43 protein-coding genes and 1 tRNA gene (1 of these 44 cut by a window edge) are annotated in these 42,318 nt (G+C 38.0%); 34 read left to right on the top strand and 10 right to left on the bottom strand.

Annotated features, from left to right (window positions below; all coding sequences use genetic code 11):
• Positions 1-66 precede the first annotated feature (66 nt).
• A tRNA-Glu gene (locus AC1DFT_RS13030) sits at positions 67-138 on the top strand.
• A 713-nt stretch (positions 139-851) separates the two neighbouring features.
• Here AC1DFT_RS13030 and AC1DFT_RS13025 read toward each other — a convergent pair.
• The 3 genes from AC1DFT_RS13025 to AC1DFT_RS13015 all read right to left on the bottom strand — a co-directional run bounded on the left by AC1DFT_RS13025 (position 852) and on the right by AC1DFT_RS13015 (position 3,540).
• Positions 852-2,126 (bottom strand): ammonium transporter, encoded by a 1,275-nt coding sequence (locus tag AC1DFT_RS13025; RefSeq protein ID WP_478159184.1) that lies wholly within the window; start codon positions 2,124-2,126, stop codon positions 852-854.
• A 13-nt stretch (positions 2,127-2,139) separates the two neighbouring features.
• On the bottom strand, positions 2,140-2,481 hold the full coding sequence (locus AC1DFT_RS13020; RefSeq protein ID WP_478159183.1) for a P-II family nitrogen regulator: 342 nt from the start codon (positions 2,479-2,481) through the stop codon (positions 2,140-2,142).
• Between the two features lie 147 nt (positions 2,482-2,628).
• Positions 2,629-3,540, bottom strand: coding sequence for a 1,4-dihydroxy-2-naphthoate polyprenyltransferase (locus AC1DFT_RS13015; RefSeq protein ID WP_478159182.1), 912 nt, complete (start codon positions 3,538-3,540; stop codon positions 2,629-2,631).
• 160 nt (positions 3,541-3,700) lie between these two features.
• Here AC1DFT_RS13015 and AC1DFT_RS13010 point away from each other — a divergent pair, with 160 nt between their 5' ends.
• From AC1DFT_RS13010 to AC1DFT_RS12990, 5 genes are all read left to right on the top strand, one after another.
• Complete coding sequence (locus AC1DFT_RS13010; protein WP_478159181.1) at positions 3,701-5,062, top strand: isochorismate synthase; 1,362 nt, start codon at positions 3,701-3,703, stop codon at positions 5,060-5,062.
• A complete protein-coding gene (menD, locus tag AC1DFT_RS13005) occupies positions 5,055-6,767 on the top strand; it encodes a 2-succinyl-5-enolpyruvyl-6-hydroxy-3-cyclohexene-1-carboxylic-acid synthase (protein ID WP_478159180.1) in 1,713 nt (570 codons plus the stop codon). The genes AC1DFT_RS13010 and menD overlap by 8 nt, the downstream gene beginning before the upstream one ends.
• Positions 6,755-7,576, top strand: coding sequence for a 2-succinyl-6-hydroxy-2,4-cyclohexadiene-1-carboxylate synthase (menH, locus tag AC1DFT_RS13000; RefSeq protein WP_478159179.1), 822 nt, complete (start codon positions 6,755-6,757; stop codon positions 7,574-7,576). Before menD ends, menH begins: the two co-directional genes overlap by 13 nt.
• A gap of 2 nt (positions 7,577-7,578) precedes the next feature.
• Positions 7,579-8,397, top strand: a complete 819-nt coding sequence (gene menB, locus AC1DFT_RS12995; protein ID WP_093060293.1) for a 1,4-dihydroxy-2-naphthoyl-CoA synthase — start codon at positions 7,579-7,581, stop codon at positions 8,395-8,397.
• 65 nt (positions 8,398-8,462) lie between these two features.
• Entirely contained in the window at positions 8,463-9,893 is a 1,431-nt protein-coding gene (locus AC1DFT_RS12990; RefSeq protein WP_478159178.1) for an o-succinylbenzoate--CoA ligase, read from the top strand.
• Positions 9,894-9,920: 27 nt separating this feature from the next.
• On the opposite strand, the gene AC1DFT_RS12985 is transcribed toward AC1DFT_RS12990, so the two are convergent.
• The 3 genes from AC1DFT_RS12985 to AC1DFT_RS12975 form a co-directional block, all read right to left on the bottom strand.
• Positions 9,921-10,997, bottom strand: coding sequence for a metal ABC transporter solute-binding protein, Zn/Mn family (locus tag AC1DFT_RS12985; RefSeq protein WP_478159177.1), 1,077 nt, complete (start codon positions 10,995-10,997; stop codon positions 9,921-9,923).
• A gap of 100 nt (positions 10,998-11,097) precedes the next feature.
• The gene (yidD, locus tag AC1DFT_RS12980) at positions 11,098-11,331 is read right to left on the bottom strand and encodes a membrane protein insertion efficiency factor YidD (protein ID WP_478159176.1); all 234 of its coding nucleotides are present in this window, start codon (positions 11,329-11,331) and stop codon (positions 11,098-11,100) included.
• Between the two features lie 4 nt (positions 11,332-11,335).
• On the bottom strand, positions 11,336-11,458 hold the full coding sequence (locus AC1DFT_RS12975; protein WP_478159175.1) for a hypothetical protein: 123 nt from the start codon (positions 11,456-11,458) through the stop codon (positions 11,336-11,338).
• Positions 11,459-11,558: 100 nt separating this feature from the next.
• Between AC1DFT_RS12975 and AC1DFT_RS12970 the strand changes: the two genes are divergently transcribed.
• From AC1DFT_RS12970 to AC1DFT_RS12955, 4 genes are all read left to right on the top strand, one after another.
• Entirely contained in the window at positions 11,559-12,017 is a 459-nt protein-coding gene (locus AC1DFT_RS12970; protein ID WP_478159174.1) for a Dps family protein, read from the top strand.
• A 58-nt stretch (positions 12,018-12,075) separates the two neighbouring features.
• The gene (locus tag AC1DFT_RS12965) at positions 12,076-12,255 is read left to right on the top strand and encodes a putative motility protein (RefSeq protein WP_142607431.1); all 180 of its coding nucleotides are present in this window, start codon (positions 12,076-12,078) and stop codon (positions 12,253-12,255) included.
• 75 nt (positions 12,256-12,330) lie between these two features.
• Complete coding sequence (locus AC1DFT_RS12960) at positions 12,331-12,672, top strand: transposase (RefSeq protein ID WP_478159173.1); 342 nt, start codon at positions 12,331-12,333, stop codon at positions 12,670-12,672.
• Entirely contained in the window at positions 12,656-12,817 is a 162-nt protein-coding gene (locus tag AC1DFT_RS12955; RefSeq protein WP_478159172.1) for a hypothetical protein, read from the top strand. The genes AC1DFT_RS12960 and AC1DFT_RS12955 overlap by 17 nt, the downstream gene beginning before the upstream one ends.
• 1,084 nt (positions 12,818-13,901) lie before the next feature.
• On the opposite strand, the gene AC1DFT_RS12950 is transcribed toward AC1DFT_RS12955, so the two are convergent.
• Both AC1DFT_RS12950 and AC1DFT_RS12945 read right to left on the bottom strand, forming a co-directional pair.
• Entirely contained in the window at positions 13,902-15,059 is a 1,158-nt protein-coding gene (locus tag AC1DFT_RS12950) for an MFS transporter (protein WP_478159186.1), read from the bottom strand.
• Between the two features lie 320 nt (positions 15,060-15,379).
• The gene (locus AC1DFT_RS12945) at positions 15,380-17,203 is read right to left on the bottom strand and encodes a V4R domain-containing protein (protein WP_478159171.1); all 1,824 of its coding nucleotides are present in this window, start codon (positions 17,201-17,203) and stop codon (positions 15,380-15,382) included.
• Between the two features lie 226 nt (positions 17,204-17,429).
• On the opposite strand from AC1DFT_RS12945, the gene AC1DFT_RS12940 reads away from it, so the two are divergent.
• From AC1DFT_RS12940 to AC1DFT_RS12845, 20 genes are all read left to right on the top strand, one after another.
• Positions 17,430-18,629 carry an acyl-CoA dehydrogenase family protein gene (locus tag AC1DFT_RS12940; RefSeq protein WP_478159170.1) on the top strand — a complete coding sequence of 400 codons (1,200 nt, stop codon included), beginning with the start codon at positions 17,430-17,432 and terminating at the stop codon, positions 18,627-18,629.
• A gap of 103 nt (positions 18,630-18,732) precedes the next feature.
• Positions 18,733-19,683, top strand: a complete 951-nt coding sequence (locus tag AC1DFT_RS12935) for a VOC family protein (protein WP_478159169.1) — start codon at positions 18,733-18,735, stop codon at positions 19,681-19,683.
• 15 nt (positions 19,684-19,698) lie between these two features.
• Positions 19,699-20,553 (top strand): alpha/beta fold hydrolase, encoded by an 855-nt coding sequence (locus AC1DFT_RS12930; RefSeq protein WP_478159168.1) that lies wholly within the window; start codon positions 19,699-19,701, stop codon positions 20,551-20,553.
• A gap of 33 nt (positions 20,554-20,586) precedes the next feature.
• Complete coding sequence (tcuA, locus tag AC1DFT_RS12925) at positions 20,587-22,074, top strand: FAD-dependent tricarballylate dehydrogenase TcuA (protein ID WP_478159167.1); 1,488 nt, start codon at positions 20,587-20,589, stop codon at positions 22,072-22,074.
• A gap of 12 nt (positions 22,075-22,086) precedes the next feature.
• Positions 22,087-22,956, top strand: coding sequence for an alpha/beta fold hydrolase (locus AC1DFT_RS12920; RefSeq protein WP_478159166.1), 870 nt, complete (start codon positions 22,087-22,089; stop codon positions 22,954-22,956).
• 76 nt (positions 22,957-23,032) lie between these two features.
• Positions 23,033-24,241: an acyl-CoA dehydrogenase family protein gene (locus AC1DFT_RS12915; RefSeq protein ID WP_478159165.1), complete on the top strand. Its 1,209-nt coding sequence runs from the start codon at positions 23,033-23,035 to the stop codon at positions 24,239-24,241.
• A 78-nt stretch (positions 24,242-24,319) separates the two neighbouring features.
• Entirely contained in the window at positions 24,320-25,255 is a 936-nt protein-coding gene (locus AC1DFT_RS12910; protein ID WP_478159164.1) for an SMP-30/gluconolactonase/LRE family protein, read from the top strand.
• Positions 25,256-25,394: 139 nt separating this feature from the next.
• Positions 25,395-26,351 carry a VOC family protein gene (locus AC1DFT_RS12905; RefSeq protein WP_478159163.1) on the top strand — a complete coding sequence of 319 codons (957 nt, stop codon included), beginning with the start codon at positions 25,395-25,397 and terminating at the stop codon, positions 26,349-26,351.
• Positions 26,352-26,380: 29 nt separating this feature from the next.
• Positions 26,381-27,331, top strand: coding sequence for a VOC family protein (locus AC1DFT_RS12900; protein WP_478159162.1), 951 nt, complete (start codon positions 26,381-26,383; stop codon positions 27,329-27,331).
• A 12-nt stretch (positions 27,332-27,343) separates the two neighbouring features.
• Positions 27,344-27,814 (top strand): flavin reductase family protein, encoded by a 471-nt coding sequence (locus AC1DFT_RS12895; protein WP_478159161.1) that lies wholly within the window; start codon positions 27,344-27,346, stop codon positions 27,812-27,814.
• Between the two features lie 16 nt (positions 27,815-27,830).
• A complete protein-coding gene (locus AC1DFT_RS12890) occupies positions 27,831-28,601 on the top strand; it encodes a 2-keto-4-pentenoate hydratase (protein WP_478159160.1) in 771 nt (256 codons plus the stop codon).
• A 13-nt stretch (positions 28,602-28,614) separates the two neighbouring features.
• Entirely contained in the window at positions 28,615-29,499 is an 885-nt protein-coding gene (locus AC1DFT_RS12885; RefSeq protein WP_478159159.1) for an acetaldehyde dehydrogenase (acetylating), read from the top strand.
• Entirely contained in the window at positions 29,496-30,497 is a 1,002-nt protein-coding gene (gene dmpG, locus AC1DFT_RS12880; protein WP_478159158.1) for a 4-hydroxy-2-oxovalerate aldolase, read from the top strand. The genes AC1DFT_RS12885 and dmpG overlap by 4 nt, the downstream gene beginning before the upstream one ends.
• Positions 30,498-30,766: 269 nt before the next feature.
• Complete coding sequence (locus tag AC1DFT_RS12875) at positions 30,767-31,555, top strand: adenylyltransferase/cytidyltransferase family protein (RefSeq protein ID WP_478159157.1); 789 nt, start codon at positions 30,767-30,769, stop codon at positions 31,553-31,555.
• 13 nt (positions 31,556-31,568) lie between these two features.
• Complete coding sequence (locus AC1DFT_RS12870; RefSeq protein ID WP_478159156.1) at positions 31,569-32,438, top strand: isocitrate lyase/PEP mutase family protein; 870 nt, start codon at positions 31,569-31,571, stop codon at positions 32,436-32,438.
• 16 nt (positions 32,439-32,454) lie between these two features.
• The gene (locus AC1DFT_RS12865; protein WP_478159155.1) at positions 32,455-33,873 is read left to right on the top strand and encodes an FAD-binding protein; all 1,419 of its coding nucleotides are present in this window, start codon (positions 32,455-32,457) and stop codon (positions 33,871-33,873) included.
• Positions 33,874-33,886: 13 nt separating this feature from the next.
• The gene (locus tag AC1DFT_RS12860; protein WP_478159154.1) at positions 33,887-34,621 is read left to right on the top strand and encodes an SDR family NAD(P)-dependent oxidoreductase; all 735 of its coding nucleotides are present in this window, start codon (positions 33,887-33,889) and stop codon (positions 34,619-34,621) included.
• A gap of 20 nt (positions 34,622-34,641) precedes the next feature.
• Complete coding sequence (locus AC1DFT_RS12855) at positions 34,642-35,088, top strand: GlcG/HbpS family heme-binding protein (RefSeq protein ID WP_478159185.1); 447 nt, start codon at positions 34,642-34,644, stop codon at positions 35,086-35,088.
• A gap of 4 nt (positions 35,089-35,092) precedes the next feature.
• Positions 35,093-36,475 (top strand): FAD-dependent oxidoreductase, encoded by a 1,383-nt coding sequence (locus AC1DFT_RS12850; protein ID WP_478159153.1) that lies wholly within the window; start codon positions 35,093-35,095, stop codon positions 36,473-36,475.
• A complete protein-coding gene (locus AC1DFT_RS12845; RefSeq protein ID WP_478159152.1) occupies positions 36,472-37,320 on the top strand; it encodes an aspartate/glutamate racemase family protein in 849 nt (282 codons plus the stop codon). The genes AC1DFT_RS12850 and AC1DFT_RS12845 overlap by 4 nt, the downstream gene beginning before the upstream one ends.
• A gap of 215 nt (positions 37,321-37,535) precedes the next feature.
• Here AC1DFT_RS12845 and AC1DFT_RS12840 read toward each other — a convergent pair whose 3' ends face one another.
• Entirely contained in the window at positions 37,536-38,501 is a 966-nt protein-coding gene (locus tag AC1DFT_RS12840; RefSeq protein WP_478159151.1) for a fumarylacetoacetate hydrolase family protein, read from the bottom strand.
• 279 nt (positions 38,502-38,780) lie between these two features.
• Here AC1DFT_RS12840 and AC1DFT_RS12835 point away from each other — a divergent pair, with 279 nt between their 5' ends.
• From AC1DFT_RS12835 to AC1DFT_RS12820, 4 genes are read left to right on the top strand one after another with little or no spacing between them, the layout of a single operon-like run.
• Positions 38,781-39,431, top strand: a complete 651-nt coding sequence (locus AC1DFT_RS12835; RefSeq protein ID WP_478159150.1) for a CPBP family intramembrane glutamic endopeptidase — start codon at positions 38,781-38,783, stop codon at positions 39,429-39,431.
• 50 nt (positions 39,432-39,481) lie between these two features.
• Positions 39,482-39,955 (top strand): NUDIX domain-containing protein, encoded by a 474-nt coding sequence (locus AC1DFT_RS12830; protein ID WP_478159149.1) that lies wholly within the window; start codon positions 39,482-39,484, stop codon positions 39,953-39,955.
• Positions 39,933-40,721 (top strand): alpha/beta hydrolase family protein, encoded by a 789-nt coding sequence (locus AC1DFT_RS12825; RefSeq protein ID WP_478159148.1) that lies wholly within the window; start codon positions 39,933-39,935, stop codon positions 40,719-40,721. The genes AC1DFT_RS12830 and AC1DFT_RS12825 overlap by 23 nt, the downstream gene beginning before the upstream one ends.
• A 2-nt stretch (positions 40,722-40,723) precedes the next feature.
• A complete protein-coding gene (locus tag AC1DFT_RS12820; RefSeq protein WP_478159147.1) occupies positions 40,724-41,173 on the top strand; it encodes a hypothetical protein in 450 nt (149 codons plus the stop codon).
• A 47-nt stretch (positions 41,174-41,220) separates the two neighbouring features.
• On the opposite strand, the gene pckA is transcribed toward AC1DFT_RS12820, so the two are convergent.
• A protein-coding gene (gene pckA, locus AC1DFT_RS12815; protein ID WP_478159146.1) for a phosphoenolpyruvate carboxykinase (ATP) crosses the window boundary here: on the bottom strand, positions 41,221-42,318 show its 3' portion. It continues 489 nt past the right edge of the window; the window shows 1,098 of its 1,587 coding nt (coding positions 490-1,587); its start codon lies beyond the right edge, outside the window; it ends in the stop codon at positions 41,221-41,223.

The following is a 42,318-nucleotide window of genomic DNA, read 5'->3' as shown; positions in this document are numbered from 1 at the left end:
CTGCTAAGGGTGTAGGTCGGGCAACCGGCGCGAGGGTTCAAATCCCTCCTTCTCCGCCATATATTTGGCCCCTTGGTCAAGCGGTTAAGACACCGCCCTTTCACGGCGGTAACACGGGTTCGAATCCCGTAGGGGTCATATTAAAAAGCATGTTTCCAAATAGGAAACATGCTTTTTTCAATGCTTAGGAAACTATAAAAATATTATGCCTGATATAGAGAAAGTGCGTCGTAGTGCTTAGTTTAGGGACCACTATGATTAAGCCCACTCATACGGCAGGAGTCGCCGCAAGCAGCGAGAATCAAAGGAAAAATGCTTACTTAATATCAACATACTAAAAATAAAATTTTATACAGTTTACGGAATTTTATTAACCAGTAAATGGCTTAGGGCAACCAATCAATCATTGAGAGCAACTAGTTCTACCATGAAAGCAACCAAATTAATCCGAGAGCAACCAAATTGCCCGTGAAAGCAACCAACTCTCAAAACAGCTCTTTACTTACGTTTAGACAACGAAGACCATGGCGCATTATTTATAAACATTGCGCAAGTAGGTCTTAATGTTGTGAGTAAGGACGAGAACGTTGCGCATTTTTTATTGGTCAATCTTCTCCAGATAAATAGAGCGAATATATATGCGCGGGCCGCAGCATGAGCCGCAGTCTGAAGAGCCACTCGTGTGCAAACATGAGTTGGCTCATGCAAGTTGCGGCAAACGAGAAGGCTAGCATCACCTTACAAGGCACTATCCCTATTATGTGCTCATTCCATTCATCGTTCCCATTTTTATATCAGTACAGAGACAGGCGTTTACGCTTTTGCTTTGCCTTATGAATTATAATAGTCTTCTAATTAGTTGCTTTGCCTAGCTCCGTTAAGCGCTGTGCAAATCCGTCTGTATTGGTGCTAATGCCTGGAAATACATCGTTAAGTTCGTATGCTTGTGAGCCATGTTCTGCAAAGTCTAGCCCTATCATTTCTTCTTCCTTAGTTACTCGTATTGGGCTAAATGCTTTAACAATTGAAAGGAATCCAAATACTGTTATAGAAACCCACATAATAACAGCGAGTACTCCTACAACCTGAACACCTAGTAAACCAGCGCCTCCTCCAATAAAAAGACCATTTGAGGTTTCAAAAAGTCCAACTGCAACAGTACCCCAAACTCCAGTTAAACCATGCACAGCAATTGCCCCGACAGGATCATCCACTTTCAATTTAACATCTAAGAAGCGAACTCCTTCTGTCATAATAATTCCTGCTAGTAATCCAATTATGATGGAGCTTACTAAAGAAACATTCGCTGCTCCGGCTGTGATACTAACTAATCCTGCTAAAGCACCATTTAAAGTAAGAGATGCATCCATTTTTTTGAATCTAAGTTTAGTATAGAATGCTGTTGATAGAACTCCTGCGCAAGCAGCGAATAATGTATTTGCAATAATAGGGGGAACAAGAGTTGAATCAGCTGCTAATGTGCTAGCGCCATTAAATCCAAACCAACCAACCCATAAGATGAAAACACCTAAAGCGCCGAGTGGAATACTGTGACCTGGTATAACATTTACTTTTCCATTACTATATTTCCCGATACGTGGGCCAATAAGGGCTGCCGCTACAAAAGCGCCAACTGCTCCAGTTAAGTGAACAACTGTAGAACCTGCAAAATCAATGAAACCAAGTTCAGCAAGCCAGCCTCTACCCCAAATCCAATGACCAACAACAGGATAAATAACCCCGGTCATAGCTACAACTAAAAGTAAATAAGATGATAACTTCATACGTTCAGCAACTGCACCTGAAATAATAGTTGCACAAGTAGCAGCAAAAACAGATTGGAAAACAAAAAATCCCATATCCTCTCTTCCGAAAAGTGCGAACCCATTTGTACCAATTACACCGATTACCGATTCGCCAAACATAAATCCAAACCCTACTAGGAAATACAAAATGGCCCCTAGTGAAACGGTAAGGAAGTTTTTCATTAGAATATTTAGTGTATTTTTAGAACGAGTAAAACCAGTTTCAAGCATTGCAAATCCTGCATGCATAAAAAATACTAAAATTGCCCCAAGTATGACCCAAACCATATCGACTGAACTTTGAACTGTTTCTACTGCCATATTATTTTCCCCCTTAGTTTACAGCAACTGGGCCGCGTTCTTTTGTTCTTATCCGTATCGCATCCTCAACTGGTAAAACAAATATTTTTCCATCCCCAACTTCATTTGTAGATGCATGTTGCAAAATAGCAACCACTAATTTTTCTACTAAATGATCTTCGACGACCATTTCTAGCTTCAATTTTGTGTGGAACTCCATTTCATAGGTGTTACCGCGAAAAAGGCCGGTACGTCCTTCTTGGCGACCACAACCAGCTATTTCTGTCACGCTTAGTCCATCAATCCCTTCTAGTGCAAGGGCTTGACGCACTTCTGAAAATACATCTGGACGAATAATTGCTTCGATCTTTTTCATATTCAACCTCCTAATGTAAGAATATATAACATCATATTATAGAATAAAAAGAATGTAAACAATTTTCAAAAAGTTTATGTTAGTTTTTCTTACATCAAATAAAAAACTAGGAAGAATAAGAACTTCCTAGCTGTTTTATACTATTATTTAAATGTAGAAACCAATAAGTAAGCCAATTCCAAGAAGGAAAACGAAAATTGTATTTGTAAGTGCTGTATCTTTCATAGCTGGAGCTACTTCAAGTGGATTATCTTTTTCTTTAAACAGTTTAATCGCATGTAATGGTTTTTTTATGCTTAATATAATGAGTAGTGCCCATGGTGTAATAATTTGCAGCAAGACTAATCCTACAACCCAAAGATAAGATATGATAAAGTAAGAAGCTAAAATCGTAACAGCATTTTTTCTTCCAACAAGGATCGCCATCGTTTTTCTGCCACCTTTTGTATCTTCCTCAAGATCTCGGATATTATTAGAAAGCATAATGGCCGCTACAAGTAGTGCGCTTGGTATAGAAAGCAAGATGGCAAAGTTAGGTACTGAACCAACTTGGATGAAAGTCGCAATTAATACAATGAGCATCCCCATTACTACGCCACTAAAAAATTCTCCGAATGGAGTATAGGCAATTGGATAAGGACCTCCAGTATAAAGATAACCTATTAGCATACTTGCAGCTCCAACAACTAGTAACATCCAAGAAGACTCATAGCAAATGTAGATACCTAGTAATGCAGCAAGTCCATATAATAGCAATGCTAATTGCATAACCGTTTTCGGTTTAACGCCATTTCGAACGATTGCTCCACCGATACCTACGGATTCTTCGCTATCGAGCCCACGAGCAAAATCATAGTACTCATTGAACATATTTGTCGCAGCTTGTATAAAAAGACAAGCGACTAACATGGCTAGAAATAAAAGCCAGTTAATGTTTGTGTAATAAAGTGCAATCATTGTTCCCAGGAATACCGGGGCAAATGAAGCGGTTAACGTATGTGGTCTTGTTAATTTCCACCAAACACGCCAGCCTTTATCGGCTTGTAATTCATTTGACATAAAATTTTCTCTCCTTTAAAACAATCCATTATCAATATTAGCATATTTTCGCTGCTAAATGTGTGCCGAAAAGCGTAGAAAGTTGTATGATTAAGGGTAGAGTAATAAGATAACCAAACATCATGATAAACTTCAAGATATTAATACGGAGGTAATTTTAATGCCGAAAACCACCGGTCAAAAGCAAACAACATTACGTTTTTATACAGAAACAATAGAAGTATCCAGATTATCAGCTCATGCTTTTTTTGAAGCAGGGGATGAAAAATATAAAGGGAAACGATTCTTTTGGCAAAACAAAGAAAAAACGCTGACATTAGTCGGCTTAGGCCATGCACATACAATTTCTAATCGTCTAGAAGATGATCGATATGCGGATGTCGCTGCAAAATGGAAAGAACTGTGCAATGCATCGGTGAAAGAACAAGTGGATGTTTCGCCAATTTTATTTGGAGGATTTGCATTCGATCCCAAAAATACAATTGCATCAGAGTGGGACAACTTCCCTTCAGCTTTCTTTGTAGTGGCTACATTCCAACTAGTGATTCAACATGATCAAGCATTTGTAAGCATTCATTATATTACCAATGAGGAAGATAGTGCGGATGTTTTTGAACGTTTGCGTGTGGAAAGAGATGCGCTTATACACACGGCCCAAGTAAAAGAGCTTCTTGTTCATGCAAAGCCAGTTTTAGTAAAACGAGAAGATCGAATAAAAGAGCAGTATTTACATGCTGTTGAAGATGTAACAAAGCGGATTCGGGCGGAAGAAGTAGGCAAAGTAGTAATCGCTCGTTCACTTAAGTTAACATTTGATAAGGATTTTTCAAAAGCGACGGCGATTTACCATGCTGCCATGGAACAGCCGGAAAGTTATTTATTTGGCTTAGAAAATGGAGAGCAAATGTTTTTTGGAGCAACACCAGAAAGGTTAGTGAAAGTAGAAAACGAAAAAGCACAATCTGCAGGACTTGCAGGTTCGGTTAGACGTGGGAAAAATTCTGTGGAAGACAAAGCGCTAGGAGATGCGCTGCTAGCTGATCCGAAAAATTTAGGGGAACATAGATACGTTGTGGAAATGATTCGTAAAGTGTTTACGCAATATTGTAAAGACCTAAAGGTACCTGCAAGGCCGAAGCTTATGAAAGTTAGAGATATCCAACATTTATACACACCGATTGAGGGACATGTGAAAAAGGATTCTTCGTTATTTGCATTAGTACAAGCCTTACATCCAACTCCAGCTTTAGGAGGAGAACCACGTCAAGATGCGATTAATATAATTCGGGAATCCGAACAAATGAATCGAGGCTATTATGCAGCGCCAATTGGTTGGATCAATACAGAAGGGGACGGGGAGTTTGCTGTTGGAATCCGTTCCGCATTAATCGAAAACGAACATGCTTATTTATACGCAGGTGGAGGGATTGTAGCAGAATCTTCTTCCATCGAAGAATTTGAAGAAACACGTGTAAAATTTCGACCAATGCTGCGCACGCTTGGAGGAAATATGAATGACTAACATTGAGTATTTAACATCCTATGTAAACCAATTTGTAGAAACGATTAAAAAAGCAGGTGTAAAACATATCGTTATGTGTCCTGGTTCTAGATCCACCCCGCTTGCTTATGGCTTTGCGAAAAGCGAGGGCTTTGCATTTTATCGCCAGACGGATGAACGTTCGGCTGCGTATTTTGCTTTAGGTATTGCCAAAGCAGCAAAGGAACCTGTAGTACTTCTTTGTACTTCCGGGACGGCTGCAGCAAATTTCTTTCCTGCAATTGTAGAAGCTTTTTACGCAAGAGTTCCATTACTAGTTGTGACTGCGGATCGTCCGCATGAATTACGAGAAGTAGGAGCACCGCAAGCAATTGATCAAATACATCTTTTTGGAAAGCATGTAAAATGGACAGTTGACTTTCCACTGCCAGAAGATCGTACAGAAAGTTTAAAATTTATGGAGCGCCATATTCATCGAGCGGTATCCACTTCGAAGACATTACCAATGGGACCGGTACATATTAATGTGCCTTTCCGAGAACCGCTGTTACTAAATATGGAGCAGGCTTTACCAGTCACTGAGGTACAAGTGTCAGAAATAGGAAAGCTTGTTCCAAGTACAGAATTTACCGAGTGGTATATGGACTTACTTCTGCGGGAAGAGAAGGGAATACTCATCGCTGGAGATTCCATTCATTCGACAAAAGGGTTTTGGGACTTTGCAAGAAAGCTTAAATGGCCAGTATTAGTAGATCCTCTTTCTAATTTAAGGACTTCGGTACCTATAGATTGTATGAATTTATGTATAGACCAATACGATGCTATTTTGAAAAATGATGCATTTAAACAAATAGCTGTGCCAAATGTCGTGATTCGATTTGGAGCGCAACCTGTTTCGAAGCCACTTACTCTATTTTTGAAAGCATGTAAACCAGATGTGTATATAGTTGTAGATGAAAGCCCTATTTTCCGAGACTCTATTCATATTGTGACGCACCATGTGCAAGTGGATGCAAATTCTTTATGGATTCCAGTGGAAGAAAAACAAGAAGCTAGTTATTTAGATAATTGGTCGAAAGCGAACGATATTGCAACGAAGCATATCCAAAGGTATATCGAAACAGAAGAAGACGAAGGGGCACTAGCAGGTGTATTATTCGAAGCACTCCCTAATGGAGTAGATTTGTTTGCAAGTAGTAGTATGCCTATTCGGGACGTAGATACGTTTTTCAATAAAACAACGAAAGACGTACAAATTTACGCAAATAGAGGTACGAATGGAATTGATGGAGTTGTATCTACTGCATTAGGAGTTCAAGCTGCAACTAATCGCCCTAACTACTTACTAATTGGAGACCTGGCTTTTTTACATGATGTGAACGGTTTAATAGTAAGCAGATTTCATGAAACAAATTGTACGATTATTATTATGAATAATGATGGTGGCGGCATCTTCTCTTATTTGCCACAATCTACTGAAACAAATTACTTTGAGCATTTATTTGGTACGCCGACTGGTTTAGAGTTTTCGCATATTGCAGCAATGTATGATGCACAATATAATGCAGTGCATACGAAAGATGCATTCAAGCAAGTTTTAATGCAATCTAAGACGAAGGACATTCGAATTGTTGAAGTATTTACAAACAGACAAGTGAATACGGAGACACATCGAAAATTATGGGCCGGTATTTCGGAGGAGTTAGATACCATTTGGAAAGTTTAAATGTGAAGGTTCGTTCGATAAACATGCATATAAAGAGATACAATATCGGGGCCACTAAAAAAGTTGTATGTTTACATGGTTTTACTGGATCAAGTAATACTTGGGAGGAAGTAATTAGCTTTCTTCCTTCTACAGTCGAACTTTTAACAGTAGATTTGATAGGGCATGGACAGACAGATAAACCAATTGATCCCGCATGCTATTTTGTAGAAGAGCAAATAGAAGACTTGCGGGAGTTGCTCCAACAATTGGAATGGGCTCATTTTACACTTGTCGGCTATTCCATGGGAGGACGTTTGGCTATAGCATATGCCGCTAAATATCCTGTAGATACATTAATATTAGAGAGTAGCTCTCCAGGTCTTGTAGACGAAGAGGAACGGCAGAAAAGAAAGCTGTCCGATGAATTGCTTGCAGAACGAATTATGAAAGAAGGGGTTATTTCTTTCATTGATTTTTGGGAAGGTATTCCTTTATTTCAGACGCAAAAAAAACTGTCCACGGAAAAGCAGGAAATGATTCGTATGGAAAGGCTTGCTCAATCAGCGGTTGGGCTTAGCAATAGTTTGAGAGGATTTAGTACAGGAGTTCAGCCTTCTTATTGGGATATTTTAAGCAAAATGACGATACCTGTGTTTTTATTGGTCGGGGAATTGGATTTGAAGTTTTGCGCCATTGCCAAAAGGATGGAAAATGAGTTGCCGAACGCAAAATTAGAAGTCGTAAAAGATGCAGGACATGCAATTCATGTGGAAAAACCGAAAATCTTTGCTACAATAATAGAGAAAGTTATTTTAGAGGAGGAATAAAGATGACTCGTGAATGGACAACGCTACATACATATGAAGACATTAAATATGAGTTTTATAATGGTATTGCAAAAGTAACGATTAACCGTCCGGAAGTGCGAAATGCATTTCGTCCGAAAACGGTAATGGAAATGATCGATGCATTTTCACGTGCACGTGATGATAAAAACGTTGGGGTTATCATCTTAACAGGTGAAGGTGAACATGCTTTCTGTTCAGGTGGAGACCAAAAAGTACGTGGGCATGGTGGATACGTTGGAGAGGACGAAATTCCTCGTTTAAACGTACTGGACTTACAACGTTTAATCCGTGTTATTCCAAAACCAGTTGTAGCAATGGTAGCTGGTTATGCGATTGGTGGGGGACATGTACTTCATGTCGTATGTGACTTAACAATTGCTGCTGAGAATGCTCGCTTTGGACAAACTGGTCCTAAAGTTGGTTCATTTGATGCCGGTTATGGTTCAGGTTATTTAGCTCGTATTATCGGTCATAAAAAGGCACGTGAAATTTGGTACCTTTGCCGTCAATATGATGCACAGCAAGCACTTGATATGGGACTAGTTAATACAGTCGTTCCTTATGCGCAATTAGAAGACGAAACTGTACAATGGTGTGAAGAGATGCTTGAGATGAGCCCAACTGCACTTCGTTTCTTAAAAGCAGCGATGAATGCAGATACGGACGGATTAGCGGGTCTTCAACAATTGGCTGGAGATGCAACACTTCTTTACTACACAACAGATGAAGCAAAAGAAGGTCGCGACGCATTTAAAGAAAAACGTAAACCTGATTTTGGTCAATTCCCACGTTTCCCGTGATTGGCTGAACTAGTCCAAGCTGCCCTTTTCGATAGGGCAGCTTCTTTTTGAAAGGAAGAATAGTTATGTATCCGAATTTATTAATGAAACGATCGAGTTTAACGCCTGATCGAGTTGCATTACGATTTAATGAACAGGAATGGACATTTGCCGAATTAGCAGATGAAGCAATGGAATTTGCTGAGAAGCTTCATACAAAAGGCATAGAAAAAGGAATGCGAATTGCAATCTTGGCTTCTTCTAATCCAAAATTAGTAGTAGTCTTACATGCATGTATGCAGTTAGCTTGCGAGATTGTATTACTAAATGAACGACTATCAGAAGAAGAGCTAAACTATCAATTAGCAGATAGTGCACCGGCCTATTTATTGGTTGATGATCATGCGAAAAGAGGCTTGTCTTTTAGAAAAAAATTTTCATTTGATGAAATTGAAAATGCGGAGCGTTCCTTCTTTGAAGTAGAGAAAGATTGGGCAAAAGACCGTACAATTACGATTATGTATACTTCGGGTACGACAGGGCGTCCAAAAGGTGTACGACAATCGCTTGAGAATCATGTGATGAATGCAACTGGATCTGCCCTAAATCTAGGTATCCACCCAAATGATTGTTGGTTGTGTTCGATGCCATTATTTCATATTAGTGGTTTTTCTATTTTAATGCGTTCTGTATATTATGGAATGGCAATTAATCTGCATACTAAATTTGATGCTGAAGCAGCAATCAAAGAAATTTTATTTGGTACTGTTACACGTATGTCCGCTGTTGCAGTTATGTTAGAAAGAATGTTGACTGTATTAGAATCAAAAGATTTGTCATTTCCTAATACGTTTCAATCGCTAATTGTTGGTGGAGGACCAGTGCCTTTAAATTATTTAGAGCGAGCAATCGAGCGAAATATTCCGGTTCTACAAACATACGGTATGACGGAAACAGCTTCCCAAACGACGACGTTAGCAAGTGAAGATGCAATTCGTAAACTAGGCTCTGCAGGTAAACCTTTGTTTTTTGCGGATGTGCGTATTGATGGCGATGAGAAAATCGGAGAAATTTGCATCAAAGGTCCACATGTGACAAAGGGATATGTTGGAGCAGCGGAAATGACGAATCCATTAGTAGATGGGTGGTTACATACGGGCGATATTGGATATTTAGATGAAGAAGGATATTTATTTGTCGTGGATCGTCGTTCGGATTTAATCATTTCTGGTGGAGAAAATATTTATCCTGCAGAAGTAGAGCAGGCTTTGGTGAAGCATCCTGCGGTAAAAGAAGCTGGTGTTACAGGAAAACTAGATGACATTTGGGGGAGAGTACCTGTCGCATTTGTTGTTTTAAAAGGTGAAATATCCGAAGAAGAATTGCGAACATTTATGAAAAAGCAACTAGCTCCTTATAAGCAACCGGCGGATTACTATTTTGTAGAACAATTACCTCGTAATGGATCGAATAAGTTGCTACGGAGAGAACTTTTCAATTATATAAAAAACACTTAGAAAATTAAAATTCTAAGTGTTTTTTCACTATTGTAATACTGTTTTTAAAGTGTCTAAATTTCTTTTCATCAGCGTGAAATATGTTTCGTTATTTGCAACGTCTTCTTTGGATAAAACACCTAAATTATGCAATACTAAGCTTTCTGCACCTACTTCTTTTTGGATGACTTCTGTTAGTTTAGATGATACGTTTTGCTCAAACAAAATATACTTTATATTTTTTTCTTTTGCTAAATCGATAATTTTTGTTAGTTCTTTTTGAGATGGCTCATCTTGTGAGTTTAGACCAGCTACTGCAACCTGCTCTAAACCGTATGTGTTTGCAATGTAACCAAAGGCAGCATGTGAAACGAAAAATGTTTTGTTTGGTGCATGATGCGCCATTTCTTCAAAATCATTATCCAATGTTTGGAGTTCTGCGATTAATTGTTCATAGTTTTTTTCGAAAGTTTCTGTATGATCAGGAGCAGATTCTACAAGTGCATTTTTAATTGATAAAGCTAGATTTTGACTGATTTTTGGAGAAATCCATATATGTGGATCTGTGCCTCCGTGGTCATGCCCTTCGTGACCTTCTTCCGTAGCCGCTTCATGCTCGTGATCGTGTTCTTCTTCTGTAGCCGCTTCATGCTCGTGATCGTGTTCTTCTTCTGTAGCTTCTTCATGCTCGTAATCGTGTTCTTCTTCTATAGCTTCTTCGTGCTCATGGTCATGTATACTAGTATCTAATTGATCTTCAGGAACCGCATCAATTGTTGCCACCATTTTCACATGTTCATTTGCTAAAGTTTTTTTCGCATTATCAACAAAACCTTCTAATCCTAAGCCTATGTAGAAAAATAAATCCGCGTCTGCCAGTTGCATCATGTCTTTTTGCGTAGGTTCAAAAGTATGCTCATTTGCACCAGGAGGATAAATAGAGCGCACATTTACCATATCTCCTCCGATTCTCTCGGCAAAATATTGAAGAGGATAGACAGTTGTATAAATTTGAACCGTATCGTCTTGTTCTTGCGGTGTTTCTGCTGGACTTGCTTCATTTCCACATGCGGCGGTAAATAAAACAAGGATGGACACTAAAAATAATAAAAGACCTTTTTTCAAAATTCTCACTCCTAAACAGTAATGATTACGTTTTAAATTCTAATAACTTTTACATCATACAGGACCAGATAAAAAAAAGCAAGAAAAAATAGCCTTTGAATTATTTTTTCTTCAAAGGCCATTCTTCTGGAACAGGATCAATGCCACCTTCGTGAAAAGGGTGACATTTCAATATTCTTCTAATCGATAAGTATCCGCCTTTAATCGCTCCATGTTTTTGCACTGCTTCTACACCGTAATGGGAGCAAGTTGGATAGAACCTACAACTAGGCGGCGATAAAGGAGAAATAAATTTTTGATAAAAGCGGAAAATAGCTATTATAATATGCTTCATATACTTATTCAACATCCTTAGGCTTAGGATCAATGGAAGAAGGTTTTTCATTCAACGCTAATTTATACAAAAATATAAAACCAAATATGCTTAGTAGGATTGCTGCACCTAAAATCCAAAATACCATGCTTTTCACTCCATAAAAATTGTATGTATGTTTATTGTAAGGAATAGAGAGGTATATTAAAAGAGAAAGCAACTATTATTTTAGGGAGAGTGGCAAATTTATGTCAGAAACACTAAAGAAAGAACTAAACAAGCAAGTTGCAAACTGGTCGGTATTATATACAAAATTACATAATTTTCATTGGTATGTGAAAGGACCGTCTTTTTTCACCTTGCATGCAAAATTTGAGGAATTATATAACGAAGCAACATTGAATATGGACGAAATCGCTGAGCGTCTACTAACTTTAGGGGAGGCACCTGTTGCAACCTTAAAAGAGCATTTAGAGCTTTCCGATATTAAAGAAGCGAAGAATAAAGAAAGCGCGAATGAAATGGTACAAGCAGTTGTAAAAGATTTTGATAAAATCATGAAATCACTCAAAAAAGGAATGGAAGAAGCGGCGAAAGAAGAAGATGATATGACCGAAGATATACTGAATGCTATTTATCAAAAAACGGAAAAACATCAATGGATGCTGAATGCATTTTTAGGGGACACGAACGAAACTAAGAAATAAAACCTATACAAAGTCTATCTCAGCTATCCGATAATAAGTGTATGAAGGAGGGATTTAGGTGGATATTAATTCCATTATGTCTTCACAACTTATGCAACTCCAGCAAACGGTCCAAATGAGCGTATTACAAAATGCCATGAACATGGATACGGTAGCTGCAGTTCAAATGCTTGAAGATATGCCTCAAACCGCTGCTCCCCATCCTTATAAAGGATCAGTAGTGGATATTCAAGCGTAAGAAAAACATGTGCCAATTACTTTGGTGCATGTTTTTTTGCTTTACACACATACTATTTGAAAAGGATGTGTGTAAATGACTTTAAACAAAGTATATGTATCGGTCAAAAGTCAAAAATTATATTTGTATCCCGACGAATCACCATGGGAATTTGAAATTGCGGTCAACCGTGAGATTATTCCTGTATTTCAAAGGCTGTTTGATCAATTAGAAGATGTAGAAATTAGCAACTTTTGGCGCGCACATATACCGATAAAAAGTTATCATTTTGATAAGGAAAATGATCAATACGACAGAAGAATGAAAAAGCTATATGCGCTTATTCATGAATTTGGAGATGAAGAATCTAAACACTTTGTCGAACAGCTACCCTATTTTAACCCAAGAAGGAGAGAGACAGTTGAGCAAAAATATTAATCGAAAAGGAAATGAAACTCCGACCAATTATCGTAACGTAAGTTCTTTGTTAAACCAAGACCCCCAACTGAAAGCGAAACAGAATATTGCCGAAAATAGAGAAGAAGGAAACGAGCATTATAAAAAAGATCGACAAAAGGATTAGTTAGCTGAAGGACTTAGCATGATCGCTAAGTCTTTTTTGTTACAAAATTTTGACATGAGAATAACTTTTTTCAAGTTATATTTTAGGTATGACATTTTATATATTGTACGGGATATAGATAATGCGTCGTAGAGACCGCTGTGATTTTCGCTGCAGGTCGGACGCTTTCCATGGGGTGAGCGATGAGCCTTCACCGCCGCTAGCGCGTACGATGTGAAGTCTCGTCTTGCTCACTTGATCCCATTGGAGTCGCCGCCCTGTAGCGAAAATCCATGGGAATTGCTATCTAATTTAGTGTCGACACATATCAGCGATTAAAATTACCCATTTTACTACGTAATGTTTATTAAATCTAATTAGAAAATGCGGTCTCCTAATAAAGAGCACATCTTTTAGGATAAAATTGATTTATATCATCCACTTATTGGAATAGTTCCTCGTATTCCTTGTTATCTCACTCCAAGTAAACTTGCTGTTTTAAGAATTGAGTGCTTTCACCGGTAATTTGGTTGCTCTCGTGCTGATTTGATTCCCTTCAGAGAAGATTTGATTGCTTTCGATGATCAATTGGTTACCCTAATCCATTTATTGGATTCACATAGTTGAAAAACGGAGGAAATTTTGTTTTTAGCGAGTCAATACTGAATAAGTAAGCAAATTCCATTGGTTTTCGCTACAGGCGTCGACTCCTGCCGGATGAGTGGGCAAATGAGACATCCCAACGTCCGCCTAAGGGCGGCGGGGATGGCTCATCGCTCACCCGGCGGAAAGCGTACGACTGCGGCGAAAATTACAGCGGTTACTACAACACATTATCCCTATTATGTGCGTCATACCATTCATCGTCTCATTTGTTATATTGGGGCAGGGAGAGGCGTTTCCTTTTTTGTTCGGAGCTATGCGGCAGTATAACGTACTAGATAAGTCTTACAACGAAGGAAAATAAAAAACTAGAAGAAATGAATCTTCCAGTTCTTTTTATATACATAACAACTACATACCTAAATATTTTGAATTAATTAGCCGAAATTTATCATGGCCAGATCTGGTAGCTTGTTTAATTAGTAAGAATTCATTTGTTAACCTATAAGGCAGTTGCACGAGGCTCGGTTACTTGTGATTTGGAATGGCTCATTATTAAAATAATGGACCATACAATTGCTAAAATAGCTAGACCTATCGAAGCAAACAATAATGTAGAGCGTGCACCTTCTAAACCTATGATATTTAAAATGGTTTGATAAAAAAATGGGCTAATTAAACCGCCAAAACCTTGTGCAGCTACTACGAAACCAACAAATGAAATGCCTTTTTGCTCATTTGATAATTCGGAAGTTCGTGCTAAAACTCCAGGGAGCACTAGTCCTAAGCCTATTCCGCCAATAAAACTAGCAATAAAAATCATAGTTAAGCTACTTGCTAAATAACACCCAAATATACCAACACCAGTTAGTAAAACTGCTATAGGTACATTTTGTGTTGGCATAAGTGCACGTAGTTTAGAGAAGAACATCCCAACAATTAATGTACCAAATGTAAATAAGGAAATCGCAAGCCCTGCCTCTGTAGCGTTCCCTAATCCCTCTGATTGGATAAGAATCGCTATGTTCGTCACATATCCAAATACTAGCATCGAGTAAAAAACTTGCCCTATTGTAAAACCATATACCGTTTTAGGGGCAGAGAATAATGTTTCTTTTAAAGAAGCTTGAATTGTATGTTTCTTTTCCGGTTCTGGTAAGTATAAAAATGTAATTGCCAAAATCCAAATAGGAAATAAATAAACTAAGAACCCATATTGCCACCCAAAGCTATCCGCTAACATTCCTCCACCAAGTTGGAAAAATATTGCACCTATACAAGCAATCGTGGATGTACCGAATCCAATTAGGAAATCTCGCTCACGACCTTCGAAAAATCGAGTAATGATGTCAATAGATAAAGGTAACGTAATTCCGACACCAAGTCCTAAAATTCCTCGGAAGACAATGATTAAAAATAAATTATCTAAAAAGAATGGCATAAGACCACCAATTAAAAATAAAACAAGACCAGTAAATAATAAGCTACGGGATTTGAATTTCGTCGAAAGTTTCCCGTAAAATAAGGAAGGGACAATCTGGAATAAACCAGGGATCGTTGCAATTAACATAACAGTAGATGGTGCAAATTCGGGAAAAGCTTCAATTAATTCTGCCATAATTGAACCTGCGACACCTGCTGCCACATCTTGGAATGCAATGATGACAATGAGGAACTTTAAAAAGTTTTTACTTTTGGCTGGAAAAATAAGATAACCCCCTCTTATAAGTAGTAATTGCTTAAAAGCTGTCTCTGACCAGTTTTTAAAAATGGTGGAGCTATGATTACATGTTTTTAAGTAAGCGTTTTCAAATTGTTTATCTCCTTTCTGTAAAGTTAATGAAATAGTAACATTTTTCGTTTTATCTTAAATAGATAAAACCTACTTAATAATGAAGTATTCTTTCATAAGAGTTTACCGAGAATTGAGTATTTCAATAAAAAAAGCCTACGCTACTAAAAAGCGCAAGCTGTAAAAGTTTATTCAATTTCTATCTCTCCTAATATCTCTAATGCCTCTATACAGAATGTTAATTCGAAAGAATCCTTAGAGTTTCGTAAATTTTTATCTAATAAATCTTCCAGTTTTTGAATGCGATATACTAAGCCACTCATTGATAAATTTAAATCATCCATTGTTTTTTGCAAATTACCATTATTCTTTAAAAAAGTATAGAGTGTTTTTAAAAACTCTACTTTTTTTGGTTCTTTTAAATCTAAAATGGCTTTTAACTCGCGCCTAGCTAGTTGAATGATGGAGGACTTATTGTGCGGATTGATAATGGAACTAATAATACTCGTATTTTCAAATAAGATAATTGATTGCTTTTTATCAAAGTTTAAGGCAATAATCGATTGTTGATGGGCTTCTGGAATATCTTCAATGTCTTGAATTACACGGCTGATGCCAATCCGAAAATCATATATTTTAAAAGAACGTTGTAAATGCTTTAAAATACTTTCCGCAATATCTAGTGTGTTTTGCTGTTTCTGCATCAAAAAAATAATTTCATCTTGATATTGGGTAATAAAAATAGGAATTTTGTGCATTTCCAAATAAATTGCAAATGTTTGAATCACTTTTGCTAACAAATGTTGTTCTTTAATTTGTAGGCTATTTTTGAGCATTTTGACATTGCCGATAAAAAAATCTTGATTTAGATCTATATCCATTAAATAGCTGCGATTAATCATACTCGACTTGGATGTATATTGCTTTTGAAGAAGTTGTTCAAAAAAGTAAGCTTTCATATTTTCAATCGCTTCTAAACTCGTTTTCTCATTTAAATAATGAAGAGAGCAAGTTGTTGCGGCCCGTTGGATAAAGTCTTGCTCAAATTCCAATTGCTTTGATTGAGGTGGATAAATAAATGCAACATAGCCAATAACCTGATGATGGACTGAAATAGGACAAACTAGCCGTGTATGTTTTTTGGCATCTATTTGTAAAGGATGTTCAGGTTCAATCGGTTTTAATAAAATCTTACCAGATCTTGTTTGTCCAACTTGACTAGCAAAATCTTCGTGTAGACCATCTAGTTCTTCTGATGTAATACCAGCAGTTAAATAAGGTTTTAAGTTTAAGTCAAGCAACACTACAGGTATATCTAGTGTTTTGTGAATAGTATCCAATAATTGTCCTAGTGTCATTCCTTGTGTAAGCCCTTTTGTTAAATTGTTATGGAAAATAGACACTCGCTCTGTAACCCGCTTTTCTTGATAAAGTTGTTCATAAGTTGTATTTAATTCATCAATCAATCGGGAATGATTCATTTTAATCACATACGATTGTGTTTCCGCATCCCAATCTTCTAAAGCGCGCATCTCAAAGGCGCATTCCGCATCCCCACGCGCACGACAGGCTACTTCTATTATATATATTTCTTTTTTTGTTAAATAAGATGTGTAACCGCTTGCATAACCAGCCAACGTGTGACAGACTACATGCTTGCTTATTCCCAAATGCTGCTGATGCTCCAAAGCTTCATAAGAATCAATCCAAATTCCCTTTGCATAAATATCTTTAATATTGTCATGTTCATCTAACTCTAATACTCGTTCAGTAATTAAATCCGTAATTTGTCCAGTGTCTAGATGATAAGAAGATGCACAGTCTAATTTCTCACGTAATCTTAAAGGCAAGCGGTCTACTTCTTTTGCATGGGCTACACCTAAATTCCATCCATATCTTAATAAGAATATTTTTGCATAATCATGCCCTAAATGCTCGATTAGTTCTTTACGTAATAAGCCAAATGAATTTGAAGTTGTATACAGTTCTTTGTCAAAGGTTGGTAAAGTCATTTGTTCGCCTCTTTTCGTAAATTCTTTACGGAGATAAAAAAGTTATTAAAGATATGTTACCAGAAAATTCAGAGAAAAATAGTGTGTATCTAGAGAAAATTAACTATTTTTATATTTTGAGTAGTTTTTATTAGAATTCAAGTTCAAAATTCAACGATTTTCATTGTACATTTCAACATTGACTTTCGTTACATTTAACTTATCTAATACGATAGGAGTGAATACAATGCAAGATGTTTTAACAAAAAATGAGATAGCTGTTATTGAGGAAGCAAAAATATTGGCAGAAAAAATACGTGGGCGTACTAAATTAACAGAGGAGTTACGTCGTATTCCAGAAGAATCCATTCAAGAGTTAAAAGATACAGGCATTTTAAAAATCTTGCGTCCTAAACGTTATGGTGGGTTGCAATTAAGTGTGGAAACATACGCAAGGGTCATTGTAGAGATCTCAAAGGCTTGTGCTTCAACTGGTTGGATTGCTTCTTTATGCGCTATTCGTGAATTAATGGTAGCTGAATCATTCAATGAAGAAGCGCATGAAGCGATTTTTGGACAAAATCCAGAAAATGTTCTTTTTGCAGGGGTTTACGAGCCACGACAATGCAAAGTAAATAAAGTAGACGGTGGCTATTTAATAGAGGAGGGTCATTGGATGTTTTGTTCTGGATCMTTGCATGCAACATGGGGTTACTTTGGCATGTATACAAAAGATGAAGACGGAAATATTTTGGAGCAACTGTTGATGACCGTTCCATTTAGCAAACTAGAAATTGAAGATGATTGGCACACACTTGGTTTAAGAGGCACAGGAAGTAATGCTGTCCGTATGAAAAATGTCTTTGTCCCAGACAATCATGTAACCTCTTTTATTGCCGTTTTAGATGGTGATTTCAAATCTGCACATTTACGCGATATTCCTTTATACAGTGCTGCTTTATTCCCAGGATTAATCCTTTCGCTAGGTTTGCCGGAACTCGGGGTTGTACAAGAAATGTTGGAAAACTTTAAAAAAAGTTTGCCTTATCGAACAGCACAACATATGGGCGTAGAGATGATTAAAGACGCGGCAAGCACTCATACATTGCTCGCAACCGCAACATTAAAAGTGGAAACAGCCGAAATGTACTTAATGAATTTAGCTAAGAGTATGGATGAGTGGGCAGCAAAACAAGAAATTATGCCAAAAGAGCTTCGTTTAAAAGCACTAGCTGATATTGGTTATGCAAATCAATTATTAAAAGAAGCGGTAGATTCGTTGCTTGCTGCGAGTGGTTCAGGCTTTGTTTATGATCAGAATCCAATGCAAAGGTTAATTCGTGATTTTATTACGATGAATTCTCATCGCTCCTTATCCCCTGTCATTACACGTGAAAATTATGGGCGATTATTAGTAGGGCTAGAGCCAAATGCCATCCGTTATTAGGTAAAAACTAATGAAAAATGATTTGTTTTTCACATGTTTTTTCTATAGTTCTGATGAATTTGCTTCTATTAAGATAGTAATAGCGAAAGGAGTTGACCTGTAATTGAATCCTAAAATTGCAAAATTAGGTTATGTGTCCTTGCAATCGTCAGATATGGAAACATCCGTTAAATTTTTCGAAGAAGTAATTGGTCTGGAATGTACGGAACAAATTGATAATAGTTATTACTTCCGGGCTTGGGGTGATTTTGAACATCACAGCTTAGTGATTAGCCCAGGTAAGACAGGAAGAGTAACACATTTTGGTTTGCGCACAAAAAGAAGAGAAGATGTGGAGTTATTTGCACAGCAGTTGTCAGCAAAAGGCTATGAAATAGAAAATGTTCCTATTGGGACAACACCTGGTATTGGAGAGGCAATTCGATTTACGGCACCATCCGGGCATCGTATTGAATTATATTATGATATTCAGCGTCCTCTAGTCGAAGATCATCGAAAATCAGTCCTTAAAAATCAAACGTATAAGTCATGGGCAAAGGGAATTTCACCTAGACGTTTGGATCATGTCAATATTCATACATGTGCAGATGCAAAAAGTGTGTATGCATTTTTTGTGGAAGAGTTAGGATTCCGCATTAATGAATGCATAGAGGATGAAAATGGTACATTACTAGCAGGATGGATGAGTGTGACAGAACTTGTTCATGATATCGCTCTTGTCACGCATAAAAAGCTAGAAACGACTGCAAGATTCCACCATATTTCATACTGGTTAGACGATGTAGGCGATATTTTACGAGCAGCAGATATATTAAAAGAATCTAATCTACCATTTATCGGTCCAGGCAAACATAGCATTTCTCAAGCTATTTATTTATATGTCATTGATCCAGGTAGTGGGTGTCGTGTAGAACTGTTTACAGGAGGGTACTTAATCTTCGAACCTGATTGGGAAACAATTGTATGGCGACCAGAAGAGCGTGCACTTGGAAATACATTTTGGGGTGACAGCATTACAGGAAATGAACTCATTGTTCCAACAATTGAAGCGTAAAGAGGAGGTTTAAATATGCAGGCGACAACAGAAGTAACTGTTACATCGCAATCAATAAAAACTGGTAAATATACAACATGGATGAATGAATCAGGTCAACAACATCCGGAAACAATTTTGTTTTTACACGGTTCAGGACCAGGGGTCACAGCGATTGCAAACTGGAAATATGCTTTAAATGACTGTGGGTCACAATTTCATTGTTTAGCACCAGATTTATATGGTTTTGCACAAAGTGATCATCCAGACGTCCCGCTAAAAAACCGTCAAGCATGGATGGACTGCTGGATGGAACAAATTATAGAAATTTTAGATCACTACAATTTAGAAAAAGTCCATGTAGTTGGCAACTCTTTAGGATGCTCGATTGCATTAGAATTAGCAGTTGAATACCCAGAGCGATTTGATCGCATTGTATTAATGGGACCAGGTGGAACGCCGAATACGAAAATAAGTTTGGAGTTAGCACGTGCCAAAAGTTTTTATGATAATCCATCTGAAAAGCGCCTTCAGCAAATTATGGGATGGTTTGTCTATGATCAAGAGGCAATGCAACCTGTCATTGATGAAGTGACAAAGCCACGATTCGAAAATGCAATGCGTGAAGAAGTGAAGCGTTCGAATAACTCTATTTTTGCAACAGCAGCCTTGCCAATTCCAACAGTTGCATTAAATCGACTGCAACATCCAATCTTACTAGTACATGGTCGCGATGACAAAGTATGCTCCATTGAATCTAGTTACTATTTATTAGAACATTTGGGAAATGCACAACTTCATGTTTTTAGCCAATGTGGACATTGGACTCAAATTGAGAAAAAAGATGAATTTAATCATTTAATTCAACAATTTTTTAAAAGGTTAGTATAAAAATAAAGCGCTTTCAATAAAGGGGATGTTTTAATGTCTCAAGCATGGACTGCAGATGTTGTCGTAGTAGGTGCGGGTAATGCCGCCATGTGTGCAGCAATCGCTGCTGCGGAACAAGGAAGTGATGTCATTGTTTTAGAGATTTCCTCAGAGGCCGAAAAAGGTGGTAATACCACATATACGCATGGTTCCATGCGCTTTGCTTACAATACTGGTGAAGAAATAAGGGCACTATTACCGGAAATGACAGATGAGGAATTTCTGGTGACAGACTTTGGCGCTTATACCAAAGAGCAATTTTTTGAAKACGTGAGCCGCCTTTCAAATTATCGAACAGACTATGACTTAGCCAATATTTTGGCAAAGGAAAGCTACAAAGTAATGCAGTGGTTAACATCACATCAAGTGAAATGGATACCAATTTATGGTCGCCAAGCCTTTAAAGTAGATGGCATCTTCAAATTTTGGGGCGGAATGGTATTAGAGGCAGTCGGAGGTGGCAAAGGCCTAGTAGATGCACTTCATTTGGAGGCAAAGCGTTTGGGAGTCCGTATTTTCTATAATACTTCCGGAGTTAAGTTAGGCATGACACATAAACAAATTCAAGGTATTCACGTTCGGCAGCAAAATCAAGACGGATACATTCAATGCAAGTCGGTTGTATTAGCAAGTGGTGGCTTTCATGCGAATGTCGAAATGCGTACAAAATATTTAGGACCTGGATGGGATAGCGTTCATACACGTGGATGCAAATTTAATACTGGGGCAGGTTTAAAAATGGCCATGGATTTGGGAGCAAGAACGATCGGCAATTGGTCTGGTGCACATGCAGTTGGTGGTGATCGGTATTTGCCAAATTTCAAAGAAGGCTTTCAAAAGTTAAGCTACCCTTTTGGCATCCTTATTAATAAAGAAGGGAAACGCTTTATCGATGAAGGCGAGGATTTTCGGAATTATACGTATGCCAAAATAGGAAAAGAAATTTTAAAACAACCGGGCCAATATGCATGGCAAGTGTTCGATGCTAAAGGAAAACGATTCTTACGAGAAGAATATGAAGGACGCGCTGTCTCAAAAGTTGTAGCCAACACACTAAAAGAACTTGTGGAACTGATGGGTGATGTAGACCGTGAAGGCTTTTTAACAGAGGTGGAAAACTTCAACAAAGCAGTAATGGATGTCCAATTTAATCCGAATGTGTTGGATGGCAAAGGTACAGAAGGATTAAGCGTGCCGAAATCAAACTGGGCAAACCCTATTGATGAAGGACCATTTGTAGCATACGCCATTGGTTGTGGCATTACCTTTACATATGGTGGTCTACATATTACAAAAAAAGCGCAAGTATTACATGAAGATACAACTCCAATTGAAGGTTTATATGCAGCTGGAGAAATTATAGGTGGTCTATATTACGACAATTATCCAGGTGGGGCAGGTCTTACGTCAGGATCTGTATTTGGTAAAATTGCCGGCACTCAAGCTGCGAAATATGTTCAGGCAGTATATCAACTGAAATAAGGGGGAACTTGTATGTCAATTCAAGCACACAAAGTACAAACAGGGGATTATGGGACATTTATCTATGAGTCTGGTAAAGGAAATAAAGAAACGGTAATTCTATTACATGGTTCGGGACCAGGGGCCGGAGCAAAAGCAAATTGGCAACATGTATTAGAAGATTATGCGAAAGATTATCATGTTGTAGCTCCAGATTTAGTTGGGTTTGGAGATACAGATCATCCAACAGAATATCCGGAAAATGGCGTTCAATGGATGGCCAAACGTGTAAAACAAATTTTAGACTTAATGGATACATTACAAATTGAAAAAGCCCATTTAGTAGGGAACTCCCTAGGCGGCGTGATTGCGATGTATTTAAATATGGAAGCCCCAGAGCGATTCCCGAAAAACGTATTAATGGGTGCTGGCGTGTTATTAAAAGAGCCAACAGTTGAGCTAATGAAGTTAGCTAACTTCCATTTAGATCCTACAAAAGAAAACTTACGGAACTTATTATCTTGGTTTGTGTATGATATCGAGCATATGCAAGATTTCGTTGACGAAGTGGTAGAACAACGTTTTGAAATGTTCCAACGTCCAGAAATTTATCGTTCCTATCGAGAAAATTTTACGAAATCTAGCTTAACGGAAATGTTAATTCCTCAAACAGCCTTTGAACGCATGCAAAATGAATTTTGTTTAATTCATGGGCATTTTGATCGTTTCGTTCCATTACAAAGTAGTTTATATGCATTAGATCACTTACCCAATTGTGAATTGCATGTATTTAAAAAATGTGGTCACTGGGCAATGATTGAGCAACGTGAAGAGTTTTTACATGCTACAAAGCATTTCTTTCAAAAAAGCGTTTCCTCAAAATCAGAAACTGTGAACGTGTAAGTTAAAAGCTATGTTATAGGAATACTTGGCTTGAACTTGATCTTCTAAGATGCACAATAAAAAGGAGTGAAGCACTATGACACAAACATCAGTTCAACAAATTGAAGTACGCGATATGCTGATTGAAAACGCGCGTTCACTGCAACAAATTTTACGTGATGCGACCTTAAAAATCGATCAAACGGGTAAAATTCCAGATGAAATTGTTCAAATGATTCGTGATAAAGGATTACTAAAAGTATTACGACCGAAAATGTTTGGTGGCTATCAAACAGATATGCGCACCTATTTTGAAGTGGTGACAGAAATTTCACGTGGAAATGGTTCTGCTGGGTGGTTTGTATCTTTAAGTAATATTCGTGATTATATGGTTTCATATGCTTTCGGTCGCCAAGCCTTAACCGAAATTTTTGGAGAAAATCACGATAAAGATGTGGTGCTTGCTGGAAACTTCAAACCAATTAATATAGATGTAGAGCGTGTCAAGGGGGGCTACTTAGTAAAAAAAGCTCAATGGCCATTCGTATCTGGATCCCCTTATGCAGACTGGTTTTATTCAGGTGCCCCTGTTGATGATGGTAATGGTGGACAAGAAATGGCTATTTTCATCGTTCCTCGTAATGAGGTGAAGGTTTTAGATGATTGGGATGTAGTAGGCTTAAAAGGTTCAGGTAGTAATAGTATCATGATGGAAAATGTATTTATCCCAGACCACCGGGTGTCACTAGATCGTTTAGCGGTTCAAGGACATTATCTTATTGATGAACTAAAAGATGAGCCACTATACCGTACACCATTTGTTCCATCGTTAACCTTGTCCATTGTAGCACCTGCATTAGGGCTTGCTCTAGGTGGGTTCGATTTACACATGCAACGTGTCATGAAGGATGGTATTGGTAATACATTCTATCAGAAAATGAGTGAGGCACCAGTAACGCATTTACAAATTGCAGAAGCGGAAATGAAAATTGAAGCAGCCCGTTTAATGTTTATCGATGTTATTAATAAACTTGATGAGTACTCTCGTCAAGGAAAGTTATTTAATCAAAAAGAAAGCATTCGCATGAAAGCAGAATTTGGTTTTGCAAATCAGTTATGTAAAGAATCCTTTGATCTAATGCTTGCAGGAGCCGGTTCAGTGTTTGCTTATAATAGCAATATATTCCAAGCGTTTTATCGAGATTTCATAACTATGCACTTACACGCATTTATCACGCCAAGTTCACTCTTAGAAACACATGGACGTATTCTTTGTGACTTAGAGCCGAATACGTATTTCGCATAATAAATTGTATACAGCTAAAAGAGAAGAGAAAAGTTTAGKACTTTTCTCTTTTTTATCAATATTTTGGGTGGTGAAAAGATGAAAACATGTGGTCATTATCAAGCAGAGTTTGCGGTAAGACCTATTTGGCATAAGCAGTTCGGGATCATTTGGTTAGATAGTAGCGCTCAAAAAATTATTACATACCATCCAACGACAGAAGAAGAACAAGTTTATGATGCTATGGGGCCAATTGAAGCCATTGTGTCTGCAGAAGATGGTCAATTTATCGGTGTGTATAGAGATGGTTTATATAAGATCAACTTTAAGATGGGGATGAAAAAGCCCTTTGCCTTTCCTCCTGGATTAAGTGCATTGCATTATTTAAATGATGCAAAGTGTGGACCAGACGGTTATATATGGGTTGGTACATCAGATGGTTTTTTTAAAAAGTTTAGAGAAACTGCGCCAACTTCGATGTCGGATTATCCTTTTCAAAATTCAAAGTTATTTCGTATTAGCTCAAATGGAGAAGTACAAGTATTACTTGAAAATATTGCGTTATCCAATGGTTTAGCTTGGCAAAAGGAAACCAATATATTCTACCATATTGATTCGGCTAAACAATCTATTTTTCAATATAAATTTAGTGAGGAGGGCATTTTAGAATTTCAACGGATTGCGTACACGTCTGAAATGCTCGAAGGGTTTCCTTGTGGAATGTCGATTGATGCGCAAGGTAACTTATGGATAACATTGTTTAAAGGAGGACTTATCGCTCAAAAAAGTAATAAGCCAACACGAATAATTCGTTTAAACCCAACAACGATGCAAGTTCTAGAAGAAATTCATTTACCTGTTTCACATGTTACTTCATGTGTTATTGGTGGAGAAGGATTAGATAAGCTTTATATCACAACCGCCAAAGAACCATTATCAGAGGGACGCGTAGCTAAAGAAACTTTAGCTGGTTACCTATTAGAGATACCGATATCAAATGTTGGTATGGAGCAATTTGTAATGCCATCATGCTGAATAGTAAAATTCAATAAAAATTGCTTAAAAAAGATGTATTTATAGATAAAAAGAGCTCTAACTGAAATCGCTTTCTTTTTATATGATAAATATAAGTTTAGATAGCTAAACATGATAGATAAGTAGCGGAGGGTTGGGAATGGTAAAACCAGAAATTGCGAAATTAGGCCACATCGTATTAGTAAGTACAAACTTAGAAAAATCATTATGGTTTTTTAAAGAAGTTATTGGTTTAGAAGAAACAGCTGAAATCGATGGCGTACATTATCTACGGGCATGGGGGGACTTCCAGCACCATACGTTGAGTATCGAACAAGGGGATGACTCGTATGTAAAACGAATTGGGTGGAGGACGAAAACGAAAGATTGTGTTTTAGGCTTTAAAACACTTTTACAAGAAGCAAATGTAGTCGTGGAGGAATGTCCAAAAGGATCTACACCCGGGATTGGAGAAGCGATTCGTTTCCAATTGCCAAGTGGACATACATTTGAGTTTTATTATGATGTAGAAAAACCAGAAGCTGCATCAGAATATAAATCTATTTTAAAAAACCAAGTATATAAAGCACATAGAAAAGGCACATCTCCTCGTCGTTTTGACCATGTAAATATTCATACATCTACAAATGCTAATCTTACATTTGATTTCTTACTTGATATACTGGGCTTTAATTTGCGTGAATATGTAAAAGGGGAGGATGGTATTTTAGCCGGATGGATGAGTGTAACTTCTCTTGTTCATGATGTTGCTCTAGTCCAAAAGTCGACTTTACCATCAAAAGCACGTTTACATCATCTTTCTTATTGGTTAGACAATGCACAAGATATTTTACGTGCCGCAGACATTTTAAAAGAACAGGGCATTCCATTTATTGGTCCAGGTAAACATGGAATTTCTCAAGCAATTTATTTGTATGTAATGGATCCAGGAAGCGGTTGTCGTGTAGAACTGTTCTCGGGTGGCTATTTAATATTCGAACCGGATTGGGAGCCAATTGAGTGGACGCGCGATGAACAGTTAACTGTAGGAAACACCTATTGGGGCGATAGTGTGCAAGATAAAGAGTTAAATAATATTACAATCGAATCACGATAACTAATATGAGAAAAGGGGAGGAATAGTACATGAAACCAGAGATATCAAAATTAGGACATTTCGGATTAGTAAGTACAGACATAGAAAAATCATTGTGGTTCTTTAAAGAAGTAATTGGTTTAGAAGAAACGGAAGTAGTAAATGGGGTACATTATCTGCGTGCATGGGGAGATTTTGAACATCATACCTTATCCATTCGTGCTGGGGAAGAATCTTGCCTAGATCATATTGCTTGGCGTACAAAGCGTACAGAAGATGTGGATGCATTTGCAGAGTCTTTAAATGCTAATGGGATAGAAATTGAATGGGTGAAACCAGGTACAGAAGCAGGGCAAGGAAGAGCATTTCGCTTTAAGACACCAAGTCAGCATACGTTCGAAATTTACTTTGAAATGGAAAAAACTTTAGCATCAGCTGAAACACGATCTGTACTAAAAAACCAAACGCATCGCTCCTGGAATCGTGGCGTATCACCAAGACGCATTGATCACGTGAATTTATTGTCTTCGTTGCCTACAAAAGAGTTAGCAGACTTTTTGCAAGAACAATTGGGCTTTAATCTACGTGAATATATTGAAGCACCAGATGGTAACTACCTAGGAGCATGGCTAAGCGTAACTCCACTTGTGCACGATATTGCTGTAAGTTTTGACCCCAATGCACCATCAACACATGAAGTACATCATATTGCTTACTGGTTAGATAATGCACAAGATTTATTGCGCGCAGCAGATATTTTAAAAGAACACGGTATTTACTTTAAGGGACCTGGAAAACATGGTATTTCACAAGCTATGTATATTTATGCCATTGACCCAGGTAGTGGCGTACGCCTTGAAATCTTTACAAATGGTTACTTAATATTCGAACCAGATTGGGAGCCGATTCGCTGGACGCTAGATGAAATGGACATTGGTTTTACGTATTGGGGCGACCAAATGGATGCCAAAACGGAAAATAATCCAACAATTAAAGCATAGGGGGAATGGAAAATGGAAGATCGTTTATTTCGTGATGCGATGGGGAAATTTGCAACAGGTGTGACAGTTATTACAACGCTATATGAAGGACAGCCATATGGAATGACAGCGAATGCATTTATGTCCGTATCACTTGATCCAAAATTAGTCGTTATTTCCATCGGTGGAAATGCACGTTGCCTGTCCAAAATCAAAGAAAGTGGCATTTTTGCTGTAAATATTTTATCTACTGATCAACAGGAACAGTCGATGATTTTTGCAGGACAAATAAAAGAAGATCGTGAAGTAACATTTGAAACACTGGCAGATATTCCTGTATTACCAAATGCTCTAGCACAAGTAAGCTGTGACGTTGTTAGTGAATATATCGAAGGGGACCACACATTATTCATTGGTAAGGTTCGTGATATTCGTGTGCAAGAGGGAGAGCCATTATTGTTTTATGCAGGGAAATACCGCTCGCTAGAGACAGTGCCAGTATAAGGAGGGGGAAACATCGGTGGATATTCAACAAGGAGCTCAATTATTAAGATTAGCTGAAACGAATAAGCAACCGATTGCTCCATTTACATCGTCAACTGACATATCAGTTGACGATGCTTATCGTATCCAGCTTCTTCAAATACAAGAAAAAACAGAAGCTGGAGCCGAAGTTGTGGGCATGAAAATCGGTTTAACAAGTAAAGTGATGCAAGATATGTTTAAGGTTACCACGCCTGATTTTGGACATATATTAAATACAATGGTGTACGCAGAAGAAGAACCGATTAAATTAGGGCAATTTATACAACCAAAAGTAGAATTTGAATTAGCTTTTTTCTTAAAATCGGATTTACAAGGACCAAATGTGTCAGAAACAGACGTCATTGCGGCAACGGAGGCTATTGCTCCTGCAATTGAGATTATTGATAGTCGAATAGAAAATTGGAAATTTCAATTTCAAGATACTGTCGCCGATAATGGATCTTCAGCAGGTGCAGTAATCGGACAAAAACGTACAGCTATTGACTTACAAGCCTTGGAGACCATTGAATTAGTTGCAAAGCGAAACGGCGAAGTATTTGACAAAGGCGTAAGTAGTGCAGTAATGGGAAATCCGGCAAAGGCTGTTGCATGGCTTGCTAATATGTTAAGTGATTACGATATTACATTAAAAGCAGGACAATTCATTTTAGCAGGAGCCATCACGGCAGCAGTACCGTTTGAAGCAGGTGATTCTTTCGAAGCAGATTTCGGAGCGTACGGCACTGTCCGTGTCGCATTTTCATAAAAGAGGTGACGAGATGTCAAAGTTAAAAGTAGGAATCATTGGTTCAGGTAATATTGGAACGGATTTAATGTACAAGATAGAGCGCTGTGATTATTTACAAATGTCCGTGATGATTGGTATCGATCCAGCGTCTGAAGGGTTGCGCAGAGCAAAAGATCGGGGATATAAAACGATTGAGAATGGTATGGAAGGCTTGCGTGATCATATGGACTTAGTAGATATCGTGTTTGACGCGACAAGTGCATATGCGCATGAGGCAAACTTCGCAATAGTCAAAGCAGCTGGAAAAAAGATGATTGATTTAACTCCTGCTGCGATTGGTCCATTTACTGTGCCATCTGTAAATTTAACGCAACATTTTGAAGCAGATAATGTCAATATGGTGACTTGTGGTGGACAAGCTACAATCCCAATGGTATATGCCATTAATCGTGTTATCCCAGTTGAATATGCGGAAATTGTTGCAACAGTAGCAAGTAAAAGTGCTGGTCCTGGAACTCGTGCAAATATTGATGAGTTTACCTATACAACTGCAAGAGCAATTGAGGAAGTCGGTGGAGCGAAAAAAGGAAAAGCTATCATTATATTAAATCCAGCTGAACCACCTATTATAATGCGTGATACAGTGCATGCTTTATTAACTGAAGAAGGTAAGGAACAAGAAATTATTGAATCCGTTCAAGAAATGGTAAAAGAGGTTCAATCATATGTTCCAGGTTACCGTTTAAGAGGCCAGCCTATTTTTGATGGGAAAAAAGTATCCATTTTTATAGAAGTAGAAGGGGCAGGTGACTTCTTTCCAAAATACTCTGGGAACTTAGACATTATGACCGCAGCTGCTGCACGTGTTGCTAATGAGATGGCTAAAAATCAAGTTATTGGAGGAATCCGTGTATGAGAGATGTGCATGTATTAGACGTTACATTACGTGATGGTAGCCACTCGATGCAACATGCTTATACAGAGGAACAAGTTCGATCTGTTGCACGGGGCTTAAATAAGGCTGGTGTAGAATACTTTGAAGTTTCCCATGGAGATGGTCTAGGTGGTTCCAGCTTACAATATGGCTTATCTGCAGTGGATGAACTAAAACTAATTGAAGCTGCAGTAGATGAATGTGATGATTCAAAAGTTGCAGTCTTATTAATACCGGGTATTGGCGTTAAAGGTGATTTGCAAAATGCAGTGAGTGCTGGTGCTCAAATGGCACGCGTTGCAACCCATGTAACAGAAGCGGATGTTGCTGCCCAACATATCGCTCTAAGTCGAGAGCTTGGTTTGAAAACAGCAGGCTTTTTAATGATGGCACATATGGCCGATACAAAAGTAATTGTAGAACAAGCGAAATTATTTGAAAGTTACGGTGCTGAAATTGTATATGTAACTGATTCAGCAGGCTTTTTATTGCCACAGCAAGTAACAGAGCGCATCCGTGCATTAAAAGAGCATATTAGTTGTGAGATTGGTTTTCATGCTCATAATAATTTGTCGCTTGCGATGGCAAATACATTAGCAGCTGTGGAAGCTGGTGCTACTTATATTGATGGATCCTTACGTGCACTTGGAGCAGGGAGTGGGAACACACAAACGGAAGCTATTATTGCTGTATTAGACCGTTTGAATATTTCAACGGGTGTTCATTTATATGACATTATCGATGTGGCTAATGATGTGATGGCACCTATGATGCTACGGCCCCAAGAAATTAGTGGGTCTAGCTTGATGATGGGCTATGCAGGCGTATATTCAAGTTTTTTACTTCATACCGAAAAAGCTGCAAAGCAATTTGGAGTAGATGAACGTGATATTTTAATTGAGCTTGGTCGCAGAAAAACGGTAGGCGGGCAAGAAGATATGATATATGAAGTCGCACAAAACATTGGTGCGACAAAATAAAAACAAGAAGCTGCCCAGAGAATAAAGTATCTGGACAGCTTTTTTTATTATCCCTATATTGCACAAACCATCCTTTGCAAATCTACTATTCTTATAAAATTCGTTAAAATCTATCGGAAAATAAATTGATTCTCGTAAAAAACTATTCTAGTTGCCCCATACTTCGTTTTATATGATTAAAGCAAGTTATCCAATATCTTCGGGGTAAGGAAGAAATCTAAACTCTGTCAAATCATTTTAAATTAAAAGGTAAAAGGAGGTACTCCATCATGAAAGTTATTTTAATTGATGCTAAGAATTTACTGACTATACAACAACAAAGTGAACAGAGCGTTATAGCACTTGGTTTCTTTGATGGACTCCACAAAGGACACCAAGCAGTTATTCAAACAGCCAAACGACATGCGTCTATTAGAAAGTTACCCTTAGCTGTGATGAGCTTTTTCCCCCATCCCAAAACGGTAATCACAAACAAATATGTGGATTATTTAATGCCATTAGAAGAAAAAACACATCAGTTAAAGAAGCTGGGTGTCGATTTACTTTATATCGTTCATTTTACAAAAGAGTTTGCCAGCTTGTCTCCCCGGACATTTGTTGAACAATATTTAGTGAAGCTTGGCGTGAAAATTGCGGTCGCTGGTTTTGATTATAAATATGGCTTTAAGGGTGAAGGGCAAGTGCACATGATTGCTGAACATAGTCAACAACTAATTGAAGTAGTTGTTGTTCCAAAAGTCGAAATGGCCGGTGAAAAAATTAGTTCAACTATTTGCCGTAGATTATTAAAAGCTGGTCAGGTTGAACAAATTTATGCACTATGTGGACGACCATATACAATTCAATACGACTTACAAAATGGCATTGAGCCTTATTTTACATTGCCCAAGCGAGGGTATTACAAAGTAGAGATTCAAACCGCGCAACATACTTTTTTTAGCATTATTGAAGTGATGGATGAACAATTCATTAAAGCACTAGACATTCATAGTAATGACAAGGTCAAAATATTATTTTATGAAGCAAATCCTCATTACATGAAGGAATTGGTAAATTAAAGGGTGGGAATATATGAAAAAGACTGAGAAATTTCAGCAATTATTGAAAAATCCAAGGACGTTTATATTACCAGGAGCTTTTGATGGCATGACAGCACGTATCATCGATGAAGCAGGATTTCCGGCTATTTATGCAACAGGTGCAGGTATTTCGAATGCACAGCTTGGTTGGGCAGATGTTGGTTTAACTACTGCTACGGAAATAGCCCAAGTAGTATCTTGGATGGCAGATGTTACGAATATTCCCATTGTTGTAGATGCGGATACAGGTTTTGGTAATGCGATTAATATGCAACGTACAGTGAAAATGTTGGAACGGGCAGGAGCGGCGGCTATTCAAATTGAAGATCAAGTGATGCCCAAAAAATGCGGTCATTTTAATGGAAAATCGGTTATTTCTAAAGAAGAAATGATTGGCAAGATTAAAGCAGCTTTAGATGCACGATTAGATGATAACTTAGCGATTATTGCTAGAACCGATGCAGTAGGAGTTTATGGAATTGAAGAAGCATTAGAGCGTGCAAATGCCTACAAGGAAGCGGGAGCACATGCCATTTTCGTGGAAGCTCCAACAGATCTGGAACAACTGTTAAGGATTCCAAAAGAAGTCCCTGGTATTCCTCATATTATAAATTTAGTCGAGGGTGGTAAAACGCCACTTGTATCAAGAAGCGAGGCACAAGAAATGGGTTTCCAAATTATGTTGTGTGCAAATACAGCTTTACGCGGGGCGATCAAGGGGGCTGTTGAAGCTATTAGCTTATTGCAACAAGAAGAAACTCAAAAAAATATGAATGATTTTATCTGCTCTTGGGAACAACGGCAGCAACTATTTAAGTTAAAAGAAATTCAACAATTAGAACTCCAATATTCAGGGAAGTGAGAAAGTGAGGAAGCATATGACGAAAGTAGATTACGATATTATTGTTGTTGGGTGTGGAGCTGCGGGGACATCAGCTGCCTTAGCAGCCGCGGAAGAGGCAAAAGCACAAAATCTAGCTATTAAGATTGCTATTTTAGAGCGAGCACCTTTTGAAGAACGGGGAGGGAATACCCGTTGGACAGCAGCTTATATGCGAATGGAAAATATCGATAAGCCTGCCCCAAACTTCATAGAAGATATGTTGAAGTTTTCGGATCATTATGCAGATGAGCAGTATATACGTACACTACATGAAAATGCAGGGGCCACTTTACGATGGGTAGAGTCCAAAGGGGTTGATTTTGATTTTTTACCTACAATGTTCTTAACTGCTTCTAAGCCGCGTTTGTTACCCGTTGGTGGTGGTCGTGCAATTGTAGATACGCTTAGCCTTCGTGCTCGTGCCCTAGGTGTAGAAATTATCTATGAAGCAACTGCATGGGATTTAGTTCTAGATGAATCAGGCAATGTAAGGGGACTTAAAGTCCGTATTGCAGAAGGAGAAACACTTACCTTATCGACAAATGCAGTTATTTTAGCAGCGGGAGGTTTCCAAGGAAGCCAAGAAATGATGGCACAATATATTGGTCGTCATGCACATAAAATTCCAACTGTAGCAGAAGGGGGATTATTTAATAAAGGTGAGGCCATTCGCATGGCATTACGAATTGGCGCAAAAAGCCAAGGACAATTTGATGCTTTCCATGCCGAAACTGTTGATCCTCGTAGTAAACGGGAAGAGGCAGGGGTCATGATGTATCCATACGGAATTTTAGTAAATCAGCGAGGCAATCGTTTTGTCGATGAAGGCGAAACAACGATTGATGAACAATATGAAGCGGTTGCTCGTAAGATTTTCTACGAATGTGAGGGGCATATCGCATATATGATTTCTGATCAAAAAATGTATGATATACCTGGTCATGAAGAGGCTTTACAAACAGAGGTCCCTCCAATTGTAGCAGACACTATAGAGGAACTAGCTGTAGCATTAAACATTCCAGCAAAAGTATTATCCCAAACGGTAAAACAATTCAATGATGCTTGTCCAACAGGAGAATTTTTATTTAACCAAAAAGATGGATTAGCAGCGACGACAATTACACCGCCAAAATCAAACTGGTCTATTCCAATAAATAAAGGTCCATTTATTGCATATCCGATTATTTGTTGCAATGTATTTACAAATGGAGGGTTAGCAACGGATATAAATGGTCGAGTGTTATCAGGAGACAATCATCCTATTCCGGGTTTATATGCAGCAGGGGAAACGTCCGGACTATATTATGGGAAATATCCAGGAGGGACATCCGTTTTACGTTGTTTAGTATTTGGAAAACGTGCAGGAGAACATGCCACAAGCTTGATCGGATCACAACAACAAGCGTATTTATAATGGGGGAATTTGCATGCTATTGAATGGAAAAGTGGCCCTAGTTACAGGCGGTGGTCGAGGTATTGGACGCGAAACATGTTTATTACTTGCTTCTCATGGCGCGAATATTGCGGTCTGTTCTCTTCTTGAGGAAGAATGTCGAGAAGTTGTCAATATCATTAACGAACAATACAAAGTGCAAGCAATTGCAGTAATTTGCGATGTAACGAACGAAGCTCAAGTTATAAAGGCTTGCGCTATCGTAAAAGAAGAGTTAGGTCCCGTAGATATATTAATAAATAATGCAGGCACAATGAGCATGTTACCTTTTGTTGATACGACGACAGAAGAATGGTTGCGTGTTCATAATATTAATGTGAATGGTCCTTATTATTTCTGCGCTCAAATTGTGCCAGACATGATTGCCAAGCAAGAAGGAACCATTATCAATATTTCATCGATTTGGGGAACAAAAGGGGGACCAAATCGCAGTGCTTATATTTCATCAAAGCATGCAGTTATCGGTTTCTCAAAAGCTCTAGGGGAAGAATTAAAGCCATATGGGATTCGCGTCAATGCGATCTGTCCAGGGCCAGTAGATACAAAAATGACCGATGAATTAGGACCAGATATAAATAAAACGGGATGGTTACAGCCAATAGATATGGCAAATATTATTGTCAATATCGCATTACCATATAGTAAAGCGATAACAGCTGCTTCGATTGAAGCTTTCGGAACTGGAATGCCAGTAGGTATTACAAAATAATGATTCAAAGGGGATAGGGAATTATGGAACAAACATACACATTCACACAACAAACAATTTCATTACAATTAGCAAAACAAATGTTGGAAGCAGCAGAGGAAAAAGGAAATGAATTAGGGATGAAATTTGCTATTTCTATTGTAGACAAAGCAGGGAATTTAAAAGCATTTTCAGCAATGGATGGTGCACCTGTATTAGCGTTAGAAATCGCCCAAAATAAAGCATTCTCAGCCGCAGCGTATAATCGTGCAACGCATGAGTGGTATGATCGTTTAAAAGTTGATCCACCTTTGATGACAGGTCTTGTGCACACAGATCGTCTCGTTGTATTTGGTGGAGGTTATCCAATTCAAATTAACGGAGAATGCGTCGGAGGAATTGGGGTAAGTGGTGGGCACTATTCACATGACATGCAAGTATGCGAAGCAGGCTTAGATATTCTTGCGGTATTAACAAAGGAAGCTTAAGTCTATGAAGGCAGTAGTAGATATTGTGATAATCGGCGCTGGTATGGCGGGCTTATGCGCATCTGTAGAAGCCGCTGCTGCAGGAGTAAATGTGATAGTTTTAGAAAAACAACCTGATATTGGAGGAAGCTCTCTATTAAGTGGTTGTTTTATGGCATTTGCAGAAACAGAATTTCAGAAACAATTAGGCATTACTGATTCCGTGGAAAGTTTAATGCAGGACATGTTGCATGTTGGGCAGTATAAAAATGATCGAACACTTATTGAAACATATGGACACCATCAGTTAGACACGTATAATTGGCTCGTAGCACAAGGAGTACAATTTAAAGATTGTCAGGCGGTGAGTGGTCATACAAATCCACGTGGTCATACGATTTTACCTGTTCAAGCGATTGAGACATTAAAAGATCGTGCAATGGAGCATGGCGCAAAAATATACACGAATGCTTTAGTTACTCGTCTTGAGAAAAAAAGTGAGCGTGTTGCGCGGGTACATGTAACATATGAAGGTCATTCAACTGTAGTAGAAGCACGGAAAGGTATCATTCTCACCTCAGGTGGTTTTTCACGAAGTGAAGACTTATTGGAACAATTTGCTCCTGGGTTAACTAATACAATCCGTTTAGGGGGAGCAGGAAATACAGGGGACGGCATTAGGCTGGCATGTGACCAAGGTGCATGGTTACGAGATACGCCATATTTAAAAGGCACGTACGGGTTTCATCCAAGCACTACAAATGACAATAAACGCCAAGCACATACTTTTTACAAGGGAGGTATTATTGTCAATGAGCAAGGCGAGCGTTTTGTAAATGAATCTATGTCCTATAAATTACTAGGAGATGCAGCATTACAACAGTCGAATCAAGGTACTTTTCAAATTTGGGATCAAACCGTGATGAGTAAAAGTGTAAAAGGGGATGCATTGTATGATTTTGCATCACTTGATGAAGTAGGATTAATGGAACAAGCAGAATCTATCGAAGCATTAGCAACGATAATTGGCGTTCCACACTTATCGCTACAACAAACGATAAGTAGCTATAATGAATCGGTTGATAAAGAGAATGATGTGTTAGGAAGAACGACCCTTACGCATACATTTGGCAAACCAACTAAAATTATCACAGCTCCTTTTTATGCCATGAGAACCTCAACAGCAATGCTTGCTACTTATGCAGGGATAACCGTGAATGAAAAATCGGAAGTGTTAAATCCCTTTAGTGAAAGTATTCCAGGTCTATTTGCGGCAGGTGAAGTGGTAGGTGGCTTCCACGGTGCAGGATATATGACGGGAAGTTCACTCGGTAAAGCTGCCATATTTGGACGTATTGCTGCTAAACAAGCAATCCAACAATCATATATAGAGGAGGCGTTGGTGTGAAAATTTGGCATCAAAGTTTAACTACCATTGAAGACATTCCGGTTTATCGTGATGCTGTTGTAAACCATTTATCCAAAATTGCGCGTCCTGATGTAGACGTTGTATTACATGGCATGTCCAAGGAGACTTATCCTCAACAATATCCAGGTCATTTTATTACGTACAATTATTTACAAAGCTTGCATAAGGAACAATTCATTAGAAATGCGATGATTGCTGAAAAAGCTGGCTATGATGCTGTTTTTATTGGCACGATTCCTGACGTTGGGTTAATCGAAGCACGTGCAATTGTGGATATTCCTGTGATAGGTTATGGGCAAGCATCAATGCATATTGGGTCGATGCTTGGGTCAAAGATTGGAATTGTGAATTTTTTAGCACCACTTGTTGACCAGTTGCGCTTTAATGCTCAACAATACGGCTTGGCACAAAAACTAGGTCCTATTATCCAAGCAGATATTGGCTTCTATGATATTTTAGAAGGCTTTAACAATCCGCAACCGATTATCGAAAAATTTACAATAGCTGCGAGACAGGCAATAGCAGAAGGTGCAGATGTTATTATTCCTGGTGAGGGACCAATGAATATTTTCCTGGCGAATTTTGGTATTCATCATGTGGACAATGTGCCGATTATAGATTCCTTTGGAGCAGGCATTAAAATGTGTGAATCCATGGTAGATTTATACAAAGTAAGTGGCATGTCGATTGCTCGTTCAGGCTTTTTCAATGAAAAACCACCAGCTGAAATTTTAGAAAAGCTACGCGGTTACTATAACCTGCCAGCTATGTCAGCTGAAATGGATTTTGGCTTGTCTATTCGTTCAGTAGCCAATCCGATATAAAAAGAAAGCATCTTTTTGCACATATAAGTGTAGGAAGATGCCTTTATCTATGCAATCTATATAAGGGCAAAAAATACCTTAACCTAGTAAATAGGATAAAGGTATTTTTATGTTTTTTATTAAACTGGAACGCGAATGGATTGGTATAATTCCAATGTTCGAATAACAAGGCGATGTAAAGGCCATGTTATGGTGTAAGTAAATACTGTTACTTTTTACGAGCCCACCGTTATATTTTGAACAATAGTAGACCTTTGTTTGCCAAGGTCGATATATTGATCGCGACTTTTAATTTCAAGCTCGATAATATCCCCAGGTTGTAAGTAACCATTTTCTTTTTGTGTATTTACAAAGTAACTGATTTTTTCTTCGTAGGTAGCATTTGTATCAATCATGTGCTCGAGAATATCTTTATTTAATCGTAAACAGACTCCACCAGGTGTACCGGTTAATATTAAATCGCCAATACGTAAATCGAAAATAGTAGACATTTCGGATAATGTTTCAGTTGGTTTAAATAATAGATGATCGCTAAAAGAATGTTGGCGAACTTCGTCATTTACTCGTAAGATTAGTTCTAAATCATTTAGATAATGAATTTCATCGTCTTCAAGTAAGTAAAGGTATGGGCCGGTTGGACAAAATGTACGGTAACTTTTCCCTTTAAACCATTGCTGTTCTACAATTTGTATGTCGCGTGCGGAGACATCATTTGCAATAATTAATCCACCAACATATTCTACAATATTTTGATCGGTAATAATGGTTTTTTCCGTGATATCTTGCTTGAGGACTAGCCCTAATTCAATCTCATAATCAAGCAATTGTACATCTTGCGGACAGACTATATTTGTATTAGCAGCACTTAAGGTACTTGGAGACTTCATAAACAGCAGATTATAGGCTGGCTTTTGTTGCGTAAAACCAGCTTCTTCTCGGTGTTCGGCGTAATTGGTACCTTGGCAATAAATATTCCCGTCTTGTGTAATTGGTGATAAAAGGGTAATATCTTCGAATGAAATAATGGCACCTACTGTTTTAGCTTTTGTAATTTGTAAAGGTCCATCTGTTAAAATGCTTCTTAATGTTAGGAATGTACCCTCTACAAGACGTAAAGCTTCTTCATAAACTCCCCAACGATTTTGTCCATTATACTCAAAACGTAATAAACGTGTGCCCATAGTGATTCCTCCTTTAGTTACTATGTTTCATTATAGAAAGAAGTTGGTCTTTAAGAATACAATAAAAGTCTTTGGATTTATAAGAGGAAAACTGCTAAAGGTCATTGAAATGTAAAAGGGATATCTTGACTAAGCAAAAAACGATATATTTAATATTAGAGGGTTATTGGAAAGGCTTATGGAAATAGAAATAAGTTCACCAGTTCCCATTGTTATAGCTCAAAGAACTTATACAAAATAGTAGTCCTCCAATTGAACCAACTAGGTGGTGAAAGAAGTATGATCAAACAAGTTATATTGCTTTTTGTACCAACAATATTAATATTCATCGGTCTCTCCTTATTGCAAAATATTTTAATCACATTTTTTCTTTTTTATGGATGGCTACTGTTCATTCCGATTGTCACGATCTTTTGGAAAAGGACAAATAGATATCAAATCCGTCTTCTTATATCGAAGAAATCTATTATTGTAGGAATTGTAAGTGGATTGATTTGCTTGTTGTCTATTTATGGATTTGTCGCTATTTTTCAATCATCTGTTTTAGATATTTCCCAATTACAGCAACTATTGAAGAAATGGGATTTTAGTGGAACGAAGGTGATTATACTAGTATTAGTATTAGCACTGATTAATCCTATTTTAGAAGAACTTTATTGGAGAGAATTCATGTATGGAAGGCTATCCTTAAAATTAGGAAATGTTTTAACGGTTATGATTACGGCAATATTTTATAGTATGTACCACTTGATTGTCCTAATGGAGATTTTCAGCTTCCCTTTTAATATGCTTGCAGTCATTCCTGTTTTTTTAGCAGGTATCATGTGGGGAATATTTCGTATTAGACTGGGTTCGATTACTGCACCAATCATTAGTCACTGTTTAGCGGACATTGGAATCATGCTTGTGTATTGGAATATTATTCTTTAGGTTCCTTCTATGATAAAATTTTTAGTAGCAAACAAAAAGAGGGATACATAATGATTACATTCCAAGACTTGAACGGAATAAAAGTAGAGCTTTCCTTTGAAAAAGGTGTATTTCCGATAAAGGCAATGCATGTGTTAGTAATAGCAAAATATAAGGAAAAGTGGTTATTAACGAAGCATCTGGTACGGGGCATTGAATTTCCAGGGGGAAAAGTAGAGGACAAGGAAACGTTAGAAGAAGCAGCTATACGCGAGGTTTTAGAGGAAACAAATGTAGAGATAACCGATATGGAGTGGTTTGCTGAATATATGGTGTTAGATGAAAATCCATTTTGTAAGGCGGTTTTTATCGCAAATGTTGGGGATATTCATGACGAGAGCACTGAATTTGAAACAGATGGTGCTCGCTGGTTATCAACAAGTGAATTGCAAAACAGCGAAAATTTGAGCTTTCATATGYAAGACCAAGGTATGCAAGCAATGTTAGAGAAGGTGAAAATATATGAAAGAAAATGGAATGATTGAAAGGATGCGTGTGTATCCTTCACCAAACCCGCTTATCGATTTAACTGAAATTACTTATTGGTCCTGTGGTTTACGCGTCAAAGGGATGCTCGCAACACCAAAAAAAGAAGGAGTATATGAAGGGATATTGTATTTACGAGGTGGTATGCAAAGTATTGGGATGGTAAGGCCTGCTCGAATTGCCCAAATTGCATCGGAAGGATTTACTGTTTTTGCCCCTTACTATCGCGGAAATCGTGGAGGGGAAGGGAGAGACGAATTCGCAGGAGAAGATCGATTAGATGCTGTTTATGCAGTAGATGTATTAAAGCAATTTTGCATCTCGACTAGAATTCATCTATTCTCCTTTTCTCGAGGTGGTATTATGGCCTTATGGACGGCTATTTTACAAAAGGATATTGCTTCGATTGTGACATGGGCGGGAGTGTCGGATATTTATTTGACTTATGAAGAACGCTTGGATATGCGAAGAATGATGAAGCGCGTAATAGGTGGTACCCCGACAAGTAAAACAGAAGCATATGAAGAACGGAACGTCTTACCGTCAATTGCTGAAATACAAGCTCCTATCTTGATCATTCATGGGAAGTTGGATGTAAATGTTTCCTTTTTGCATGCGGAAATATTAGAAAAAGAATTATTAAGGAACAATAAAATAGTAGAAACATGGTATTATCCTGAATTTACACATTTTTTCCCAAGTCAAGTAAATCGGCAAGTAGTGAAAGATGCATGTAGGTGGATGAAGTTGCAGAGAGGAGTTTGAAATTGGGAAATGTGATTGTCACAACGGAGTCGATGAGTATAGATGGAAAATCATCTTTCGCTTCGGATACAAGCTTTTGGACGAATCTATGGGATTTGTATACAAATGAAATCGATGATGTCATTATCCAAAGCTGGAAGGAGGAAGTCGCGGTAATTGATGAACTGAAACCACGGTCGACTTCTTCTATAAATGAGGGCCTTGTAAAAGTAATAACGATTAATTTAAATGAGGAAAATCGTACATTTTTTCGAAATAACTCCATTGATCCTAAAGGTGGTTTAAAATGGTTCAAAATGTTTTTTAATAAGGCAGGGGACGAGCGATTAGAAATTGGTCATTATGGTTCGGAAATTATTTTATATAAAGTGGATGAAGAAGAAGCCGAAAAATTCATATCCATATTCGCTTCATCTGCCTCAACGAGTTTTTATGATGAGAATGCAGATTAATTAAAAAAGGATGTCACCAATTGTATGGGACATCCTTTTTTATTTTATTAAGCTAATGGACCGCCTTTAAGCGAGATGTCTTCAGATACGGTACCGAATTTTTTAAAGTTTTCACGGAAAGATTGTGCAAGTTCCGTTGCTTTTACATCATATGCTGCTTGATCTTCCCAAGCATTACGTGGGATAAGCACTTCAGTAGGTACTCCTTCAATTTCTGTAGGAATTGCAAGACCAAATACTGGATCTATCGTAGTTTCTGCATTTCTTAACTTTCCATCAATCGCTGCACGAACCATCGTACGAGTGTAAGCAAGTTTCATACGGCTACCAACACCGTATTCTCCACCAGTCCATCCAGTATTTACAAGGAAAACTTGTGCACCGTGTTCATCAATTTTCTTCCCAAGCATTTCTGCGTAAACAGTCGCATGCAATGGTAAGAAAGGGGAGCCGAAGCAAGTAGAAAATGCTGGCTGTGGCGATGTGATTCCACGTTCTGTTCCTGCAAGTTTCGATGTAAACCCACTTAAAAAGTGGTACATTGCTTGTTCTTTCGTTAATTTACTAATTGGAGGCAACACGCCAAATGCATCAGCTGTTAAGAAAACAATTGTATTTGGATGACCAGCAATGGAAGGGTCTACAATGTTTTCGATATTTTGAATTTGGTATGCCGCACGTGTATTTTCTGTTAATGAATCATCTGCATAGTTGGCAACGCGAGTTTCTAAATCCACAACTACATTCTCTAAAACTGTTCCGAATGTAATAGCATCAAAGATTTGTGGTTCGTTTTCACGAGTTAAGTCGATACATTTAGCGTAGCAGCCACCTTCGATATTAAATACGCCATTATCCGACCATCCGTGCTCGTCATCTCCGATTAGCTTACGTCCTGCATCTGCAGAAAGAGTCGTTTTCCCTGTTCCAGATAAACCGAAGAATAATGCAACATCTCCTGCTTCTCCAACGTTTGCTGAACAATGCATCGGAAAAATGTTTTGTTCTGGTAACAAATAGTTCATAATAGAGAAGATGGATTTTTTCATTTCACCAGCATATTCCGTTCCACCGATTAATACGATACGCTTTTCCATAGAAACGATGATGAATGTTTCTGATTTAGTGCCATCGATAGCTGGATC

Source organism: Psychrobacillus sp. 05T411 (genome assembly GCF_056396485.1).
This window is presented reverse-complemented; position numbering and strand designations above follow the sequence as displayed.

What these genes read in the sequence shown, in the direction of transcription:
- AC1DFT_RS12930 (WP_478159168.1), top strand. Translation starts at nt 19,699, where the DNA reads ATGCAGGCGACAACAGAAGTAACTGTTACATCGCAATCAATAAAAACT.
- AC1DFT_RS13015 (WP_478159182.1), bottom strand. Translation starts at nt 3,540, where the DNA reads ATGTCAAATGAATTACAAGCCGATAAAGGCTGGCGTGTTTGGTGGAAA.
- AC1DFT_RS12915 (WP_478159165.1), top strand. Translation starts at nt 23,033, where the DNA reads ATGACACAAACATCAGTTCAACAAATTGAAGTACGCGATATGCTGATT.
- dmpG (WP_478159158.1), top strand. Translation starts at nt 29,496, where the DNA reads ATGAGAGATGTGCATGTATTAGACGTTACATTACGTGATGGTAGCCAC.
- AC1DFT_RS12910 (WP_478159164.1), top strand. Translation starts at nt 24,320, where the DNA reads ATGAAAACATGTGGTCATTATCAAGCAGAGTTTGCGGTAAGACCTATT.
- AC1DFT_RS12885 (WP_478159159.1), top strand. Translation starts at nt 28,615, where the DNA reads ATGTCAAAGTTAAAAGTAGGAATCATTGGTTCAGGTAATATTGGAACG.
- AC1DFT_RS12850 (WP_478159153.1), top strand. Translation starts at nt 35,093, where the DNA reads ATGAAGGCAGTAGTAGATATTGTGATAATCGGCGCTGGTATGGCGGGC.
- AC1DFT_RS12875 (WP_478159157.1), top strand. Translation starts at nt 30,767, where the DNA reads ATGAAAGTTATTTTAATTGATGCTAAGAATTTACTGACTATACAACAA.
- AC1DFT_RS12860 (WP_478159154.1), top strand. Translation starts at nt 33,887, where the DNA reads ATGCTATTGAATGGAAAAGTGGCCCTAGTTACAGGCGGTGGTCGAGGT.
- AC1DFT_RS12840 (WP_478159151.1), bottom strand. Translation starts at nt 38,501, where the DNA reads ATGGGCACACGTTTATTACGTTTTGAGTATAATGGACAAAATCGTTGG.
- AC1DFT_RS12835 (WP_478159150.1), top strand. Translation starts at nt 38,781, where the DNA reads ATGATCAAACAAGTTATATTGCTTTTTGTACCAACAATATTAATATTC.
- AC1DFT_RS12905 (WP_478159163.1), top strand. Translation starts at nt 25,395, where the DNA reads ATGGTAAAACCAGAAATTGCGAAATTAGGCCACATCGTATTAGTAAGT.
- yidD (WP_478159176.1), bottom strand. Translation starts at nt 11,331, where the DNA reads ATGAAGCATATTATAATAGCTATTTTCCGCTTTTATCAAAAATTTATT.
- AC1DFT_RS12975 (WP_478159175.1), bottom strand. Translation starts at nt 11,458, where the DNA reads ATGGTATTTTGGATTTTAGGTGCAGCAATCCTACTAAGCATATTTGGT.
- menB (WP_093060293.1), top strand. Translation starts at nt 7,579, where the DNA reads ATGACTCGTGAATGGACAACGCTACATACATATGAAGACATTAAATAT.
- AC1DFT_RS12825 (WP_478159148.1), top strand. Translation starts at nt 39,933, where the DNA reads ATGAAAGAAAATGGAATGATTGAAAGGATGCGTGTGTATCCTTCACCA.
- AC1DFT_RS12920 (WP_478159166.1), top strand. Translation starts at nt 22,087, where the DNA reads ATGTCAATTCAAGCACACAAAGTACAAACAGGGGATTATGGGACATTT.
- AC1DFT_RS12865 (WP_478159155.1), top strand. Translation starts at nt 32,455, where the DNA reads ATGACGAAAGTAGATTACGATATTATTGTTGTTGGGTGTGGAGCTGCG.
- AC1DFT_RS12945 (WP_478159171.1), bottom strand. Translation starts at nt 17,203, where the DNA reads ATGACTTTACCAACCTTTGACAAAGAACTGTATACAACTTCAAATTCA.
- AC1DFT_RS12990 (WP_478159178.1), top strand. Translation starts at nt 8,463, where the DNA reads ATGTATCCGAATTTATTAATGAAACGATCGAGTTTAACGCCTGATCGA.
- AC1DFT_RS12870 (WP_478159156.1), top strand. Translation starts at nt 31,569, where the DNA reads ATGAAAAAGACTGAGAAATTTCAGCAATTATTGAAAAATCCAAGGACG.
- menD (WP_478159180.1), top strand. Translation starts at nt 5,055, where the DNA reads ATGACTAACATTGAGTATTTAACATCCTATGTAAACCAATTTGTAGAA.
- AC1DFT_RS12900 (WP_478159162.1), top strand. Translation starts at nt 26,381, where the DNA reads ATGAAACCAGAGATATCAAAATTAGGACATTTCGGATTAGTAAGTACA.
- AC1DFT_RS13010 (WP_478159181.1), top strand. Translation starts at nt 3,701, where the DNA reads ATGCCGAAAACCACCGGTCAAAAGCAAACAACATTACGTTTTTATACA.
- AC1DFT_RS13025 (WP_478159184.1), bottom strand. Translation starts at nt 2,126, where the DNA reads ATGGCAGTAGAAACAGTTCAAAGTTCAGTCGATATGGTTTGGGTCATA.
- AC1DFT_RS12895 (WP_478159161.1), top strand. Translation starts at nt 27,344, where the DNA reads ATGGAAGATCGTTTATTTCGTGATGCGATGGGGAAATTTGCAACAGGT.
- AC1DFT_RS12960 (WP_478159173.1), top strand. Translation starts at nt 12,331, where the DNA reads ATGACTTTAAACAAAGTATATGTATCGGTCAAAAGTCAAAAATTATAT.
- AC1DFT_RS13020 (WP_478159183.1), bottom strand. Translation starts at nt 2,481, where the DNA reads ATGAAAAAGATCGAAGCAATTATTCGTCCAGATGTATTTTCAGAAGTG.
- AC1DFT_RS12970 (WP_478159174.1), top strand. Translation starts at nt 11,559, where the DNA reads ATGTCAGAAACACTAAAGAAAGAACTAAACAAGCAAGTTGCAAACTGG.